Here is a 57,671-nt window from a genome sequence, read left to right as displayed (position 1 = left end):
CGGCAGAATGATAATGCCGCGTGCCATGGTTGGCAGGTGATACAGGCTCGAAAGGCGTGCAGAAATGATTTCCTGATGCGGCGAAAAACTGTCATACGGCAGCGTCTCCCAATCGGAAAGGGTCGTCACCATCTGGTCGGTAAACTGCTGAATTTCGTCACGTAGCCGCAGCGCGTTTTGCATATCCGGAGCAATCAGCATGACCGGGCCCGGATGGCGCTCGGCAATCTCGGCGCATTCAACGGCGCAGGCGGAACCGGTCAGTTGCCCCAGTTGGCGTAAATCGCCCGCGCGGTCGGGTAGAGAGTAACGGGAGGAAGATGAAGCGGAACGGAGACTCTTATCAGAAATGCTCATTCAGTTATCTTTAATCAATGAATTGAATAACAGTTTTTTGTGGTGTTCACCGTGGCGGTTGACGCGTGAATACCACAAAATCCTGTTGGCCTTTATCCTCGTTATACTAGCCCAGTGTCTAATAAACTGACACAGGTAAAAGCGCCTGGAAGGTGCCTGTTGGCGCTTATTTAATCAACTCAGGGCCGTGGCGGGTTGCGTTGGTCGTGGTTGAACTGCCGGTGACGAGAATAAAACCGGGCGAATGGTTCCATAAACCGGGTAGAGCCTTTATTATCCTTGATCACTTTGCTTAAGCTACGGCAACAAAACGGATTTCATGTATCAACCTGTCGCGTTATTTATTGGCCTGCGTTACATGCGCGGGCGAGCATCAGACCGCTTTGGGCGGTTTGTTTCCTGGCTATCCACCATTGGCATTACGCTTGGGGTGATGGCGCTGGTTACCGTGCTCTCGGTGATGAACGGTTTCGAAAAAGATCTCGAAAACAACATTCTGGGGCTGATGCCACAAGCGCTGATCGCCGGCAAGCAGGGCTCCATCAGTCCTGAACAACTGCCTGCCGCCAGCGTACAAGGGTTGCAAGGTGTGACCCGCGTTAGCCCATTGACCACCGGCGATGTGGTGCTGCAAAGCGCCCGCAGCGTGGCCGTCGGGGTGCTTCTGGGCGTTAATCCGGATGAAGCCGATCCGCTAACCCCTTATCTGGTCAACGTTAAACAGCAGCAACTGCAGCCGGGAGAATACAACATCATTATCGGTGAGCAGCTTGCAGGGCAGTTAGGTGTCAAACGTGGCGACCAACTGCGTCTGATGGTGCCCAGCGCCAGCCAATTCACGCCGATGGGCCGCATCCCCAGCCAACGTCTCTTTACCGTGATCGGGACTTTCCACGCCAACAGTGAGGTGGATGGTTACCAGTTGCTCGCCAATCAGCAGGATGCTTCGCGCCTGATGCGTTACCCGGCGGGCAATATCACCGGTTGGCGTCTGTTCCTGCAACAGCCGCTGCAGGTGGATACGCTTAGCCAGCAAGTGCTGCCGGAAGGCACCGTATGGAAAGATTGGCGCGACCGTAAAGGCGAGCTGTTCCAGGCGGTACGCATGGAGAAAAATATGATGGGGCTGCTGCTCAGCCTGATCGTGGCGGTGGCGGCATTCAATATTATTACTTCTCTAAGCCTGTTGGTGATGGAGAAGCAGGGCGAAGTGGCTATTTTGCAGACGCTGGGCCTGACGCGGCCCCAGATTATGTCGGTATTTATGGTGCAGGGCGCCAGCGCCGGGATTATCGGCTCACTGCTCGGGACGTTACTGGGCGTATTGCTGGCCACCCATCTCAATGGCCTGATGCCGATCCTCGGCTCGCTGATCGACGGGGCTTCGCTGCCGGTGGCGGTTGACCCATTGCAGGTAACAATCATTGCCCTGGCGGCGATGGCGGTTTCTCTGTTATCCACGCTTTACCCTTCATGGCGCGCTGCCGCCGTACAACCCGCTGAGGCTTTACGTTATGAGTAACCATCTTTTGCTGCAGTGTGACAACCTGTGCAAGACCTATCAGGAAGGCAATCTGCATACCGATGTGCTGCGCAATGTCAGTTTTGCCATGCAGCCGGGCGAGATGATGGCGATCGTCGGCAGCTCGGGTTCCGGTAAAAGTACCTTGCTGCACCTGCTGGGTGGATTGGATTCCCCAACTTCCGGGGAGGTTATCTACAAAGGGCAGTCTCTGAACTCGCTTTCTTCTACTGCCAAAGCGGAGCTGCGTAACCGCCAGCTTGGTTTTATCTACCAGTTCCACCATCTGTTGCCAGATTTTACCGCGCTGGAAAACGCGGCGATGCCGCTGTTGATTGGCGGCACCAAACCGGCTCTGGCGCAGGAAAAAGCGTTAGAGATGTTGACGGCGGTGGGGTTGGAAAAACGCAGTAAACACCGTCCTTCTGAGCTTTCTGGCGGGGAACGCCAGCGCGTGGCGATTGCCCGCGCGCTGGTGAATAATCCTTCGCTGGTGCTGGCGGATGAACCCACAGGTAACCTGGATAAGCGTACCGCCGACAGTATCTTCGACCTGCTCGGTGAATTGAATGTGCGCCAGGGCACCGCGTTTCTGGTGGTGACCCACGATCTGCAACTCGCCAAACGCCTGAGCCGCCAGTTGGAAATGGCCGACGGCCATCTGCAGGCGCAATCCTCCCTGATGGGGGCCGAGTAATGAGCGCTTCGCCACTTTCATTGCTGATGGCGCTGCGCTTCAGCCGTGGCCGGCGGCGCGGCGGCATGGTTTCACTGATTTCAGTGATCTCAACCATTGGCATTGCGCTGGGCGTGGCGGTGCTGATCGTCGGGTTGAGCGCCATGAACGGTTTCGAACGTGAATTGCAGAACCGTATTTTGGCGGTGGTGCCGCATGGCGAGATTGAACCGGTCAACCCGCCTTTCGAGGGATGGCCAGACATACTGCAGCGGGTAGAAAAAGTACCGGGCATTTTGGCCGCAGCCCCGTACATCAATTTCACCGGCCTGATGGAGAATGGCGCGCAACTGCGGGCGGTGCAGGTGAAGGGGTTGACCCGGCGCAGGAAAGCCAGCTAAGCGCATTGCCAGAATATGTGCAGGGCGATGCCTGGGCCAACTTCAAAAGCGGTGAGCAGCAGGTGATCCTGGGTAAGGGAGTGGCCGAAGCGCTGGGGGTGAAGCAAGGCTCCTACGTCACGGTGATGATCCCCAACAGCGATCCGGAAATGAAACTGCTGCAGCCCAAGCGTATTCGCCTGCAGGTGGCCGGTATTTTACAACTTAGCGGCCAGCTCGATCATAGCCTGGCAATGGTGCCTCTGGCCGATGCCCAGCAATATCTGGATATGGGTGACAGTGTCACTGGCATTGCCATCAAGGTCAACGACGTGTTTGCTGCCAATAAGCTGGTGCGTGACGCTGGCGAGGTGACTAATTCCTACGTCTATATCAAAAGCTGGATCGGCACTTACGGTTACATGTACCGGGATATTCAGATGATCCGCGCCATCATGTATCTGGCGATGGTGCTGGTGATCGGCGTGGCCTGCTTCAACATTGTTTCCACGCTGGTGATGGCAGTCAAAGACAAGAGCGGCGATATTGCCGTATTGCGTACCCTGGGAGCCAAAGACGGCTTTATTCGTGCCATTTTCATCTGGTATGGCTTGCTGGCAGGGCTGGTGGGCAGTCTGAGCGGCGTGGTGGTTGGTGTGATCGCCTCGTTGCAGTTGACCAACATCATCAAGGGGATCGAAAAGCTGATGGGCCATTCCTTCCTGTCTGGCGACATCTATTTTATCGATTTCCTGCCTTCCGAATTGCACTGGCTGGATGTGGTGATTGTTTTGGCAACCGCCATTGTGCTCAGCCTGCTGGCCAGTTGGTATCCGGCCAGGCGTGCCAGCCGCATCGATCCGGCCCGTGTCTTAAGCGGGCAATAATAAAAACCTGGGGCTCAGCAATGGCGCCCCATTTTTTTAGCCTGAGGTGAAGTTATGTACTACGGTTTCGATATGGGTGGCACCAAGATTGAACTGGGGATATTCGATGCCAATCTGCAGCGTATCTGGCAAAAACGGGTGCCAACGCCGCGTGATGACTATCAGCAACTGCTGGCGGTGTTATGCGGTCTTACTCACGAAGCCGACGAGTTTTGCGGCTTACAGGGCAAGGTGGGCATAGGTATTCCGGGGTTGCCGAATGAAGACGGAACCTTGTTTACCGCCAACGTACCGGCTGCTATGGGGCAACCGCTGCCGGGCGATCTCAGTAATCTGATTGGCCGCGAGGTCAGGGTAGATAACGACGCCAACTGCTTTACGTTGTCGGAAGCCTGGGACGAAGAGTTCCGCAGCTATCCAACGGTGCTGGGGATTATCCTGGGGACCGGCGTTGGCGGTGGTTTGATCGTGGATGGCAAAGTGCTTTCCGGGCGCAATTATATCAGCGGGGAGTTCGGCCATTTCCGGTTACCGGTTGATGCCTTGGAGGTGCTGGGGCGTGATATTCCTCGCGTTGCCTGTGGTTGCGGCCATCAGGGTTGCATTGAAAATTACATCTCGGGCCGTGGATTTGAGTGGATGTATACGCACTTTTATCAGCAGCACTTGCCAGCACAGCAAATCATTGCGCAATATCAGGCTGGTGAGCCACAGGCGGTGGCACATGTTGACCGTTTTCTGGAAGTTTTAGCGATATGCCTGGGCAATTTGCTGACTATCATTGATCCCCACCTGGTGGTGATCGGTGGCGGTTTATCGAATTTTTCAGCGATTTATCAGGCATTGCCCCAGCGTCTGCCAGCCCATCTGTTGCGGGTAGCCAAATTACCCCGCATCGAGAAAGCGCGTTATGGTGATGCTGGTGGTGTTCGCGGGGCCGCGTTCCTCAATTTGTTGGATAGCAATTAAATAAGGAGAGTTCATGCACACTCGCCATCGGTTGTGTCAGTTTCGCAAGAGTAAGCATGTACGGCATCAGCGTTTTCGCTCACGGATTTTCCAGCGCGATACCATGGCGGCAGCCGAATTGAAAAAGCCGTTCGTTGTGGTACTGACAGGGGCAGGCATCTCTGCCGAGTCTGGTATCCGCACTTTCCGCGCGGCCGATGGGCTGTGGGAAGAGCATAAGGTAGAGGACGTGGCTACCCTGGATGGGTTTAAACGCGATCCGGCTTTGGTACAGGCGTTTTATAACGCTCGCCGCCAGCAGCTTCAACAGCCAGGGATTGCCCCCAATGCGGCACATCGTGCTCTGGCCGATCTGGAAGAGTGGCTAGGGGATAACTTCCTGCTGGTCACGCAGAATATCGATAATCTGCACGAGCGGGCAGGCAGCAAACGAGTCTTGCATATGCACGGTGAACTGCTGAAGGTGCGCTGTACCAGTTCCGGGCAGGTATTTGAGTGGCGGGACGATCTGAGCGTCGATGAACGTTGCCACTGCTGTCAGTTCCCGTCCCCTTTGCGGCCCCATGTGGTGTGGTTTGGTGAGATGCCGCTGGGTATGGATGAGATTTACTCCGCGCTGGCAAAAGCCGATTTCTTTATCGCGATTGGGACTTCCGGCAATGTTTATCCGGCAGCGGGTTTTGTCCACGAAGCCCGCCTTGGTGGCGCTTATACCATGGAGCTGAATCTGGAGCCGAGCCAGGTAGAAAGCCAGTTTGAAGAGAAACATTACGGCCCGGCCAGTGAAGTGGTGTCACGCTTTGTGCACAAATTCCTGATGGGTAAAGTTGAGCGGGCTGACAAACCCTGATATAGGGCTGGGAGAGACTTTTCCCTTCTCCCTCACCCTCGCCCAGAGGGAGAGGGGATAGAATGTGAGCACCCTCTCCTTTGCGGAGAGGGGCAGGGTCTGGAGGAGAGATGGCCATCTTGCAGCGGTAAGTAGTAAACCCACTAACGTCCGGCTTTCAACTGCTGGAAGTAAGTCTCATACAGCGTACTGGTTTCACCCACATCATTCTGCCATTCACCGTTTTCAATCACCGCGTCATCAGGATACAGCGATTTATCTTCGGCAATCTCTTTAGGCAACAGCTTTCTTGCCGCCAGATTCGGCGTCGGGTAACCGATGGTTTCCGCTACCTGCACCGCAATTTCCGGGCGCAGCAGGAAGTTGATCAGCTTTAGTGCTCCCTCGACATTCTTGGCATTGGCTGGAATGGCCAGGCTGTCCATCCAGAAAATCCCACCTTCCTTAGGCCAGACGATCTCAAGCGGTGTACCCGACTGGCGTGCCACGTAGGCGGAGCCGTTCCACACCATCCCCAGATCCACTTCGCCTTCCATATAGGGGTTGCCGGGGTTGTCAGAGTTAAAGGCCAGTACGTTTGGCATCAACTTTTTCAGCTCGTTATAGGCGGCCTCAATCTCTTGCGGATCGGTGGTGTTGCCTGAGTAACCCAGCTTGCGCAGTGCCACCTGGAACACTTCACGGGCATCGTCGGTCAGCAACAGGCGGCCTTTGTACTCCGGCTTCCATAAATCAGCCCAGGAGGTGACGGTTTTAGCATCGATGGCATCCGTGTTAATCCCGATGGCGGTCGCCCCCCAGATATAGGGAATGGAGTAGTCGTTTTGCGGATCGAATGACTTGTTCAGCAGGCCAGGATCGAGATATTTAAAGTTACTGAGCTGGCTTTTATCAATCTTCTGCAGCATGCCTTCTTTGCTCATCTTAGCGATGAAATAGGTTGAAGGCACCACCAGATCGTAAGCCCCGTCCTTGTAGGTTTTGAGCTTGGCATACATGCTTTCGTTGGATTCATAGGTGGAGTAAATCACCTTGATACCGGTTTCTTTCGTGAACTGCTCCAGCAGGCCAGGAGGTACGTATTCAGTCCAGTTATAGAAATACAGCGTTTTGCCGTCATCAGCGGCATTTGCTGAGCAGATGCTCAGTGCCATCATCCCGGCTGCGAGCAGGTGTGACCACTTTTTCATGCGGTGCATCCTTAGGCAGTGATTGCTTAAACAGTACGGCGCAGAACGCCGTACCCCAGAGAAGGGCCATTATAGGGAGAGCTTCCTGTAGGGTAAAGACGCTTACCCCATTGGCAAATCAGCGATTTTAGCAAGCGAAGCGGACCCGGCTCTCCTCACATCGCTTTAACGCGGCGATCGCGCAATATCAATTGGCTAGCCAATACCAGCACCAACGAAAGTATAAGCAATATGGTGGCCAGCGCGTTGACCTCTGGTGAAACGCCGACCTTCACCATTGAATAGATTTTCAACGGCAGGATCTCATAGCTTGGGCCGGTAACGAACGAAGAGACCACCACGTCATCCATCGACAGTGTGAAACTCAGTAGCCAGCTGGCAGCAACCGCCGGCATTGCCAGCGGCAAAATGATTTTACGCAGGATCACCACTTCGCTGGCCCCCAGATCACGCGCGGCCTCCAGCATTTTCACATCAAAGCCCTTCAGGCGCGAATAGACGGTGACCACCACAAAGGGCAGGCAGAAGGTGATATGGGAAAACAGCAGTGACCAGAAGCCTAGCGAAATACCCAGCAGCATAAACAGTACCAGAAGGGAAATCGCCATCACGATATCCGGCGACATCATCACCACAAACAGCATACCGCCGACGAAGGGCTTACCACGAAAATGGTAACGATACAGCGCCACCGCGGCCAACGAGCCGATCAGCGTGGCGAAGCTGGCAGAAAGCACCGCCATAGTCAGCGAATGACCGGCCGCTTGCAGTAGGCTATCGTTGTTCAGCAGCAGGCTGTACCAATTGGTCGTAAAACCTTGCCAGTTAATGCCGAAACGTGAGGTGTTGAACGAATTGACGATCAGGATCACGATTGGAATGTAGAGATATGCGTAAATCAGGGTCATAAACCCACCGCGAATCAGACGCCCGATCATTCCAGATCCCCCTTGTTATTCAGCAGCCTGGCGGCACGATAATAAACCCACAGCATCAATCCCATCAGCAAGGTCAGACAGATGCTGGTGGCGGCACCGAATGGCCAGTCGCGGATATTCAGGAATTGGCTTTTGATCACATTACCGATCAGCAGGTTTTTGGCCCCGCCCATCAAATCAGATACGTAGAACAGCCCCATTGCCGGTAATAACACCAGCAGGCAACCGGCGATAATGCCCGGCATGGTCAGCGGTATGACGATACGGATAAAGGTTTGCACCTTACTGGCACCCAGATCGCGGGCCGCCTCCAGGCAGGATTTATCCAGCTTTTCCAGACTGGAATAAAGCGGCATCACCATAAACGGCAGCAGAATGTAGATAAGCCCCAGGATCACCGCTTCCGATGTATACATAATGCGAAACGGCGTCTCGATAAGCCCGGTCCACAGCAGGAATTCATTCAGATAGCCACGGGTGCTGAGAAACAGCTTCAGGCCATAGATGCGGATCAGCGAGTTGGTCCAGAAAGGTACGATCAGCAGGAACAACAGCAACGGGCGGATTTTTTCGGCAGGCGGGCAAGAATATAGGCAAAAGGGTAACCGAGCAGCAGACAACAGAGAGTGGCGATCACCGCCATATTCAATGAGTGAAGCATCACCTGACCGTACAGCGGGTCAAACAGCCGGGTATAGTTATCCAGCGTGAACACCATCTGCACCAGATTGGCGTCGTCTCGCGTCAGGAAGCTGGCGCCAATAATCAGCAGATTCGGCATAAACACAAACAGCACTAACCAGGCGACCACGCCGCTGATCACCAGGTTTTGAAATAAATTACGAGATTTCTTCATCGGCCAGCACCACCTCCCAGCTTTCTACCCAGGTTACCGCCATCTTCTGGTTCAGCGAATGGTCAACGTCTGGATCGTCTTCGTTGAAGAACTCGCTGACCATCACCATTTTACCGCTTTCCAGTTCAACCACTGACTCCAGCGTCATGCCTTTATAGTTGCGCTCACGCACGTAGCCGATCAAACCATCCAGTTGCTGGTTATCATTCACTTCTTCTACCCGAAGATCCTCCGGGCGCAGCAGCACTTTCAAGGATTGCCCCGGCTCGACTGGCTGGGCGGCATAGATATCACATTCCCGGCCTTCCACCAGGGCCCGCACCCGCAGTTCATCGAGACGTTGCAGCACGGTGGCATCGAAGATATTAATCTCACCGATAAAGCTGGCGACGAACAGGTTTTTGGGTTCTTCGTAGATCTCGCGCGGGGTGCCGTCCTGTTCGATGCGCCCATCACGCATCACCACGATCCGATCGGACATGGTCAAGGCTTCTTCCTGATCGTGCGTCACGAAAACAAAGGTGATACCCAATTTGCGCTGCAACGCCTTCAGTTCGTTCTGCATCTGCTTGCGCAGTTTGTAATCCAGGGCAGAAAGCGATTCGTCCAGCAGCAGCACTTTAGGTTTGTTGACTACCGCACGGGCGATGGCCACACGCTGTTGCTGGCCACCGGAAAGTTGATGAGGCTGTCGTTGGGCGAACTCTTCCAATTGCACCATGCGCAGGGCTTCTTCCACACGCGGTGTCAGTTCTGCATCTGGGGTTTTCTGCATGCGCAGGCCAAAGGCGACGTTCTCAAAAACCGTCATATGAGGGAACAGGGCATAGCTTTGAAAGACGGTGTTTACGTGGCGATGTTCGGCGGGAATGTCGGTAATATCCTGCCCGTCGAGCACTATCTGCCCCTGGTCGGCGTTTTCCAACCCGGCGATCAGGCGCAATACGGTGGTTTTGCCACAGCCAGAAGGGCCCAGGATAGTGACGAACTCACCATCGCTAATCTCAAGGTTGAGATTGCTGATAATTTCTTTGCCGCCAAAGCTTTTACTCAGGGAGGCCAGTGTAACCAGAGAGGATTTCTCAGTCATTTTATACCCTTCTTACTTGAAGTTGCAGCGTGTTGGCTGCGAGAGCGACCCCCGGTCACTTACCTTAATAAGCTCCAGGGCGTAACTCTCTTACCGTCTAGCTGCAACGCCAGTTACTTTGGGTAAAGGTGTCTCTATCCCGTAAGGTGATGCAGATAGAAGCGCCGCTGGAAAAGACTGCGCGAGCCCCCGTCGGTGTACTGAAGCTCAAAGCCAGCGGCGCCGTTCGAAATTTAAAGAGGGCGCATGATAGACGCTGAGCCCCATAATTGAAAGCCAAACTGCCGTTCTGTAAGGCTCCTGGCTGAGTTTACCCCAATAATTTCATCTTTAAACCATCACTTACTTTAATGATTTGCGTTAAATCTGACTATTAATGACCTGTCTCAATATTTGATCCGTATCGTTTTTGCATAATGAAACGCGAAATTCTGAGGGCGGAACCATGGATAAACTACTTGATCGCTTTTTTAACTACGTCTCTTTTGACACACAGGCTAAAGCGAACGTCAAACATGTGCCGAGTACCGACGGGCAACTGAAGCTGGCGCGTGCGTTGCAGCAGGAAATGATTGAACTGGGGTTTGAAAAGGTCTCGCTAAGCGACAAGGGCTGCGTGATGGGCACTTTACCCAGTAATGTGGCGTGGCCGGTGCCAGCGATCGGATTCATTTCACATCTTGATACCTCGCCGGATTTTTCCGGTAAGCATGTAGCACCACAGATCGTGGAAAACTATCGCGGTGGTGATATTGCATTGGGTATTGGTGATGAAGTGTTATCGCCGGTGATGTTCCCGATCCTGCATCAAATGCTGGGGCAAACGCTGATCACCACCGATGGTAAAACGCTGCTTGGCGCAGATGATAAAGCCGGGATTGCGGAAATTCTTACCGCCATGGTGCGGTTGAAGCAGCAAAAAATTCCTCACGGCGATATCCGCGTAGGATTCACGCCGGATGAAGAAGTGGGCAAGGGCGCACATTTCTTTGATGTTAAGGCGTTCGACGCCGAGTGGGCTTATACCGTTGACGGTGGCGGCGTGGGGGAATTGGAGTGCGAAAACTTCAATGCGGCATCGGTGACGGTGAAAATCGCGGGCAATAATGTTCACCCCGGCAGTGCCAAAGGGGTGATGGTGAATGCGCTGTCCCTGGCTGCCCGTTTCCATCAGGCGCTACCCGCCGATGAAACGCCGGAGAATACCGAGGGTTACGAAGGTTTTTACCACCTCGGTGGCATCAAAGGGAACGTGGAGCGTGCAGAGATGCATTACATCGTGCGTGATTTTGAGCGTGATGGCTTTGAGGCGCGCAAACGCAATATGATCGATGCGGCACAGAAAGTGGGGCGTGGATTGCCGCGAGATTGCTATATCGAGGTGACGATCGAAGATAGTTATTACAACATGCGCGAGCAGGTTGCCAAACATCCCCATGTGATTGCGCTGGCGCAACAGGCGATGCGTGATTGCAACATTGAGCCGATCATGAAGCCGATCCGGGGGGACGGATGGTGCCCAACTGTCCTTTAAAGGATTGCCTTGCCCGAACATGTTCACCGGTGGCTATAATTTCCACGGCAAGCATGAGTTTATCACCCTTGAAGGGATGGAGCAGGCAGTGGCAGTTATTATGCGTATTGCCGCTCTGACCGCCGAACGGGTCAGAAAATAGCGGTCAAAACGGTTGATTCCCCTCTCCCAAAAGAAGAGGGGGAGTCACCATAAATGAGATTATCTGGCGATCATGGCTGCCAAAGCAAAGCTTACCCTGCGGTGTCACCTAGTCGTTAAAGTACCAGTAGCCGCTGTTGATTAGCGCCGTCAGCAAGGCCAGGAAAGAAGGGTCGTTCACCGCCTCTCCTAACATTTCGGCATTGACGCTGAAGTGCTGGCACAAGGCATTGGCAGCTTGCTGATGTTCGGTATCAATCAATTCACCATTCACGAAGCACTTCCCGCCTACGCGCAGCACGCGCAACCCACCCAGACGTTGCAACGCTTCGCCCTGTTGCAGCAGTTCGTAGATTTCACCGGCCTGATATGGCGGCTCGGGTGGCGCGATATCCAACTCGTGGCGCGACTGCGAAATAAATTCGCCAAACCAGTTCTGGAAGTGCTCCGGCTGTTGGACCAGGCCCAATATCATCTGGCGCAGCGCATCGACCTCATGCGGCAGGACTTCGGCTGGGCTTTCGCGCAGCGTAATCTCTGGATCGCTGTACCGCTGGCTACCTAATTCATGGGCCAAAACATAATCGGCATAACCGCTTACCAACTCGCGGCCATTGGGTGCACGGAAGCCAACGGAATAGTTGAGCGAGTTTTCCAGCGAGTAGCCTTCATGCGGGAAGCCAGGCGGAATATACAAAATATCACCCGGTTCCATCTCTTCATCAATAATGGCGTCAAAAGGAGCTACCTGCAGCAGATCCGGATGCGGGCAGTGCTGCTTCATCGCCACTTTTTCGCCGACACGCCAGCGGCGGCGGCCAGTACCCTGAATAATAAATACGTCGTATTGATCGAGGTGCGGGCCAACACCACCGCCCGGCACTGAGAACGAAATCATTAAATCGTCCATGCGCCAGTCTGGCAGTTTGCGGAACGGCTGCATCAATGCGCTGGATGGCTCATGCCAGTGATCAACGGCTTGTACCAGCAGTGACCAGTTATTCTCACCCAGATGATCATAGCTCTCGAAGGGGCCATGTCCTACCTGCCAGCGGCCTTCATGATGGCTAACCAGGCGGCTGTCTACTTCGTTTTCCATTGCCAGCCCGGCCAACTCATCCGGGGAAATAGGATCGATAAAGTTTTTAAATCCGCGCTTGAGAATGACCGGGCGCTTTTGCCAATAACGTTGCAAAAAATCGTTCCAGTCCAAATCTAATTGGTAGTCCATTTTTTATTCCAGGATAGGGTGAGCCTGAGGGGATTATAACGGAAGTTAGGCCCCGTGCATCGGGGCCTGAGCGACAGAATTTACTCGTGATGGCTGGAATCATGTTGGCGGGCGAAAGTGACCTCCATTCGTGCGCCGCCAAGCGGGCTGTCGCTGATGGTTATCTGCCCGTCGTATTGCTCAATGATTTCGGCGGCAACCGACAGGCCAAGCCCCTGGCCAGGGCACAGGGTATCAACACGCTGGCCGCGTTGGAAAATCAGTTCGCGCTTGCTTTCCGGAATGCCGGGGCCATCATCGTCAATCACGATGGTCAGATATTTGTCCGAATGCAGTGAGCTGATCTCTACAAACTCCAGGCAGTATTTGCAGGCGTTTTCTAAAACGTTGCCCATGACTTCCATAAAGTCGTTCTTCTCACCCATAAAGGTCACTTCAGGCGAAATATCCAGCGTGATCACCACCCCTTTGCGCTGATAAACCTTGTTCAGCGCCACGCTCAGGCTGTCCAGCAAGGCGGAGACTGAATGGATTTCTCGGGTTAGCACGGTTTGACTTGAGTTGATACTTGCCCGGCGCAGGTAATAACCGATCTGCTGTGAGATACGGCTGATCTGCTCAAGCATGATCGGTTCAGCTTCTTCGATGGTGGTCTGCTTGCCTGAGCGCAGGGATCTCAGGGTGGTTTGCAGCACCGCCAGCGGTGTTTTCAGGCTGTGGGTCAGATCGGCCAGCGTAGTGCGATATTTGGTATAACGCTGGCGCTCATTGCGCACCAAAATATTGAGGTTGCGCACCAGACCGCGCAGCTCGCTGGGGGATTCTCATCCAGCTGTTCGCGTTCGCCATTTTCCAGTTCACTTACCTGCGCCACCAGCGCCTTGATCGGCCTCAGGCTCCAATAGGCGGCCAGCCAGAGCAATGGCACCACCAGCAGCAGGTTGGCCAGTAGCACATAGCTGAACCATTCCCATACCATGTCTGAACGTTGTAATTCTTGCGGGATGCTGTCTACCACCACGATGCTCAAGGCTGGCAAGCGTGGGGTAGCGGCATAGGTGTTGACGGCCACCGAGTGGGTCAAGGCGTTCTGGTCGGTGTCATCGTAATCTTTTAACTGATCCTGGGCTTCGGTGTTATTGCCCAGCACTTCACTGCTGATACGGGTATCGGTGTCTATCTCATAAAAACCAGACTCTTCCAGCCACTCTTTCTGGATCAGTTTTTCCACCTCCGGCATCGGGCGCTGGCTCCACAGCAGGTTACCCTTATCGTCATAGATAAATACCAGCGTTCGGGAGTTGAGATCGAGATCGAGATCGGGGGGATGGCAATGGTCAGTTTTTGGTTTTTCCACTGCGCCAGGCTGAAAAACAGATTACTCTCACCGCGCAGCATGCGGAAGGCGGTTTTGTCAAAGCTGGCGATATAGCCGACCACTGCCACCAACCCATAAGAGAGAGTTAACGCCAGGATCACCCCGGCGGTAGCCATCAAAAAACGGGCGCGTAGTGAGAAGGGTTTTTTATCTTTCTTGAACATCATGTTCACTTAGCATCGAAACGATAACCCTGGCCACGTACAGTGGTGATCACTTCCTGTGGATATTCGGCCTGCAGCTTTTTACGCAGGCGGCCCATTAACACGTCGATAGTATGGCTTTCACGCAGTTCCGCATCCGGGTAAAGCTGCAGCATCAGCGAGTCTTTGCTCACCACTTTGCCAGCGTTACGGATCAGCGTTTCGATAATAGTATATTCAAATGCCGTCAGCTTGATCTGTTGTTCGTTCACGCTCAGTTCGCGGCGGGAAAGGTCAATCTGGAACGGAGGCAGGACGATCACCTGCGAAGCCAGGCCGCTGTTGCGGCGCATCAAGGCCTGCATCCGGGCGATCACCTCTTCCAGATGGAAGGGTTTGGTCACGTAGTCATCGGCACCGGCTTCCAGCACCGCCACCTTATCCTGCCAGCTTTCGCGGGCGGTCAGTACCAGAATGGGTAACTTCATCTGGTGGGAGCGCCAGCGGCGGATCAAACTCAGGCCGTCCTCGCCAGGCAGGCCTAAATCGACAATGGCAATATCCGGTGCATGTTCCTGCAGGAAATAGTCGGCTTCCTTGGCGTCTTCTGCGGCATCGACCTGATGCCCCATTTCGCGCATTTGCACACTGAGGTGGTGGCGCAGCAGGCCATTATCTTCAACAACTAATACTCGCATGGAGCAAACTCCTGTCTAGGGGCGGGCGATAGTTTAACCACCCACGCTTATAAGGTTACACGCTTTTCAGTGTGCAGGAAGATAACGCGTGGATACCGGCCATTGCTTGAGCGTTAAAATTGACGCTATGGTAGTTAGAGACCGGTTTTGTCGCAAGGAACAGTCGGAAAATCAGCGTTATCACATCATTGAACGGGTTGATTATCAACAATAGGTAATAAACGCAGGATAAACAGCGCAGAGGCAAAGGTAAACCAAACTTAAACGATGGGAGATGGGATGTGTGTGCCGGAACTCTGACCGCCTATCCCGCGGGTGGCTTGATATACGGGCCCAGCCGATTGGGCCCGGTGATAATATTATTGCGCAACGAGTTTACTGACGCTGTTCTCCCGTATTGCTTTAACCTGACTCGCCGTGACCGGAGCGGCACTATTGCCCCAACTGGTGCGCACAAAGGTGGCTATCTGCGCCACCTGTTCATCGCTCAGACGCCAGCCAAAGTCTGGCATGGTCAAGCCGGTAGGGGCGTTGATGGTCATCGGTGTACGTGAACCGTTGAGGATAATACTGATCACTGAAGAAGAGTCCGCGGCCAGCAGCGCCGGGTTATGGGCCAACTGGGGGAAGGTGTTGCGATACCCTTGACCATCGCTGCGGTGGCAGGCTGCACAGTTGTCCAGATAGCCTTGTCCGCCCGGGGTGCTGTCGTTGGTGTTATAGAGTGCCATCGGCGTTGGGGGGCTGACGGCTTGCCGTGCCTCTTTATCACCGGCAGGCAATGATTTGAGGTAAACCGCTATCGCCTGCAAATCCTCATGGTTAAGATATTGAGTGCTGTCTTGGACTACATCTCCCATAGAACCAAAGGCGGCGAATTTATCACTATGGCCGGTTTTCAGGAAGCGGACCAAATCTTCGCTACTCCAACTGCCCAACCCGCTGAGGGTATTCCCTTGCAGATTAGGAGCATGCCAGCCTTCCAGCGTGCCGCCGCTCAGGTAGACGTTATCCGTCTGGTTCAGCGCCTTCTCCTGGAAACCGATGCCGCGTGGAGTATGGCAACTGCCGCAGTGTCCCAGCCCTTGCACCAGATAGGCCCCGCGGTTCCACTGTGCGCTGTTGCTGGTATCTGTCTGATAAACGCCACCGTCGATGAACAGGCCATCCCACATTGCCAGCGGCCAGCGCATGTTCAGCGGCCAAGGGATATCACTGGCCCGATCCTGATGGGCCACCGGGGTTACTCTGTGGGTGAAATAGAGATACAGATCGCGGATATCGTCATCTTTAATCTTGGCAAAAGAGGGATAAGGCATGGCTGGATACAGGCGCGTACCGTCGCGCGTGATCCCTTTACGTAAGGCATCGGCAAACGCTTTCTGGCTATATTCGCCGATACCGGTTTTCTTGTCCGGGGTTATATTGGTGGAATAAATCGCGCCAACCGGCGTACTCATCTTTAGCCCGCCAGCAAACGCCGCGCCGCCCGGTGCAGTGTGGCAGGCGGCGCAGTCACCGGCGCGTGCCAGGTATTCGCCATGGGCGATTTGCTCGGTTAATGCGCTATTTTCAGCGGCTGACACGCTGGCGTTCAAAACCAGCAAGGCCAGCAGCGAGGGGTTAATCCTTTCATGGTGTTCTCCTTGCGCTATCAGGCCTGAACCAACGGGCCGGGATTTTTCAGGTACTGATTGCGGATCGCTGCCGCTGAATAATAGGCCAGCGCTCCTACGATCCCGGTGGGGTTATAAGCCAGATTCTGCGGAAAGGCGCAGGCACCGGTGACAAACACGTTTGGCACGTCCCAGCACTGGAGGTACTTGTTGACCACGCTGGTTTTGGGGCTGTCGCCGCTGATAGCCCCCCGGTGGTGTGGGTCGACTGATAAGGGCGAACGTCATAATGCGAGCCGCTACCCATGACAGAAATCGTTATCTGTTTGGGGTTCATCGCCTTGGCGATATCCGCCATTTTGCTGGTTATGTGCTGCGTCATTTTGATTTCGTTAGCCTTCCAATCGAAGGTCATGCGCAACAGCGGCAAACCATAGGCATCCTGATAAGTAGGGTCGAGATCAAGGTAGCAGTCGCGGTAGGGCATAACCGAGCCTTCCGAACCGATGCTCATTGAGTGCTGATAATTGTCTTTGATCCCTTGCTTCCAACCGCTGCCCCAGGTGGGGGTGCCTGGGGGTAATGTCATCTGCTGGATCGGGCGGCCACCGGTACGGGTGGCGGAGATGTAAGCGCCGCCGATAAAGCCTAACCCGCTGTGATCGAAGTTTTCCGAGTTCAGATCGTCGATCACCGTACCTGCGGCTCCAGCCCCGATAAATGGGTTGAAGTGAGTCTCCTGGTCATAAAACAGCGAGATGCCGCTGTTCATCTGGTAGGCGTAGTTTTTACCCACCACGCCTTCGCCGGTAACCGGATCATAAGGTTTGCCGATGCCGGAGAGCAGTAACAGCCGCACGTTATGCAGTTGGAAGGCACTGAGGATCACCAGATCCGCCGGTTGCTCAACCTGTTGCCCCTGAGCATTGACGTAAGTGACGCCGGTGGCCTTTTTGCCACTGCTGTCCATATTGACCTTGATCACCTGCGAGCGGGTGCGCAACGTAAAGTTTTTGCGCTTTAACAGCACCGGCAGGATGGTGGTCTGTGGCGAAGCCTTGGAATACATAAAGCAGCCAAAACGTTCGCAGTAGCCGCAGAAGTTGCAAGGGCCCATTTGTACACCGTAGGGATTGGTGTATGGCTCGGAGCAGTTGGCCGCCGGGATGCTGAAAGGGTGGTAGCCAAGCGATTCGGCCGCTTTAGCAAACAGCGAACCCGAATAGAGTTGCTTGAGCGGTGGCGTGGGGTATTCGCTGGAGCGTGGGCCTTCAAACGGATTACCGCCTTTGACAATATTGCCTAACAGATTGCCCGCTTTGCCTGCGGTGCCACAGACCTTCTCGAACTTGTCGAAGTAAGGCTCCAGTTCGGCGTAATCGACCGGATAATCCTGCAGCAGCATGCCTTCCGGCACCCAGTTATTGCCGTATTTTTCCGTCACCGTGGTGTGCATTTTCAAATCGGCAGGCAGAGCGCGCCACAGCATACCATTCCAGTGTACCCCGGCACCGCCGACACCGTTACCGGGCAGGAATGAGCCCAGTTGGCGGTAAGGTACCGCGAAATCGGCGGTAGTATGGCGCACGGTGACGGTTTCATGCGCCATTTCCTGCATCAGCTTCAGGCGGATGCCGTAGGTGAGTTCGTCTGCAATACGTGGGTAGGCAAAATCAGGATAGGTATCGCGTTGCTCACCGCGCTCCAGTGCCAGCACCTCCAGACCGGCCTCGGTCAGTTCCATGCCCATAATGGCACCGGTCCAGCCAAATCCGACGATCACCACGTCTACCGATGGTTTTTTGATGGTGTTCATTTATCATTCCTTTTGCTGGAGATACTGACCGGGCCTAGCGGGTAGCTCAGATTGGGGTGATTGACCCAATCGGTATAATCTGCGCGCGCCCCGGGGAAGCCGATCAGTTTCCAGGAAGCCATCGACTGATTACCGCCGTGCAGCGGATCGGCCAGATAACCCTCTTTGGTGTTTTGCAGCAGTTGGGCAAAAAACGCTTTACCTGGTAGGGCTTCGGACTCCAATTCCCCTTTTTCCAACGCCGTCAGGATTTGTTCCTGTTGAGCATGTTCCAGATCGGCAAAGGATTTCTGATACTGCTGCTGGCAGTGGGCGTTGAGGCCACTGATGCCGATACGGTAAGTATCGCGTGGTGTCAGTTTGGACTGATACCCCAGCTCAGGTGGCGAAGGAATAAACGGCGGGTGCATGTACCACAGGCCACCGTGGCCATAAGGCGTATCCATCTGTTTATCGATAAACACCGGCACGGCTTCTTCGATTGCTCCAGGGCCATTGCTATCGCTGGGGATCAGGCGATCGCAGGCTGCCAACAGAAAGCGCCATTCGTCGTTATTGAAATACGTTGGAATATAGTGAGGTGATACGCCTGCCGCCGAGGCCTGTGGAGCCGTCAGTGTCAGTACGCCAGTCCCACCGGCTGCAGCCAGTGGGATTAACGCCAGGGTTTTCTTTAAAAAGCTACGCCGTGGCGGCGTGGGGGAGTGCTGTTGCGACATAATTCCACCTTGAATATGTTTCACAGAAAGGCCCGCGCGACATCAACGTTCGCGCATCCATACCCCGGGCAATAAAGGACTGAAAAAACCGATAAAGCGCGATAAACAATGATTAGCAAGCTACTGGTATGGTGATGTAAGTTTAAAACTCACGCAGTAAAACAAACAATGCAGCATCTGTTTCAAAACATTTTTTTACATTGGTTTTGATTTAGATCAGTTTCATAACAAGCAACGGCCAATGCCCACTCTGAGTCATGCAGAATTAAACAGAATGGATCTGCTTTTTTACGCCTGGCAGCGTATTCTCTGAGGTACCCGATTCTTGTATTTACCTGACGGAAGAGTTTTATGGTGATCAATCAATATGGACAGCCGGTGGGCGAACCATTAGCGCAATGGCAGGCTCTGGCGCGGCCAAAAGACGTGGTTTTGAACGGCAGGTTTTGCCGCCTGGCACCATTAAACGCCGAAAGAGATTTCGCGGCGTTGTTTGCTGCTTTCCAGCAAGCCCCAGATGGCCGCGACTGGACTTATTTAATGCGCGAAAGACCAGAAAGCGCCGAGGAGCTGCGCAGCCATCTGGCAAATTTACAGGCCAATCCTGCTTTGGTAAACCTGACGGTGTTCGATGCAGCGAGCCAGGCGCCGGTGGGAACGGTGGCCTTTATGCGTATTGAAGAGAGCAGCGGCGTATTGGAAATTGGCCATGTCTGTTGGTCACCGTTGATGAAACAGCGCTCCTGTGCCACCGAAGCGATTTACCTGATGTTGCGCCACACCTTCGACGAGTTGGGCTACCGCCGTTGTGAATGGAAATGCGATAGCCTGAATACACCTTCCAGGCAGGCCGCACAACGTTTCGGCTTCAATTATGAAGGGCGATTTCTCAAGGCGCTGGTGACCAAAGGGCGTAACCGGGATACCGATTGGTTCGCCATGACCGATGACGGCTGGCCCGAGATGCGCCAGGGATTCGAACAATGGTTGGATGACGGGAACTTTGACGCAGATGGCCAGCAGAAGCAGCGGTTGCAGGCGTTTATGCCGTAACCGAACCGTTATTGGGGAAACGGGCAGAGAGGAGCCTCTCTGCCAAAGTATTAGCTTACTGGTTTGCGAGAACCCCTTTTTTCTTGTTTTGTTTTGCCTCAAAACGCGAGATCCACCACCAGGCCAGTGCGGAGAACACGGCGGTCATACAGACATTGATAAAGAAGGCCCGGACTAAATCAACCCCTGGCGGGAACGCAGATGCCGTCATACTTACCACGAAGATAGTAATAAGCACCAAAACTACCCCCATCCCAAACCTGCGCGATCCCATGCGGAAATCTCGCGGCGTGTCGTCGTGTTTCCAACGAAAGACAAAGTAGGCCACCATAATAAAGATCGGCGGCAACATCGCCGTACCTGCGGTCAGATTGATCGCGGTATTCATCATCTGCTGCACCGATTCGGAACCGAAACCGTTGATAACCAGCATCACGAACACAAAGGCAAACTGCCACCATGCGGCGCGCACCGGAACCCCGTGCGGGTTCAGCTCGGTGGTTTTCGGGCCATAGACCCCTTTAGGGATCTCCGAGAAGTGGATTTTTACCGGCGCGGAGGTCCACATCATCATCGAGCCAAAAATAGCGATAAACAACACGATCCCCACCAGACGGCCGACCAGCGTTTCCGAGATACCGAAATAGTTGGCCATCCCGGTGAAGATTTCTACCATACCACCGGCATAGGTGAGATTTTCGCGTGCGACAAACACGTTCACCAGCAGCGAACCGACAGCATACATCCCACCAATAACCGCACCTGCGAGGATAATCACTTTGATAAAGGATTTCTGCCCGCCTTTGACGTCATTGAGGTAAGCCGCAGCCGTTTCCGCACCGCCGGCTGCCTGGAAGATCCAGCACATAATCCCCAGCGTTGCCCAGTTCACGGTCGGCGTCATCGCCTGCAACGTAATGGGTTGAGCGGGCGAGTGGTCGCCCCCAGCGCCAGCAAAGCCCCCAGTACGTAGAGGGCAAATAGCGCGAATACGCCGTAAGCGACGATCTCGGAAATCTTGCCCAGCCAACTGGCCCCCTTGGTGGAAATATGGGTGGTGGCGGCAAACAGCACGATCGAGATAATCGAGACCATAACCGGAGAGAAGCTGTATTCATGGCCCATGATGGCGTAAGAGGCGTAGGCAATGACGTTCGGCAGCAGCGAAACAAACCAGAACAGGTTTACAAACCAATACAGGAAGGATCCCATATAGGCCGCTTTGCTGCCGAGAGGCTGTTTTAACCAGTCGTACATTCCCGATTCCGAGTTTTTATTGGCGGATACAAACTCTGCGATAATAAAGACAAAAGGAATGAAATAAACAAGGGTGGCAAACAAGAACACCGGAGCGGAGCTTAAACCCAGCTCAATGTTGTTGTTTACGATATTGCGCACGTTGAAAACCGCCGCAAAGGTCATCGACAACAGGGCAAATTTACCGATCGTGCCGCGTAAAGATTCGGACATAGCATCCTCCGAGGTATGACATCAATGATGAGCCCAACGGCGTTGGGCGTCTAATCTGGAGTAGAGCGTAAAGCGGGTCTTTACCCCCGCAGATTCACTTGTTCAGCATGTAGCCATCCTCAACGGTGACTTTCAGCACCACTTTTCTTACCCGGCTGTCGCCATGGAAACGGTAGGCTTGGTGGTTTTCAAAAATCACCAGTTGCCCTGCGTGAAGCTCACAGGTCTGCCCTTGGCCTTGCAGGTATTCTCGGTCGGTTTCATCCTGGTAGGGCTGCGCCAGGGTCAGCGCAGATTTTTCCGCATACTCCAGCGTCTCTCCGCCTTCGAGGTAATAGTGAATGGCAAAGTAGCGGCGGTTGCCTTCAAAGTTTTCGCTACCGCGGGTCACACCGTCCTCAACCCTGTAGACCAGCGTGTCGCCTATGGAATGCATCACTCCCGGTCTGATATTGGCGATGTTTTCAATGGCCTCTACGCAGCGGTTCCACTTGCGGCCGCTGCGGTAAACCACTTTGAATTGTTCCAGATTTTCTAACACTTTCATCAGTTACGCCCCGTTAGCTGCGGTTGAGGTGAAGAAGCCATGTCCAAAGTCATGATTGGCCAGAGACTGAGCGTTAACGTCGCCGGATTGCAGCGGCATCAGTGTGAAGCCATAGCGGAATGGCGCCATGTAAACACGGTATGAGTCGAGTACCTCGCTGCCCCAGGAGTTGGAGCCAAGGCCCATGACCTGATGGTCAAGATTGAGGGTGATATGACCACTGTGTTTGAGCTCATTGGTGTGCTGTGCCGCATGCAGGTTCTGCCGGGTGTAATACCAGGCACTGAAGTTGATCTCCTGTTGCGGTTTAACCAGTAAGCCAGTGCCATGATGGTTGGTGAGCGCCACCCAGCGTATATGCTGGCGGTTGCCGTTGTTTTGTGGGAAAGGGTAGTTCTCGAACATGTCGGCAACCGTGGTCTGGTAGATATCGATCAGGTTGGCCTGCTGGCTGTCCTGGTAGTTCTCTTGCGGGCCACGGCCATAGTAGTTAACTTGCCCAAAGTCGTTATTGATACCGATATCCAGACCAATCGCCGGGATGACGTAGGGATATTCACCGTAACGCTCACCGCTGAGCTCCACATTGAGCTGGCCTGAAGCATCGATCTGATAGCGATATAGGCAACGCATACCGAAATCAAACACCGGGGGCGCAATAATGCTGGTAACGCTGATTTCCACCTTGCCGTTAACCTGTTCCACTGCGATGGTGCGAAAGTGTTCTTGCAGGATTTGCAGATGCGCGGGTTCCCACAGGCCTTGATATTCCTGTTTATGGTTATCGATCATCGGCTTGAAGAAGTTCATCTCCGGTGCAGTTGCGATGATCTGTTCACCGTTGGCTACCCAGGATGTCAGCTTGCCGTTTACTTTGGAGAAGGTCAGGGCAAAGTTTTGCCCGGTGATGTGGTATTCCAGGCGGCTCTCTGTCAGTTGCAGTGGCTGCATGTGGGGGATGATGAACGCCGCGGGTTGAGCGGTATTGGCTTTTAGCTGGAACTGATAGACCGCTATTTCATGGTTTGCCGGGCTGTAAAGCGTGGCGGAGTTTTTGCGCACGGTGAAGTTCACAAAAGCTTCGCGCTGATCCAGTTCGGGCAGTTCAAGCCGTATCTGGCGCACCGAGTTGGCGGGCAAATTTTTCAACTGCAACGGTATTGTGGCCAGGGTTTCGCCTTCGGCGCGGATTTCTGCGGTAATACCATAGTCGTCGAGGCTGGTGAACCACAGTTTATTCTCAACCAGAAAGGCGCCGAGACGCGTATCAAGCACGCGGATTTTTACCGGTGCGATGACCTGTTTGTACTCTTTCAGGCCAGGGCCGGGCGTTTGATCCGGATAGATCAGCCCATCCAAACAGAAGTTGTTGTTGTTGGGGTAATCGCCGAAGTCACCGCCATATTTATAAAACGGTTGTCCCTGCTCATCCGTGGCCAGAATACCGTGGTCACACCATTCCCAGACGTAGTGGCCCTGAATGTGGTCGTGCTGGTAAAACACGTTCTGATATTCCTGCAGGCCGCCGGGGCCGTTACCCATAGCGTGGGCGTATTCACAGATAATGCGCGGCTTAGAGTGCGGATATTCACCGAAACTGTTCATTAACGGTGCGCGGGTGTACATGGTGGAAATGACATCGACCACTTCGGCATCACGATCTTCTTCGTAATGGATCAGGCGAGTGTTATCAATGGCTCTGGTGGCGTGAACCATCGCCTGGATGTTGCACCCGTAGCCGGACTCATTCCCCAGCGACCACATGACTATCGACGGGTGGTTCTTTTGCGCGTGAACGTGGCGCACCATGCGATCGACAAATACCGGCTCCCAGGCGGGGTCATCGGTGATACGGCTAAGATCGCCAACGTTGGCAAAACCGTGAGTTTCCACGTCGGTTTCGGCCATCACAAACAGGCCATAAATATCACACAGCTCATAAAAGCGCGGATCGTTAGGGTAGTGTGCGGTGCGAACCGAGTTGATATTATGCTGCTTCATCAGGATCAGATCTTTTTCGACCCGATCCATCCCCACCGCGCGACCTCGCAGATGATCGTTATCATGGCGATTGACGCCGTGCAGCATCACGTAGTGATTATTAATGTAAAACAGCCCATCACGCACTTTGATATCACGGAAGCCAACACGTTGTGGGATCACTTCCAGCACGTTGCCGCTCTGGTCTTTAAGGCTGATAAACAGTTGGTAGAGATAGGGCGTTTCCGCTGTCCACTGGTTGGGGTTGTCCACCTTGATAGCAAAGTGGGTTTTGGTGGTTTCATCGAGCATTAATGCCGTAAGAGCCTGCCGGGCTATCAGGGTGCCGTTGGCGTACAGGGCATATTCCAGCTCATAATCATCCACCCGCGTACCAGACAGGTTTTCCATCTCCACGGCGCAGGAAAGCGTTGCGCTTTGATAGTCATCGGCAAAATCGGTGCGCAGGGTAAAATCCCGTACATGCACCGGCTGTTTAGCGATTAAGTAGACGTCACGGAAAATCCCTGCGGTCCACCACATATCCTGATCTTCAATGTAGGTGGCGTCAGCCCATTGCATAACGCGCACCGAAAGCAGGTTTTCCCCGGATTGCACATAACCGGAGATATCAAACTCGGCGCTTAGGCGGCTGCCTTTGCTGAAACCGACATAATGGCCGTTCACATAGACTTCGAAATAGGTTTCAACCCCGTCGAATTTGATTATGGCCTGTTTCTTACTCCAGGATTTATCCAGCGTAAAACGGCGTTGATAAGCGCCGGTGGGGTTATCCGTCGGCACATAAGGCACGTCAATCGGGAACGGGAAACCCTCATCGGTGTATTGCAAGGCACCGTGGCCTGCCATTTGCCACATCCCCGGCACGGTAATCTGGCCCCAATGGCTCATTGGTTGTGAGTAAAAATCCTCAGGCACCAATAATGGGTTAGGGTAGTAGTGAAAATTCCACTGGCCGCTCAGTGAGATAAAGTGGCTGCTGAGTGCGCGCTGGAATGTTTGGGCGCGCTGGATCGAATCGTAGGAGAAGAAGTAGGCACGTGGCGCCATACGATTCTCATGCAGGTGCTGAAAATTTTCCCAATTGTTCACGACATATCTCCTGGTCTGAATGCTGAAGGAAGCAGTTAGCCAGTATTTTAGTAAAACATTTACTAAAATATATTCGAATTTGTGTTTTGCTTTGCCGAGATCACACTTTTGTATGGATCGGTTAATGGTTATGTGATCGCGTTAAAAAAGCATAATGAAAGGAACCATGCGGTTTTCAGGAAAGTAAAAATGAGAGCAGAACGGGATAATCAAGAGTAAAAGCCACCTATTTATTAGTAATATTTTACTGATAAATAGGCGATATTGGAATGAATGGAGTCAGTTGAGGGGGTTATTTGGTGGTTCCGCGCAGTTTCAGCTTGCTTGGCACATAGACCTGCAGCGGCAGCGCACGCCCATCGCGCAGCTTCTCTACCAACAGATTGACACCTTGAATGCCCATCATTTCTGCATGAATACGTACGGTTGATAGCGGGGGAAAGTAAAACGTGCGGTCGGGATATCGTTCACGCTGATCATTGCGATATCTTCTGGAATGCGTAGCCCCAACTCGTGGATAGTGCGCAAAACGCCAATGGCGATGGAATCCGAGGCGACAAACAGCGCTGAGGGATGGTCCGGCTTTGCCAGCATCTTTTTCGCCAGTTCGTAGCCAGAGGCGCTGGAGAAGTCGCCACGGTAAATATCCTGCGCAGAAACCACGCCTTTTAACTGGCCATACTCGACAAATGCCACTTCGCGGATATCTGCTCTGTCCGGCTCATCGGCACCGCCGATAAAGCCGATGCGATCGGCACCGTGTTCAATGAAGAAATCGATGATTTCTTTGCTGATCCTGGTCAAATCAATATCGACGGAGTCATAGTCTGACCCGGGCTGATTAAAATCAATAAAGCAGATGTTGTCGGTAAGTGCCGCCGCTTTACGCAGGGTTTCCGGCGTGGGCTTGCTCACAATCAGCACGCCGGTTGCCTTTTTAAGCTCCGGCAGCGGGGTGTTCTTATAACAGTTAGTGAGTTCAATGCCCAACTTTTCACACTGTGTCTCGATACCGTGACGGATGGAAAGATAATAAGGATCGTTGATTTCCATCTCTTGTCTGTAGCTGTACAAGGCCAGAATGTGGTGATGCAATACTGCATTCATCTGCAGTTTTTTGGCGCTGCTGGTTTTATATTCAAGCTTCTCGGCGATTTCCAGAATGCGGTGCTTGGTTTCTTCTTTCACATTCAACGTTGGATCGTCATTAAGTACCCGGGAAACCGTCGCCAGTGAAACACCTGCTTCGGCCGCGATGTCTTTCAGCGTTGCCATACTTATCCTTATCTCACTGCCTGAACGTCAAACTTGGTTGTCTGGCATTGTAAGTGATTTCAGCTGATTTTAGTAAAGTTGCAGAAAGTTAATCGAGTTCTGTTACTGCGCGGGGCGTGGGGCTGTGGGGAGCCCTCTCCGAAAGGAGGAGAGGGCATCACATATTACTTCAACTCATCAACCATGGTGGTCGCGCGGCCAATATAGTTGGCTGGCGTCATGGCCTTCAGGCGGGTTTTTTCTGCTTCCGGCAGTTCCAGGCTATCGATAAAGGCCTGCATACCGGCAGCATCTACACGCTTGCCACGGGTCAGTTCTTTCAGCTTCTCGTACGGCTTTTCGATACCGTAGCGGCGCATCACGGTCTGGATCGGCTCTGCCAAGACTTCCCAGTTATGATCCAGCTCATCCAGCAGGTGCGCACGGTTCACTTCCAGTTTGCTGATGCCTTTCATGGTGGCCTGATAGGCGATTAGCGCATAGCCCAGACCCACACCCAGGTTACGCAGCACGGTGGAGTCTGTCAGGTCACGCTGCCAGCGGGAGAGCGGCAGTTTACTTGCCAGATGGCCCATTACCGCATTGGCCAGACCCAGGTTACCTTCGGAGTTCTCGAAGTCGATTGGGTTGACTTTGTGCGGCATGGTGGAAGAACCAATCTCACCGGCGATGGTTTTTTGCTTGAAGTGATTCAGGGCGATGTAACCCCAGATATCACGATCGAAGTCGATCAAAATGGTGTTGAAGCGCGCGACACAGTCGAACAACTCGGCAATGTAGTCGTGCGGTTCAATCTGGGTGGTGTACGGATTCCAGGTTACCCCCAGTGAAGTGACAAACTCTTCACTGAAACGGTGCCAGTCAACTTCTGGGTAGGCCACAATGTGGGCGTTGTAGTTACCCACTGCGCCGTTGATTTTGCCGAGGATCTCAACGCGTTCCAGTTGGCGGTATTGGCGCTCCATACGGTAGGCCACGTTTGCCAGTTCTTTGCCCACGGTGGAGGGGGTCGCTGGCTGGCCATGGGTACGTGACAACAGGGGAATATCGCGGTACTCCAGCGCCAGACCCTTGATGGCATCAATGATTTTGCGCCAGTGTGGCAACACCACATCCTGGCGGACGGTTTGCAGCATCAGTGCGTGTGACAGGTTGTTGATGTCTTCAGAAGTACAGGCGAAGTGGATAAATTCTGACACGGCATGCAGGGCAGGCACCGCCTCCACTTTCTCTTTCAGGAAGTATTCAACCGCTTTCACATCGTGGTTGGTGGTGCGCTCAATCGTTTTGATGCGCTGGGCGTCTTCTTCACTAAACTCTGCAACGATCTTGTCGAGGTAAGCGTTTGCGTCGGCGTCAAAAGCAGGAACTTCTTTGATCTCTGCACAAGCGGCCAGTTTTTGCAGCCAACGTACTTCAACCTGCACGCGGAATTTCAGCAGACCGTATTCGCTGAAAATGGTGCGCAGTGCGCTGACTTTATCACCGTAGCGTCCGTCAACGGGTGAAACGGCGGTCAGTGAGGATAATTCCATCGGTAGCAACTCCTGGGAAGATTAACAATGAGCAACGATATTTTGCGCCTGCTTGAGCAGACGATTACGGGAAAACATTAATTGCAGACGGCTGCCGCCAACCTGCTGCCACAGCACGGCGGCACGAATGCCAGCGAGCAGGGTGGCACGAACCTTGGCCTGCACCTGCGGATTCTGCAGGATAGCCGGTGAGCCGGTCACCTGGATACGGGGCCCCAACGGTGCAACAACGTCGACGTAAATACCGGCCAGGGCGCTGATGATGGTTTCCGATTCCAGTTCAAAGTGAGCCAATTGGCGCTCCAACTGGCTCAGCCGTTCACCCAGCGTATTCATTGCCGTTTTATTGGCATTGAGTTTACGTTCCAGCACCATCAGGCTGATGGTATAGCGGGTCAGCTCGGCGGATGGCCCTTTGTTATTGGCATTGAGCACGCCGATCAGCGTCTCCAGGCCCATTTTCAGATTACGCTCTTCGCCGCCAAATACGGCCAGGGTGGAAGGGGGATCCATCTGCAACAGGCTGTTGAGCGAGGTCAGGAAAGCTTCACGATCCATTTGCCCTTCGTGCGCCAACTGCTGTACCAGACGTGCAGCCTGGCTGATTCCGGCCATGGCCAGCGTGATGTCGTAATAATTCTTCGCCACGGTTACTCCTGTAAACGCTGTTCAATAATGCCGCCGCCCAGGCAGATGTCGCCCAGATAAAACACGGCGGACTGGCCTGGGGTGACGGCTGCTACCGGCGCGTCGAAGCGGACTTCGATGCGATCGGCATCCAGCGGTGTTACGGTGCAGGGAATATCCTGCTGGCGATAGCGGGTTTTTACCGTACAGCGCAGTGGCTGCGTTAATGGCTGGCGATCGACCCAGTGTAATTGCTGGGCGATCAAGCCCATGGACATCAGGCGGGGGTGATCGTGGCCCTGGGCGACAACCAGAATATTGTTGGCGACGTCTTTATCCACCACGTACCACGGATCTTCACTGCTGTCTTTCATACCCCCAATGCCCAACCCTTTGCGTTGGCCGAGGGTGTGATACATCAGGCCCTGATGTTCGCCGATGGTTTGGCCATCCACGGTGACGATAGCCCCCGGCTGAGCTGGCAGATAACGACCCAGGAAGTCGCGGAATTTACGCTCGCCGATAAAACAGATGCCTGTTGAATCTTTTTTCTTGGCGGTTACCAGTTCCAACTGTTCCGCAATGCGGCGTACTTCTGGTTTTTCCAACTCACCAACCGGGAACAGGCTCTGTGCAACCTGCTCGTGGCTTAAGGTATACAAGAAATAGCTCTGGTCTTTGTTACCGTCGACACCGCGTAGCAGGCGGCTTTTACCGTCCACATCCTGGCGGCGGACATAGTGACCGGTTGCGATATAATCGGCCCCCAGATCTTCCGCGGCAAACTCCAGAAAGGCTTTGAATTTAATTTCTTTATTACACAGGATATCCGGGTTTGGGGTCCGGCCTGCCTTGTACTCTTCAAGGAACAGTTCAAACACGTTATCCCAGTATTCCGCCGCAAAGTTTACCGTATGCAGCTCAATACCCAGCTTGTCGCAGACGGCCTGCGCATCGGCCAAATCGGTCGCGGCGGAGCAATATTCCTCGTCGTCGTCTTCTTCCCAGTTTTTCATGAACAACCCAGCGACCTGATAGCCCTGTTGTTGTAACAGATAGGCAGTAACGGAAGAGTCGACACCGCCGGACATTCCGACGATCACTTTTTTCTGGCTGTTGTCTGACATGGGGATCTCACGAACGGTGCAATAAAAAAACAAGCGCAGGATTTTACCACGTTGGCCGCCTGCGCGCACGGCCCTTATTCTGTGTTAAAACGGCCAGTTGAAGCTGGCGACCAGTGAGAGCGGATAACGCTCCTGCTGTTGATAGCAACGGATGCTCTCGGCAACCAGCGGCGAGCGCAGATTACTGGCAGCAGATATCTCTTTGGCGGTCAGCCACAGGCAGCGGTCAATATCGCGGTCTTGGGGATCGGTGGGGAGCTGGTTCTCCAGCTCAATCACAAAGCTGAAGCGCAGAAACGCGGTATGGTCTGGCGCGATCCACTGATGCATACGCAAGAACGACTGCGGTGTGGCACGAATGCCGGTTTCTTCCCAAAGTTCCCGTTCGGCGGCCTGGATCAGGGTTTCATCTGCTTCGAGATGGCCTGCGGGTTGATTCCATAACGCTTTATTATTGATGGTTTCTTCAACAATCAAAAACTTACCGGCGGCATGAACGATGCAAGCGACGGTGACGTGCGGTTTGAACATGGTGACTCCTTTGGTGGTCACAGCGAATCAACGGTCTGCCATTCTCCTGGCTGCAAACTGCCCAAGGAAAGGTTTCCCATACTGTAACGAATCAGGCGCAGGGTAGGGAAGCCGATATGCGCCGTCATGCGACGTACCTGGCGGTTGCGCCCTTCGTACAGGGTGATTTTCAGCCAACTGGTGGCAATGGATTTGCGTTCACGAATAGGGGGATTACGTTGCCATAACCAATCAGGTTCAGTGACTAACTCCACGCCTGCGGGCAAGGTTGGCCCATCTTTTAGTGTGACGCCATGACGCAGACTCGCCAGATCACTTTCCTGCGGCTCACCTTCCACCTGCACGAAATAGGTTTTGCCGGTGCCTTTACCCGGTTGAGTGAGTTGTGCCTGCAACTTGCCGTCATTGGTTAACACCAGTAAACCTTCGCTGTCACGATCGAGGCGACCAGCGGCATAGACATCGGTAAAAGGGATGAATGTTTTCAGCGTGGTGCGGCCAGCTTCATCGGTAAATTGCGGTAATACATCGAAGGGTTTGTTGAATATGACCACCCGTCGCGGCCCCCGCTGCACGGGACGCGTGGCGGGCTTGGCTTTGCTGAATCGTTTAACTTGGTGATTTTTAACAGAGAATTTATTCATGGCAGTTGAGATTACGAATGATAAGCGCATTATAGCCGAATCCGTTTCGGATTGGCGCGGACTGAATATTCAAGTAGTATTGACACGCATCTTACAAAGCATTAACAAAAATTGCGCTTGAAGAAGAAGGAGAGGTTGATGGAAAGCAAAGTAGTTGTTCCGGCAGAAGGTAAAAAGATTACGGTTGATGCCCAGGGTAAACTGGTTGTTCCGCATAACCCTATCATTCCGTTCATCGAAGGTGACGGTATTGGCGTCGATGTTACCCCTGCCATGATTCACGTGGTTGATGCTGCAGTTAAAAAAGCCTACCACGGCGAACGTAAAATCTCCTGGATGGAAATCTATACCGGTGAAAAATCCACCCACGTTTATGGGAAAGATGTGTGGCTGCCGGATGAAACACTGAGTCTTATTCGTGACTACCGCGTTGCTATCAAAGGCCCACTGACCACCCCGGTCGGTGGCGGTATCCGTTCCCTGAACGTTGCTCTGCGTCAACAGCTCGATCTGTATGTGTGCCTGCGCCCGGTGCGTTACTACCAAGGCACCCCAAGCCCGGTTAAACAGCCTGAACTGACTGATATGGTGATCTTCCGTGAAAACGCCGAAGACATCTACGCGGGTATCGAGTGGAAAGCCGGTTCTGCAGAAGCAGACAAAGTGATCAAGTTCCTGCGTGATGAAATGGGTGTGAAGAAAATCCGTTTCCCAGAGCAGTGTGGTATTGGCGTTAAGCCATGTTCCGAAGAGGGCACTAAACGCCTGGTTCGTGCTGCGCTTGAATATGCGATCGACAACGATCGTGATTCAGTCACGCTGGTTCACAAAGGCAACATCATGAAGTTCACCGAAGGTGCCTTCAAAGATTGGGGCTACGAACTGGCGCGTGAAGAGTTTGGCGGAGAATTGATCGACGGCGGCCCATGGCTGAAAGTCAAGAACCCGAAAACGGGCAAAGAGATCGTGGTGAAAGACGTGATCGCCGATGCGTTCCTGCAGCAAATCCTGCTGCGCCCGGCGGAATACGACGTTATTGCCTGTATGAACCTGAACGGTGACTACATTTCTGACGCCCTGGCTGCGCAAGTTGGCGGTATCGGTATTGCCCCAGGCGCGAACATTGGTTCCGACTGTGCTCTGTTTGAAGCGACCCACGGCACCGCACCTAAGTATGCTGGCCAGGATAAAGTGAACCCAGGTTCCATCATCCTGTCTGCAGAAATGATGCTGCGTCATATGGGCTGGTTCGAAGCGGCTGACCTGATCGTTAAGGGAATGGAGGGTGCTATCGCTGCCAAGACCGTGACTTACGATTTCGAACGCCTGATGGAAGGCGCTAAGTTGCTGAAATGTTCAGAGTTTGGCGACGCTATCGTTAAACACATGTAATGGTGTTTTAGCGGTGAATGATAACGGGAGCCTGATGGCTCCCGTCTGTTTTTTAACCTCCAAAAATTCTCCTGCAAAACTCCTGCAAAACTCTTCTGCAAAACGGTATGAATAGTGAGCTGTTTTCATCCTCCAACCACCTTCCATTCCTTTCCGCGATCATCATTGTAACGGTCAGTTTGACGTTGGGATTTATGCCCCAACAAATCCTTGGTATTCACTTTTTGCTCCCTGTACAGACGTTCCGCCAGCGAGCGGATTTCGTGAAAACTGGGTGGAGTGCCCTTATCCCCAGTCAAGCCAGACAGATCCCGTATTTTTTGAAGCTGCTACTTATCGTATTGGCCGTGACCATTCCACCGCGGCGAGCCATCGCCGTATTGTGCGTGTAGTGAACCAAGTGAGGGCTGACGATATTATTGCGGCATTGGGTTACCACCTGCCCCAGCGTCATGCCAATTACGACGCAGTGGAAAGATAGCGGGATTGCCACCTTCGCGCCGGTTTTTATTTGCTCAACGTGCAAGCGATCATCCCAGACGTCCGAAAACTGCATCTTGCTGATGTCACCTTCTCGCTGGCCAGTTACAAGGGCCAGCAGCATCGCATTTTTCATGTACTCGAAAGGTGGGGCGATCACCGCCATCATTACGTTAAATTCTTCCAGGTTCATTCGCTCCCGTTCTATTCTGTTATACGGGTTCTTTGTGGCTTTCGCAGGGTTGTAGCCTGGCGGGACTTCGCCAGTGTGCTGAGCCTCCTTGAATACATCGATCAGTGTCGTGCGTACTACCTGGGCCATTCTGGAATAACCCCGGTTTTTGTAATCGTCCAGAATGTCGGCAATATCTCGTGTATCAACTTCCCGGATCGGTTTTGTTGCCAATGCTGCCCGCATTGCTTTAACTGGGGCAAATTTCTGTTTCACGGTATTTTTCGTGATTTCGTTTGCCTCTTTCCTCTCTTCTTGGATTTTCAGGTAACGATCGAGCCACGTCGAAACACTTATACTCCCGCCAACGGCGCGGCTCAACTTGTCACGAACGGCGAGTGTGTTACGCAGCAACTGCTCGGATAACCTGGTGTTGGCGTCTTTTGCTATTGCTGCTGCCTCTTCTTCGTTATCACCTAACCCATGAAATTTTTTAGTAAGAGGGTGCTTGTAACGCCAGTACACTTTTTTGTTCTGGCGTCCGTATAGCAGGAAAGACCAGGAACATCGGCGTTGTATTTACGTGGTCTTGCCATCAGATAAAATCCTCAATAGGCGGGGATCGTCGCTTTTTTCATCTCTGATTGGCAGATCAATCCGGTGAGTCTCGCCCCTTTTTCAACCCACCAAGCTCGGCCTGCTTTTTGAGGTGGTGGATAGATCATCTTGTTTTTTGCGTATAGCAATAGGGTGGAGTAGCTCGGGTGATTATCCCCGAACTCATCCTTTGCCCAGTCGGTAATGCGTTGTAGTCGTACCATTGGTTATGCCTCGTACGCACAACCGGCCACATGGTAGCAGTGGCCTAAGTTGTGAATTAATGTTCGAAAATCAGTTTGTAAACTCCGGACGCATGTCATCCAGTGCAATCTGGAAACGTTCCAGATCATCTGCACTGAGGCCACGCTCAGAACGGCGAACTAACGCCTCGATGGCGGCAAAGGCTTCCTGTGTGCTACAGGCGGTAAGCTGGTTATTTATGGTAGCGGCCGTGGTGATCTGCCGGTGGCGCTTGACTACTTTATTTTTCAGTTCGGTGTAATCCGTTATGCCCAGTTTCTGTTTCAGCTCCTCAACTTGCGCGCGGATCGCCGTGGTCTGTTCGTGTTCGGGGGCCTTCGCCTGCCCGATCGCTGCCCGGATAGGCGCATATGAAAAACCTCCGGCTATGCCGGAGGATATTTATTACGTCAGGCCAACAAATCAAAAGAAACTGTCCTGCCAAGTATCACACAATCACACACGGCTCTACATACCAACATTAATATTTTATAATTATATTAAATCGTAAAGATAAAAGGAGAATTGTATGATAGGCTTACTAGGGAAATGTTTTTATTCTAAATCCTCCGATTTTGAGTCCTTATATGAATGGGCCTCCTACCCTGCTAGATACAAAATACTAGAGGCTGGGGAGTACACCATTGATAAGACGCTAAACATTGTAGGGAGTGAGATACTTTTTGAAGGGTTAGTTACACTAAATGTTACAAAGCAAATTAATGCCATTAAAATAGGTGTTAATTCTTTAACTGAGGTATGTACGCTTAATGAAGCAATTCAGAGGGGAAGCACAAAGATAAAAGGAAGTTTTGTAAACATCCATAATGGTGACCTTTTAGCCATATGGAACCCACAGGATTATTCATACTCATCGTTTAGAGAATATTATAGGCAGGGTGAATTTGCAGTTGTAGGTAAGGTTTCTAGTGACATGATTTCACTTGATGGTGGGATAATTGATTCTTATCCTAATGGTAGTAAGGTGTATAAAATTGAAACAACCAATGACATTAGGATGAGTGGTAAAATTGAAATTAATTACCCTAAGGATAACTCGTCTGCTGGCTACTCTGCCAATTCAATAGGCTTGCTTCTTTCGCAACTACGGCGAGCTGTAATTACTGGACTATCTATTTCAGCAAGCAACGCTGCATACTGTGTTCTTGCGAAGAAATGCTTCTCGTTAACTGGAGAAAACGTCGAATTCAAACAGCAAACAGATGCACCATCAACCTCATTAGGGTTGGATTACGCTTTTGCTGTATCTAACTGTCAGCATATAAGGATAGATGGGCGATTTTCGGCAGAAAGACATGCTGTGACTCATGGTGGAAATGCTGAACCAGCAAGTATAGTTAATCGATTTTGCCATTTCAGTGGTGAGTTTTTAACTACAGGTAAAGGTAGCGTAGGGGCTGCTGATTGGCATGGGAATACCGAAATGTGCTCTTTCAGTGGTTATGCGCAAGGAAGTATTGCTGGTGGTTTTCGCAACAAATTCTCTGGTTTTCTAGATTCAATACCTAACGTTCCTGATTGGCCTTTGCTTTTGGGTTCTGAATGCAAGGGGATGGATTTTGATTATTCTAATGTTCGTATCACTTCAGCAGGGAATCCAAGGGTATCTAATCGCGGGGTGATTGACTTTGGTGGTAATACATTAGCTTTAGGTGTAGATACAGTTAATTCAGGAGTGCTAAATCTTTCAGGTTGTATGATTGATGCTCCGTTTGCAGAACAAGTAATAACAATTAGAAATAGAGGTAGTAAATCACCTTATTGGCTTGACCTTTCTAATACCATTGTTCAAGGAGCAGTAAAATCTCAAGCCGTAAGGGTAATACCTGTCGAAGGGAACAGTCCAGTTACTATAAATATGACAGGTTTTGATTTGTCTGCTGGAATGGAGATTAAAACAAAAGCGGATACTAATTTGATTGGGTTGAGTCTGAAAACTAAGGTGGCAGCTGTCTTGCCTAAAGGTCAGTCATCAATATCAGTACCTATATTATTTGACATTGCTTATCCTGATAAACCAAAAACATTATCCTTCGTACAAGTAGAACAAAGTGGTAGCTCTGATTTAACGCTTTTCCTGACATGCCCGGAGAGTTTGATGGATGGGAATAGACTCACGGTTAGGATACATACTGTAGGAACAGATTTGCCTGAAGATGATATTCTTTCAGTTTGGATGTTGGAAATGGGTTGGTAGTGTGAATGGAAGGTGAGTGAGCATCGAGCAATAGTCCAAATCTTTAATCTATTTCGTTACATCAAATTTCTGAACAAGCGGCGCGGAAGCAGCTTAACACCAAGTTATTTTGCCCGAAACTGTATCCGAAACCAGAAAATATACCTTAAACCTGGTTGATACCAGGTTTTTTTATATCTAGAGCCCGGCGTTCGCTGAGCGAGGCGAACAAAGGAGATGAAAGAAAGACCGGATACTTCAGTTTAGACTGGCACTGTTTTCAGGGAGGAGATCATGGCAGTATATTTAAAAATATCGCACTCCGATTTGACCTTACCCAAGCTATCTTGTTTATCAGATACTTAAAATACAAAATTCATTATCTTGTCGGTGGCATGAAATACGAGTTAAAAGCGTTGTTGTGTTGTGTATGCGACATCGAAGCGTGTTTGTGGCACTTCATTATAAATAATAAAATTATGCTTTCCACAAAAGGAGAGCACAAATGATTGATGTTAATGCCAATGTTATTGTTTCAATGCCATCTCAGCTTTTTACGTTAGCTCATTCATTTGAAGCTGCGGCTAACGGTAAAATCTATATCGGTAAAATTGATACCGATCCGGCTATTCCCGCAAACCAGATCCAGGTGTACCTCCAGAATAATGACGGTAGCACCGTGCCGGTGGCTCAGCCTATTACCATCAACACTGGTGGTTATCCGGTCTATAACGGTCAGGTTGCCAAGTTTGTGACTGTAGAAGGTCACAGCATGGCGGTGTATGACTCAAGCAACGTGCAGCAGTTCTATTTCCCGAACAGGTTAGAATATGCCACTAGCCCGTCAAGGCAGGAGTTGGTCGGGTCGGGTGGTTATTTACTAACTCCCTCTGCAATTTACCAGAGTTGGAAAGCTGTTGGTGATGTACGCGGGTGGGGGGTAGTGGGTGATGGAACGGATGAAGCTAGTAAACTGCAGGAACTTTTTGCTGAATCGTCAAAAATGCTTATACCCAAAGGAATGCAGGTAACTCACTCTACGGTAAATGTTCCAGCAGGGGCAAATATAGAACTTTCTGCGGGGTCAAAGCTTATCTGGAAAACGAAGAATGCGCTGAATTTTTTAATTGGTGATTCTTACACGATATTTGATACCCCGGAGGAAGGGGCTACAACTATCAATATAGCGACAAGCACTATAGCTAGTGGTGATATGGTGATGATAAAGCGTGTCGGCGATACAACTGACGCGTGGTATACCGCCAACGCTCAAAACCCTCTTGAACTGGGTTGGCAATCAGCAATTCGGCGCGTGCAATCATCTACCGGAACATCAATTGTTGTGAGTGGGGGTATACCCTGGTCAATGCCTGATGGCGGGACTGTAATAAAATTGGTTATCGAGCGAACTACGGTAACGGGCGGTGAAATTGTGTCTGCTATGCCAACTGCCGATTACATGATAGAACGATCGGTAAACAGTATTGATTTTATTGGGGTTAAATTTAATTTTTCCTCAAAAAAGGGTATAAGAATCAACACGGGGTATTCTGCTAACTTTCAACGTTGCTCATTTATAAACCGTGTTGGGAATGGCTCTCTATTTTTTGGATATGGGACATCAAGTTGCACAATATCTGAGTGTGAATTTCTCGGTGGCACAGCGGGGGACGCCCAGCTTGTTACTTACGCAGGCTGCAATAAGATATCTTCTGAGCGAAACAAGTTTTTAATCGAGTACGATAGTAATAGTAACTCTGCTGGATTGTATTTTGGCGCGAAATGTATTGAATGCACATCAACTGACGATAGTATTTATGGAGGTAAATTTGGCATTTATGCCGCTTTTGGCGTGCAACGCGGGAGTATTATTAGACCGAAAATTGATGGCTCGACAGTGAGCGGTATTTTTGCTCAAGAATGCCAGTTTTTCGACATTGATTCAACCAGCATAACTATTCGATATGCTGTTAATGAACAGGTACGTGCGTGCATTGCTGTAAAAGACTGCGATGATTTTCATATTAAAGGAGGAGGTGAAGGTATCTTGGATGCTAGGGTGGGTAGGGCAGTGTCTGTATTTAACTCGCCAACTTATGAAGGTACGACAAGAAAGGGAATTCGCATCACTTCGCTAAACGTACGCTCTGGTCACATTTATATCGAAGCTCCCACAATATCAGGAGAGATATCTTCGAATGTGCTTTATCGTGGCTCTATTCGGAACTATTTTGCAACGGGTAACAGTTACCGCACAATTTTTGAAAAAAATAGATGTTTGGCAGGTAACATTGTATCGCATCGAGGGGTTTTTAACCAAATTGTCAATAATGAAACTTATCCAGATGCGTCATCTGGTGGTGTATCCATAACTGGAGCTTCACGCTACACAGAGGTAAAAGGGAACATTGTTCATATAATTAGTGGTGGGGTTGCATTCAGTGTAGCCTCAGCTGCTACTACGCGATACACGACAGCTATTTACCCTGATAATTTAATGCTAGGAATTGGTACTTTTGTTGATAATGGGGTGGCGGACGACCACACTCCGCCTACAGTAGGGATTGTGACTCCATCCCTGCCAGCAAACTGGTGGTTGCCTGTGTCATCAGGAGATCCGTTAACACGGCGTCTATATGCAGGTTACAGAGCTAAGGGCGATGGAGCTACAGACCAAAATGCTTGGTTTGCTGTCAAATCAACGGAGTCTTTTTAACTAATGGGTCGAGAGAAATCTCGTCTTGGTGATCTTCCTTGGTCGCGGGTGTATTGAGTGATTTTGCGTATGTTCGTAAAATAAAAATGATGATTGATCCTGTGAAGTAAAGGTTATGCCGAAGAAATTTCTTCTGCGAAACTAAACGGTAATCACCGCAATCAAGGCTGTTGAATACCGATTTTTACCGATGAAAATTAGTGCGTGTTATATTAATCAAATGGTTATGTTGGGTTATGCATATGATACTGCGTCATATGGGTTGGCTCGAAGCTACTGAAATGCGCAGAGTTTGACGACGCTATCGTTAAAAAAATGCAATGTTGTTTTAGCATTGAATGATAACGGGGGCTTATGGCCCCCGTCGTTTTCCGGCTAGACAGATCTCTTGCAAAACGAGTTAATTAAAGGTCGCAACAGGCAAACCGAGGTCACAGAAAAAAGGGTAAGTTTTACGCAAATCTTACCCGTAGCGCTCAGCTAAGCAGCAATCCATCATCATCCAGCTTTTCACCACGTGTTTTTTCAAACATTGCTAACAGATCGGTCACCTGCATATTTGCCCGTTGTTCACCTCTGACATCCAGAACGACACGCCCCTGGTGCAGCATGACTGTCCGATGGCCGTGATCCAATGCCTGTCGCATCGAGTGTGTGACCATCAGAACCGTTAATTGCTGTTCGGCAACAATACGGTCTGTCAGTGCCAATACAAAGGCGGCAGTTTTGGGATCTAGCGCTGCAGTATGTTCATCGAGCAACAGTAAACGAGACGGCCTCAACGAAGCCATCAGTAGGCTGACTGCCTGCCGCTGCCCGCCAGAGAGCAAACCCATATGATCCCCTAAGCGATTCTCCAGCCCGAGTTCCAGCGTTGCCAGCTTGTCGCGGAACAATTGCCTTTGCTTGCTCTTGACTGCACGCTGAAATCCCCGAGCCTGGCCACGTTGTAGAGCCAGCGCCAGATTCTCCTCAATGCTTAATCCCTCGCAGGTCCCCGCAAGCGGATCCTGGAATACCCGAGCAACCATATCGGCACGGCGCCAGGCTGGCATTGAGGTGACGTCCTGATCACCAATAAACAACTGACCACGATCGGGTGTGACATCACCACTGATGGCATTAAGTAACGTGGACTTTCCCGCGCCATTGCTACCAATCACCGTAACAAACTGACCAGCTTCAATGCTCAGTGATAGGCCGCGCAATACCGGGTTCTCTAGCGGCGTCCCAGGATTAAACGTTTTAAACAACTGTTCGGCACGCATCATGATAGTCGTCTTCCTTGCTTGCTTTTCAGTTTCTGCTTCAATTTTGGCAGGATCAGTGCCAGCGTAACCAGTACTGCGGTGATCAAATTCAGATCCTGCGCCTGCAGACCAATAAAGTCTGCATTCAAGGCCAGAGCGATCATCAGGCGGTATACCAATGCCCCTATCAGCGTGGCTAGGGTGATCAGATACAGGCTGCGGGCAGGTAACAGGGTCTCACCAATGATTACCGCTGCCAGCCCAACGACGATGGTGCCGATCCCCATAGAAATATCGGCACCGCCCTGAGTCTGCACATACAGTGCTCCTGCCAGAGCAATCAGCGCATTGGAAACCGCCATGCCGATCACCGTTAACCGATTTGTCGCGATCCCCTGTGCCCGCGCCATACGTGGATTTGCTCCGGTCGCACGCAGAGCAAGGCCCACTTCGGAGGTCAGAAACGCATCCAGCGCCAATTTCACCAACACCACCACAACTAACAGTAATATCGGCTGGATCAGCCAGGCGTTATCCTCGACCTGGCTAATAAAAGGAGTGAAAACACTGGGCAGCCCAATAAGGGCCAGGTTAGGGGCCCCCATAATGCGCAGGTTAATGGAGTAAAGGGCAATCATCACCAGGATACTGGCCAGCAGTTGCAGAATACCGAGCCGAACATGCAGCCAGGCGGTCAAACAACCCGCTCCTGCTCCAGCCAGGGCTGCCAGCCCGCATGCGATCCAAGGATTGTAACCACTGATAATAATGACTGCAGCAACGGCACCCCCTAATGGGAAACTGCCATCAGCCGTCAGATCGGGAAAATTGAGCAAACGAAAGGAAATCAGTACTCCTAACGCAACCAGCGCAAAGATCAGACCGATCTCAACGGCTCCCATAAGGGAAATTAGCGACATGCAAACCTCATATAAAAACTTGACCCGCCAGATCCGGCGGGCCACTTATTCCCAGGGTAAAAATCATTTGGTACAAATGTTATTTAATCACTTCCTGCGCCGATTGCACCAGCTCCGCAGGCAGGGTTACGCCTTGCTTCTCAGCGGCAGCAGGGTTCACGCTCAGACTGAGTTTGTTACCTACTTCAGGTGCAATTGCTCCCGGTTTTTCGCCCTCTAACAGACGAACTACGATCTTACCGGTTTGCCGGCCCAGGTCGTAATAGCTCATACCCAGTGCAGCGGCGGCACCACGTTTGGCAACGCTATTATCACCAGCGATCAGTGGGATTTTCGCTTGATTAGCGACACCCACCAGTGACTCGTAGGTGGAGATCACGTTGTTATCCGTATTGGTATAAATTACGTCAACTTTACCCACCAGGCTTTTCGCCGCCGGGGTCACATCAACGGTACGAGCAGCGGGAACGTCGACCAGAGTCATGCCGCGTTTGGTTAATTCATCCTTCAGTTCTTTAACTACCACCGTCGAGTTGACTTCACCTGGGCTGAATACCATGCCTACCCGCTTGGCATCGGGCTTAACCTGCAAAATAAGGTCAACCTGCGGGCCGATGGCGACGCTATCAGAAACCCCGGTAACGTTAGTCCCGCTCGGCTGCCAATTTTTGACCAGCTTCGCTGCTACGGGGTCGGTTACCGTAGTAAACACCACAGGAATGGTTTTAGTGGCTGCTATCACCGACTGGGCTGCTGGTGTTGAAATCGCCACTATGGCATCGGGCTTGTCGCCGATAAATTTACGGGCAATTTGCCCGGCGGTGGCCATATTTCCTTGCGCGCTCTGGAACTGGATCTTGACCTTATCCTTGTCATAGCCTGCAGCCTTTAGCTCATCAATCACCCCATCGCGCGTGGCATCCAGTGCCGGGTGGTCAACGATAGATACAATAGATACTGATTTCGGGGTGGCTGCATAGCTGCTAACAGCGAATAGAGTCGCTGCAAGAGTCACAAAAATATTTTTATTATTCAAAAGCATAGGGACATCCTTTTAAGGTTATAGTTAGTGCCCGAGGTAAGGGTAAATCATCCTAGCACAGTGTTTTGCAGCCATCCACGAGATAACGTTCTGTTAACAAGAGCAGCATTGCAAAAATGGTGAATGACCCTGGTTCTACTATCTAAAACTGTGTGTCTGAGCTTTAGGGGTTCAGCATAAAACGGCAAAATAAATAGAGCATGTAGAATGCCAACCATACCAGTGGGAGAATTGCACAAAAAATCACAATTTTCTTTTACTTGGGAACAGCAAAATAACCACTCATGCAGAAGGTAGCGATCTATGGCCACAAGAGAAGGGGTCAATTACCCAGGAACTCAGTTCAAACACAGGCACTAAAAACGCACGCCAGACCCGACGCCAATCGTGGCTCTGGTGTTACCTGAACTCCCGGTAGAACCTGAAACACCGACAGAGGTGCAGCCGGTAAGCAGGATGACTAAAACAGCACCTACCATGATTTTCATAAAAACCTCTGGGTTAACGTTAATCACACTGTTAGTAAAGGCGGTTGGCCGTATTTGTGCAACTCGGGGCATTTATCTGAGATGGGTACCCGGCACCAACACAAAAATAAGCCAACAGCGTTATCACTGCCCCCTATCGGAACCTACACGCAAAATAACCCGTATTGGCTTTTTCTTAAGGGGCAATTTAGCGGCATAAGGGTAATCCATTAAGAAAATAGAGGTAAATTCCGAAGAGAAAGAGCCGGTTGTGACTGAGGTTATCCACAAAAGTATGATGGGATTGTTTGCCATACCCATTCAAACATTAATTCCGAAGCCCTGTGTGGAATTTGCCGCTATCAATGCCCATTGATAGATTGCTAGCGGTTTTTTTACCCTAGCCCAAGTGGTATCAATCAGGTCAGGAAGTGGGTGGTCTGGAGTAACTTGGCGGCCCCCAAAGCAGGCGCATTCGCGCAGGCCATCATTTAATCTTCGTTTTTGCGAAAATAGTGCCCACAGTGAGGGCAGATCAGTGTGATGTTTTTTTCACTTTACTGCGGTTCTGCTGCGAAATTTTTGAACATTTAGGGCAGGTGACGTTAACAGGTGCGTCACTAAATATCTTAAAGGCGTCAAAGATAGACATTTGTTTCACCATGTAGTTGCTGGGGATATCAGTGTACATTTATTAGTCGTCGATAGCTCCAGATAGATTTATACCCGTCGCCTTTCAAGCCGCAGCGTTGTTACCCGCACTTAATGACCCGGCCCATCAGTGGGCCTCATTCTTTACGGGGTCACTGCAAGCAGTATTTAAATAATTTATAAATCAATTATTTACATTTTATCTATAGGCTGCCGATTGCGGCATTCAAATCGCTTGCTGGGCGATTTGTCACTCCAGTCACTTAGGGACCAGGGATGAGCAAGTTTGCTGTTTAGGGAGATACAAATGCTGCGGGTGCAGGGATGCGCTTAGGGGGCCAACTTATAACAGCCAGGCAAACTGAAGGTGCAGGGTAGGAGGGGGAAAGAAAAAAGCCCCTGCAAAGAGTGAGGGGCAAACACAACAACACCAGGGAAATCGGTGATTCTTAATCCGCTGTTACTATATGTTTTTTGAGACGAGAGTTCATCAAAATATTGATGCAATATTGCATCATAGTAATGAATTTTTTTGTATGTTGTCCCGCCCTAACATAAATATGTCGAATTATTGAGCTGTTTTGACTCAAAACAAACGGGTTGTTTTTATGATCTCAAAGTGATGCTCCGGGTGATGGTTTACTGCACTATCGAGCAGGGCATAAAAATTGTGACTTGAATCACATTATGTAAATCCCCTATATTCCCCAGCCATTAATGTTTACCGCGTTCTACCGGATCGGTAAGGAAATTGTTCTATTCACCCGGAGTTGTTGATGGAGTTAACTACGCTTTTCCTTTACGTCATTGCCGTCAGTGCAGTGATGGTCACGCCAGGCCCTTCGATGCTCCTGGCACTAAATAACGGCGCAACTCATGGTATCGCATTGCCAGTTATGGTTTTTTGGGTGCCGTATTGGCTGACCTGTTACTGATTGGTGCGGTCGGCTGTGGACTGGGCGCGCTGTTGCAAGCCTCTGAGCAACTGTTTGCTGTGGTGAAATGGGGAGGGGCTCTGTATCTGGTTTATCTGGCCTGGGTGCTGTGGCGTGCTCCGGTAAAGGCTTTGGCAGTGAGCGCAACCGCAGGTGCGGCAACCGGGAAAACGGCATTTTTACGCTCCCTGATGGTCGGGCTGTCCAATCCTAAAGGTTTGCTGTTTTTCTCGGCTTTTTTGCCACAGTTTATTCAGCCTGAAAAGCCAATTGCCATGCAGTATCTGGTGCTGGCATTGGTCAGTGCCATGATTGATTGTGTCATGATGACCATTTATGCCTATGGGGGTCGCCATGCGATGCGCAAGTTTTCTGCCAACGTTATGCGTTGGGTTAACCGCAGTTGCGCTGGTATGCTCGGCGTGCTGGCTGTGGGCGTTGCGCTTTATCGCCGCAGTGACATTACCTAGTGGTAATCCTAAAGTAAGTCAAAAGAGTGGGGCAATATGCCCCCTTATCAAAATGTAATGCCTGGCTTAAATGCAGAGAAGGGTTCGGAGAGAAGCATTCGCGGGGAACTTACTGGTATTTCACAATTATTCTTCACCAGTTCCAGAAGATCATTTTTAAATTGACGATGACTGATATAGCTGTAGATATGAAAAATATGCATTGATGTGATAACGATTAGTATAATAACCAGCGTGATTAAAGTGTAGAGTAAATTGATTTTTATCCCGCGACTCTTTGTCTCTTTCGGGGGTTCTTCTGTCGTCGGCGTCGTGTTCTGAGTGTCGTTGATTTCCTCAATCACCGCATCATCAGCAATTTTTAACCCTACTTTAGGTATGGTTTCAATGATATTTTTTTCAATACCCATGCTCTTGATAATACGTCTCAGTGTGCTGAGGCACTGGTTAAGATTATTATTGCTGGCTTGCAGGCCATAATCCTCCCAAACCCTCTGTAACAAGACGTCACGATCAATAACTTCTCCTTTTCTTTCAATAAGAAAAGAAAAAAGGCGGGCTGCAGGCGAAGAAATGGAAACTAACTCCTCGTAGAATCCATCATGGTAAAAACCCACATTGTTGGGGCAGAAAAGGATATCCCCCTCAATGCGATATTGTACTTTTTCCAAACTGCTTTTCCTCCGATTAAGTTATTTCATCTATTAGATAGATTTAATTTTAAGTGGAGTTTTCTTTGGTTTTTTTGATCATAAACAATTATTGGCCAATAACGGCGATATTGGCGATAACCAAGGGTGATTGAAACGAAGCGCGTAACGGGCAGTTAACGCTGAGTTAAGAATTAACTGATATCATTATTAATTATATAACAAAATATGATCATGAATATTGTCGTGCTGATAATCATTCAGAAAATTGCTTATAGATAGGGACGCTGGGTTAAATAATTTGCTTTAGCAAGGCTAATGAAATGGGGCGCCCTATGCAGCGCCCATAATGTTTACACGCCAATCCGATCGCGCAACGTATAGTATGCGGCGCCGATGGCGGTGAAGGGAATCTGCAGATTACGCCCCCCAGGAATGGCAGGTGCGGAAGCTTGGCAAAAGCATCAAAGCGTTCAGCATCGCCACGCATCAGTTCCGAGATCAGTTTGCCAGCCAGATGGGTACAGGTGACGCCATGGCCGCTGTAACCTTGCATATAGTAGACATTGTTTTCCAACCGTCCGAACTGCGGCATACGCGAGAGCGTCAGCAGGAAATTCCCTGTCCAGCGATAATCAATGCGTACCCCTTTGAGCTGTGGGAAGGTTTTCAGTAGTTTAGGGCGGATCAGGTTATCGATATCGTCTGGATCGCGGGCGCCATAGACCACGCCACCGCCGTAAAGCAGCCGGTTATCCCCGGTGATACGGTAGTAATCCAGCAGATAGTTACAGTCTTCCACACAATAGTTTTGTGGGATCAGAGAGGCTGCTACTTCTGCAGCCAAAGGTTCGGTTGTGACAACCTGAGTTCCGCACGGCATGCTGCGCTTAGCCAATCTTGGCTCAAGCTTATCGCCCAGGTAAGCGTTGCCGGCGACGATAACGTAGCGGGCCGTCACCTGGCCCTTGGCGGTGCTGACCAAGGCTGGCTCTCCATGGCGGATATGGGTCACGGCAGATTGTTCGAAAATTCTTCCCCCTTGCAGGCGAATGGCTTCGGCTTCGCCTAATGCCAGATTGAGGGGGTGGATATGGCCGCCGCTGTGATCGAGCAGGGCTCCGACATAGCGATCGCTGGCGACTTCCTGGCGAATACGATCGGCATCCAACAGCTCAAGCTGAGTATTGCCGTACCGTTCCCAATGCTGCTTTTGTTCGATCAACGCGTGATATTGCTTATTATTGAGCGCAGCAAAGATACCGCCGGGGCGATAGTCACATTCAATGGCATAACGCTTGATACGGCTACGGATAATATCGGCCCCTTCAAACATCATGCTACCCAGTATTCGGGCAGTTTCTGCACCGTAACGTTCTTCAATGACATCGATGTCGCGGCTGTAGGAGTTGACCAGTTGCCCGCCATTGCGGCCGCTGGCACCAAAACCGATGCGTGCGGATTCCAGCACCACGACGTTATACCCAGCCTCGACCAGGAACAGCGCTGAGGACAGGCCGGTGTAGCCACCGCCAATAATGCAAACGTCACATTCAATCGATTCATTCAACTGCGGGTAAGGCTGATGGACATTGGCCGTCGCCGCATAATAGCTTTTAACGTGTTCAGTCATGATTCAGTCCTTATTCCAGAGAAATCCAGGTGGTTTTCAGTTCGGTAAATTTATCCAACGCATGCAGCGATTTATCACGCCCGTTGCCGCTTTGCTTGTAGCCGCCGAAGGGCACGGTCATATCACCCTCGTTGTAGTTGTTAACGAAGACGGTGCCGGCTTTCAGTTGGCGAGCCATACGGTGGGCGCGGGAAAGATCGCGTGTCCAGACGGCCGCGCCCAGCCCATATTCGCTGTCATTTGCCAGCGCCAACGCCTGCTGCTCACCGTTAAACGTGGTGACAGCCAATACCGGGCCGAAGATCTCTTCACGCGCGATGTCCATGGTGTTGTCCACCTGCGTGAGAATGGTCGGGCCGAGATAACCGCGGTGCTGGCCTTGAGGGTGAACACGCCCGTCGAGCAAGAGGGAGGCTCCCTGGTTCAAACCTTGTTCGACATAGCTTGTGACCTTTTCGCAGTGCTGTTGGTCGATCAGCGTCCCCATCAGCGTTTGTGGATCGAGAGGATTACCTGGCGTAAAAGCCGCCGCGTGTTTGCTCAGTGCCTGTAAAAAAGCCTGTTGGATACTTTCTTCCACCAGCAAACGTGTGCCAGCTATACATACCTGGCCTTGGTTGTAGAAGATGCCAGCGGCAGCCCCTGTGCGGCTTTATCCAGATCCGGGCAGTCGCCGAAGATAATGTTGGCACTCTTGCCGCCCGCTTCCAGCCAGACACGCTTCATGTTGGATTCGCCGGCATACTTCATTAACTGCTTGGCGACTTGCGTGGAGCCTGTGAAGGCCAGGGCGTCTACATCGGGGTGCAGTGCCAGCGCCTTACCTGCGTCGTGGCCGAACCCAGGGACAATATTCAGCACGCCGTCCGGTAAACCGGCCTGTTGCGCCAGTGCCCCCAGATAAACCGCTGTTAATGATGATTTCTCGGAAGGTTTCAGCACCAGGCTATTGCCTGCCGCCAGAGCCGGGCCCAGCTTCCAGCAGGCCAGCAGCAGGGGAAGTTCCACGGCACAATCGCCCCCACCACGCCAATCGGTTCCCGCTGGATCAAGGCCAGCGCATCACTGCCAGTGGGGGCGATTTCGCCATACACTTTGTCGATGGCTTCTGCGTACCAGCGGATGCAGCGAATAGCTCCGGGAATATCATCGCGCAGGCTGTGGCGGATAGGCTTGCCGGTATCCAGCGTTTCCAGCAGTGCCAATTCCTCATGGTGTTCTTCCATCAGACTGGCGAGTTTGAACAGCGTCGACTTGCGCCGGGCAGGGGATGCCTGTGACCAGTCGCCGCGTTCAAATACCTCGCGTGCCGCCTTGACGGCCAAATCGATATCAACCTGACTGCCGCAGGCCATCTGGACCAGCTCACGCCCCATTGCCGGATCCTGCACAGGGAAGGTTCCCCCTTCGGTGGCCGGAAGATAACGGCCATTGATAAACAGTCGGTTCTCAATCTTCAGGGCCTGTGCCCGTTGCTGCCAATATTGCAGATGGTGGAAATCCATACCTTGCTCCGTTAATCAGAATGTTGTCGGCGTGTGCGCGCTGATGATTCGGCAGATCCGCGCTGATGTGTTGCTGAAACTATGGGGAATACCGGTGTTGATGGCATAGCTCTGGCCCGCTTGCAGGTGATAGGTTTGCCCATTGACCTGCAGCATGACCTCGCCCTCCAACAAAGTGCCGATCTCTTCCCCTTGGTGTTTGAGCCGCTCGCCGGTGGTGGTACCCGGCTCATAGGTTTCGATCATCATCGCCAGGGTGCGGTTGGGGTCGCCGTTATGGATCAGTTTCATCGAAACCCCTTGGCTGCCGATTTCGATCAGGTCTTGATGATTGATGACCAACTGAGGCTCATTCGGCTTTTCCGGCTCGGTAAAAAAGCCGATAGCGACAGCCCATATACCGTCAGCAGCTTTTGCAGCGTACTGATGGCCGGGCTGACCTTGTCCTGCTCGATGGTGCTGATGGCGCTGTGCGTTAATCCAGACAGTTCAGCTACCCGGCGCTGTGACAGCCCTAATTGCTGGCGGATCTGCGACAAGCGTTTCCCCGGTGCCAAGCTGACGTCGCTCATGGGCGTTTTTCCTTCTGATAATTCTGGCAAGCGCTGATGAATCCTTCGAACAACAGGCGGGATAGGGCGTATTCGTCACTGTTCCATTCCGGATGCCATTGCACGCCTAGCGCAAATGGTTGATCGCGAATGCTGATGGCTTCGACTAACCCGTCGGCGGCAAGAGCTTCAACACGCACGCTCGGCCCGAGGGTTTTACTGCCTTGGCCGTGCAGAGAGTTCACCCAGAACCTGTTGCAATCCGGTAGCAGTTGCGAAAGCAAGCCGCCTTCCCGTACGGTGACTTCATGAGCGGGGGCATATTGCTGCTCCAGTGGCAAGTCGTGATCTTCACGGTGTTCTAGCAATTCGGGGAGTTCATAGAGGCGGCGGTGCAGAGTGCCTTCGGTGGCAACCACCAGTTCCTGCATGCCGCGGCAAATGGCGAAAAGGGGAATGCGCCTGTTGAGCGCCAGGCCGATCAGCGCCAGGCTCAATTCATCGCGCCCAGGATCGGCGTCAGGCTCATCGCCGTTTTCACCATAAAGGTGCGGCTGCACATTACTGGGGCTCCCTGGCAGCATGATGCCATCAAGTTGCGGCAGTAATTGTTCCAGGATTTCCGGCTCCGCCAGGGCATGTGGCAGGGCAATTGGCAGCCCTCCGCTGGCCAACACCGCATTAAGGTACTTTTCTTGCAAGGTCTGTGTGAGATGTTGATTTAGCCTATACCTGCACATCACCACACCAATCAGTGGTCTGTTAAATATATTGCCCATACTACCCTCTTTATATGCTCGAAATTATGACCGTTAAACCGCAAAATCGCCTTTTTCGTTCAATATTTACTAAATCTAGCAGTCGAATGGGCAATATTCAAACCAAAATTAACACTTGCAAAACAATTTTGTTGCATCTATGTTTCATTGGTGGACATTATATTGAGCAAGATGGTCAATAAACATCGAAATCAATAGATGTGAGAACCACGGACAAAACACAACGGCGGGTGAATCATGCAAACCAACATTGTAGAAGTAGAAAATTTTGTTCAGCACCATGAAGAAAGGCGAAGTAGCACGTTCCAGCGCGAAGTGAAGAAGTATCTGGAACGTTATCCGTTAACTCAGCATATCGACGTGCTTCTGACCGATCTCAATGGCAGCTTCCGTGGCAAACGTATTCCGGTAAGCGGCCTGGGTAAGCTTGAGAAGGGCTGTTACTTCCCGGCCTCGGTGTTTGCGATGGATATTCTTGGCAATGTGGTGGAAGAGGCTGGGCTGGGGCAGGAAATGGGTGAGCCGGATCATATCTGCGTGCCGATAGCCGGAACCCTGACTCCCTCGGCAGCAGACCCAGAATACATTGGCCAGGTACTGCTCACCATGTTGGATGAAGATGGTACTCCCTTTGACGTTGAACCGCGTAATGTGCTGAACCGAGTGTGGCAGCGTTTACGTCAGCGCGGGCTTTCCCCGTTGTAGCGGTAGAGCTGGAGTTCTATCTCATCGATCGCCAGCGTGATGCTGAAGGTTACCTGCAACCTCCTTGTGCCCCAGGCACCCAGGAACGCAACACCCAGAGTCAGGTTTATTCCGTGGATAACCTTAATCACTTTGCAGACGTGTTGAGCGAGATTGATGAGTTGGCTCGCCTGCAGGGGATCCCTGCGGACGGTGCCGTGGCGGAAGCTTCGCCGGGCCAGTTTGAGGTTAATCTGTACCACACCAATGATGTATTGCAAGCCTGTGATCATGCCCTGGCGTTGAAACGCCTGGTACGCATGGTGGCCGAGAAGCACAATCTGCACGCAACCTTTATGGCCAAACCGTATGAAGAACATGCGGGCAGCGGTATGCATGTGCACATCAGCATGTTGGACCAGAAAGGCAACAACGTCTTTGCCGACGAAGAGGGTGAAGATTCAGCCCTGCTCAAGCAGGCGCTGGCAGGCATGATTGCCCTGATGCCTTCATCTATGGCGTTGCTGGCACCTAACGTTAATGCCTACCGCCGTTTCCAGGCCGGTATGTATGTGCCGACCCAGGCTTCCTGGGGCCACAATAACCGTACCGTGGCACTGCGCATTCCCTGTGGTGATCGAGACAGTCACCGGGTGGAATATCGCGTAGCGGGTGCGGACGCCAACCCTTATCTGGTGATGGCGACCATCCTGGCCGGAATTATCTACGGTCTCGAGACCAATTTGCCCCTGCTTGAGCCGGTGACCGGCAACGGCTTGGAACAAGAGGGGTTGCCATTCCCTATCCGCCAGAGCGACGCGCTGTATGAGTTCGAACACCAACCGGTGCTGAATGCGCTGCTAGGTGAGCGATTCAGCCATGTCTATCTGGCCTGCAAGACCGATGAGCTGATGCAGTTTGAACGGCTGATCACCGAAACCGAAATCGAGTGGATGCTGAAAAACGCCTGATGTATTCAGCCTTTTCTACCGCGCGCCGGCGCTTTCCCGCGGGCTACCTGTGGCCCGGCGAAGCCGTGCGCGGCGGTAACTAATTTCTTCCAACTTGGCGTACAGGGCGCTGGTGAGGAATATCCAATGACGATAGGTGCCATCGATTGTAATGGCGCGGGCAAACCGCAACTGCGTAAAACATTAAAACTGTGGCAAGTGGTCATGATGGGCCTGGCCTATCTGACGCCGATGACGGTGTTTGACACCTTCGGCATCGTCTCTGGCGTAACGGATGGCCATGTTCCGGCTTCATACCTGTTTGCCTTGGCAGGGGTTTTGTTTACCGCCATCAGCTACGGCAAGCTGGTGCGCCAGTTTCCAACGTCGGGGTCTGCCTACACCTATGCGCAAAAGGCCATTAATCCTCATGTCGGTTTCCTGGTGGGCTGGTCATCGTTACTGGATTACCTGTTCCTGCCGATGATCAATACCTTATTGGCCAAGATTTACCTGACGGCCCTGTTCCCAGAGGTGCCACCATGGATTTGGGTGGTTGGCTTTGTGATTATCATCACTGCGATCAACCTGAAAAGCGTCAATCTGGTGGCGAACTTCAATACGTTGTTTGTGTTGGCGCAAGTGGCGATTATCGTCGTCTTTATTTTCCTGGTGGTGCACGGGTTGCGTCATGGTGAAGGTGTTGGCACCGTGTGGAGCCTGAACCCATTTATCAGTGAAAACGCCCATCTGCTACCTATTATCACGGGTGCTACCATCCTGTGTTTTTCATTCCTCGGCTTTGATGCGGTGACTACGCTGTGTGAGGAAACGCCGGATGCCGCCAGGGTGATCCCCAAGGCCATCTTCCTTACTGCGCTATACGGTGGAGTGATCTTTATCAGTGTGTCGTTCTTTATTCAGCTGTTCTTCCCTAACATTGAGCGCTTTAAAGAGCCCGATGCTGCACTGCCGGAAATCGCTTTGTACGTGGGCGGCAAGCTGTTCCAGTCGATATTCCTGTGCGTCACTTTTATCAATACCCTGGCTTCTGGCTTGGCATCCCACGCCAGTGTTTCACGGTTACTGTACGTGATGGGGCGTGATAACGTCTTCCCGGAAAAATTCTTCGGCTATATCCACCCTAAATGGCGCACCCCGGCGCTTAACGTGTTGTTGGTAGGGTTAGTGGCATTATCGGCCTTGTCTTTTGACCTGGTGACGGCGACTGCGTTGATCAATTTCGGTGCGTTGGTGGCCTTTACCTTTGTAAACCTTTCCGTGGTCAGCCATTTCTATATCCGCGAAGGGCGTAACAAGACCTGGAAAGACCGCTTCCACTTCCTGATATTACCGCTGATAGGGGCATTGACGGTGGGGGTGCTGTGGTTGAACCTGGAAAAAAGCTCGTTGACCATGGGGCTGATCTGGGCGGCATTAGGGTTTGGCTATCTGGTCTATCTCACCCGGCGCTTCCGCCAGCCGCCACCCCAGTTGGAGCGGCAGCCACAACAGTAAATTCATCGGGGCGTAACTGATTGTTGCGCCCGTTTGCCACCTCGCCTTTCTTTTTCCCACGCCGGGCAGTAGAGTAAAAAACCGATAAAAAATAAATGATTGGACCTTACCCTAATGCCACCCTTATCCGTTTCCCATAAATCGACCTTGCTTGGTTTGCTAGCCATCTTGTTGTGGAGCAGTGTCGTTGGTTTGATCCGCAGCGTTAGCGAGGGGCTGGGGCCAGTGGGGGGGCGGCGATGATCTACAGCGTTGGGACGCTGTTTTTGCTGATAGTCATGGGCGTTCCGAAACTGCGTGAGTTCCCTCGCTCTTATCTGATCATTGGCAGCCTGCTGTTTGTGCTGTATGAGATTTGCCTTTCGCTGTCTCTGGGGTATGCCAACAGCCGGATGCAGGCCATTGAGTTGGGGATGATCAACTATTTGTGGCCCTGTTTTACCGTTTTATTGGCGATTGTGTTTAACGGCCAAAAAGCCAAATGGTGGGTGTTGCCTGGGCTGCTGCTTTCACTGTTCGGGATTGGCTGGATCATGAGTGGTAATGGCGGATGGTCACCGGCACAAATGCTGGCGAATATACGTAGCAATCCGCTGAGTTATGGCCTGTCGTTCAGCGGGGCGGTGATCTGGGCAGTCTATTGCAACGTCACCAAGAAAATTGCGCAGGGCAAAAATGGTGTGGTGCTTTTCATGGCACTGACCGCCTTGGCGTTGTGGACTCTCTTTCCCTTCAGCCATGAAACGGGCATGCATTTTAGCCTGCCGGTTAGTGCCGCTTTACTGGGAGCAGGTATGGCAATGGGGGCGGGTTACGCCGCGTGGAACGTGGGGATCCTACATGGCAACATGACCCTGCTGGCGACGGTATCCTATTTCACCCCGGTCTTGTCGGCGGTTTTTGCCGCAGTGGTACTCAGTACTTCTCTGACTATCAACTTCTGGCAGGGGGTAATTATGGTGACTCTCGGCTCACTGATTTGCTGGCGGGCAACCCGTGCTGCCTAGCACTTATTTTACCGTGCCCGATAAGCTAAAAGATAAATTTAAGCTAATCTAAAAGTAAGAGTACGACTGAAGGAACGGTAAAAATGAGAAATGATATTCAGTTTATTCAGCAACCTGCGCTTCACGGGCAAAGTTTCAGTGCTGGCGATATCGTCCGCTTGACCACTGCCAACCTACCTCATGAATATCAACTTGATGTGGTTATTTTACGTCGCGATGACAAATTGATTTACGGTTCGGTGGTGGTAGCCGCCCCTAAAACTGATATCCCGGTCGCCCGTTGGGAAATCGCCCGGGGGATGAAGTGGTTTTCCGGCAGGAGAATATCGCCAAGGCGGTACCTGGTGTCCGTTAAGAACCGGTAATGCCAATCGGGTCATGAAATAAACCGCAGCACAAGATGTAGCTGACCAAATCCAATGGTAAGGGTGTTTTTAGTTTCTATCACATTAACTAAATGCAAAGGATTCTAATTTGCTATTAGAATTATCCCGAGGTTATTGTTAACATCATGTGATTATTTTTAACCCTTGATTGCAATTGGTTCTGACTATCATGACTCTATCAGCAGACACCGCGCGTGTATTTATTGGCTGTGATCCGAACGATTGTGACCTTGAACAGATGATGGTGCTGGAATACAGCCTGCGCAAACATGCGACTATTCCTGTAGAACTGGTATGGATGCGTTTGTCACGTGATCCCGCCAGCTTCTGGTATTCTGGTGCAGGAAAAGGCTGGACAACGGAGCGCTGGGCGACGCCTTTCTCAGCGTTTCGATGGGGGATCCCGGCTTATTGTGGTTTCCAGGGCCGGGCTTTTTATACTGATGCGGATGTTCTGTTCCTCTGTGATATTGCTGAGATATGGCATCACCCGATGGAAAAGGGCAAAGCGATGCTCGCCGCTGGCAGTAACAAAGATCTGCGTTTAGGCGAGTTGCTTTGGGATTGCAGCGCTGCGGCCCGCTTCCTGCCTCCAATTGAAGAACTGCATCGCGACCCTGATGGGCATAAAAAGATACAGCGCTTTTTTGAAGCACATCCGGAATATATAGAACCGCTGGCGGCGGAGTATAGCAATCTTGATGGTGATGACTTACCGCTAAGCTCATTGAAAACATTGCATTATTCTGATATGGGCAGCCAGTTTACCCACCGTTTTTCTCTTCCGCGCCTGGCTTCTGAGAACAAAAAACACTGGTTTGACGGGAAAATTTATAACCATTATCGTCAGGACCTGCGTGAATTGTTCGAACAGTATTATTACGAAGCATTAGAAGCGGGCTATTTGCTGGAAAATTACCGCAATCAGACCTTGTTTGGTCATTTCAACAAGCAGTCGCAGGTGGTGTATGACGGCAATCCGATCACCCGCAAAAAGAAATCGATGCTGCGCTCTCTGTTCGGCAAAATCCGGGGGTGAGATTCTACGCTTGCATTGCTCTCCTGATCTGACGTTTTTATAACGTTTATTCCCTATTTTCATTCAAAAAAACCGACAGTCAGTTGTCGGTTTTTTTGTCTTTTCTCTCTTTCAGAAGAGATTCTCCAGTTACCTGACCTTGTCAAAACCCTGGCTTTAAAAGCAACTTACATGATTAAAATCACATCAAAAATGTTTCTCATTGCAATATTTTTTAAAAAATGAGAACGCAATCGATTGCTTAATCGCAAAATGCATAACTGGATCACAGATTCTTACAGTCAGTGGTTTCTATAATGCGCGCGGTGAACAAGAAAATGATTAACCGTTCTTTTACACCCAGGTTTCATCAGACTCATCGTCATCTTTTTAACGGGCAGGAAATGGCCCATTCAGCATGTGGTAATAAAATGAAAAAAATAGCTCTCGCAGCAGGTGTGCTTCTCGCAACGTCTTACAGCACAGCATCAATGGCTGAAAGCAAAGACAGCCAGTTCGTATCGGATTGGTGGCACCAGAGTGTCAACGTCGTTGGGAGTTACCATACTCGCTTCGGACCACAGCTGAACAATGATGTGTATCTGGAGTATGAGGCGTATACCAAGAAGGATTGGCTGGATTTCTACGGTTATGTGGATGTGCCAAAATTCTTCGGCACGGGCAACACGCCAAACCGTGGTATCTGGGATAAGGGTTCACCGCTGTTTATGGAGATTGAACCGCGTTTCTCCATCGACAAACTGACTGACACCGATTTGAGTTTCGGGCCGTTCAAAGAGTGGTACTTTGCCAATAACTATATTTATGACATGGGGCGCAACAACGACTCGCGTCAGAGTACCTGGTATATGGGCCTGGGCACCGATATCGAGACTGGCCTGCCGATGAGCATGTCGATGAACATTTATGCCAAATACCAGTGGCAGAACTACGGCGCAGCTAACACCAACAGCTGGGATGGCTACCGCTTTAAGGTGAAATATTTTGTTCCGTTGACTGAGGCGTTGGGTGGCAACCTTAGCTATATCGGTTTCACCAACTTTGATTTCGGTTCAGATCTGGGCAGGGACGACTTCACGGTCAATGGCCGTCAGGCGCGGACCAGCAATTCTATCGCTTCCAGCCACATTCTGGCGCTGAACTACGTTCACTGGCATTACTCCTTTGTCGCTCGTTACTTCCATAACGGTGGTCAATGGCAGGATGGGGTAGATATCGGTACACCTCAGGGGCCAATCAAATCTACTGGCTGGGGTTACTACCTGGTTGCCGGTTATAACTTCTGATTTTCCGTGGTATCAGAAACAGAGAACCCCGCATCGGCGGGGTTTTTTTGTGGTTATTCCTGGCTATTTACCACCGGCAAATGTTTTACAGGCATAACCAATTTACCTTTAATAATGCAACACTCATTTTCGATCCACTTAAGGATTTGTTCTCGGCTGACGCCTGCGAATTGCGCATAGCGATGAAGATCGCCGTTGAAGTGTTGAGTGATATATTCCATTAAGGTCATTTGCATGGCAAAAACTCCTGAACGCCCACCCGTTGCCAGCCTGGCCACCGCGGGAGGTTAAGGTTTGTAATCGCTAAATTTAAATTATCTGTAACATAATATCAACGTAAAGCACTGGCACGAGGCATAATTAGCCCCAATTGCCAAAGAAATCCCACCGGAAACCGGTGAGTATTATAATGACACAAGAGGGTATTTACGCCGCAACGATAAAGAGCGCTTTAACGTCTTTCTGAGGCACTCTCAAAGTACGGGATGGTTTGTTTGGCGGCAAGGAAAACCCCTAACATTGTTTCGGTTTTTGTGAGTAGTTTTGAGCGTTATCGATTTCTGGTCGGGATGTTCAATTTCATAACTCAGGTGAATATTACGCTACATGTCACCAAGGACGAAGGCGCCCTGCGCAGGGGGAAACCAACAGGGCACATTGCTGCAGGGTTAAACCCTGGCGCTCATTTCACGTTTGAAGGTGAGTATCCGGCTGCAGTTAGCTATCAGGTCAACGTTGTAACCGCGGAAATAGAGGCAGAATCGTTTGAAATACGGGCCGTCCTGGCTTTCCACCAACATCTGCCCATTGCCAAGTGAACTCAGGGTGCCGGTTTGTGCTGCCGGGCCAACACCAATATGGATCTTGTTGCCGCAGATTTCGAAAGCGGTGCGGTATTGAGGATGATACCAGACTCCCTGCACCTGATTGAGGCAACCTGTTTCCGCCGCCACGGGCAGGAAACGGCGCTGAACGTGGCAAATTTCTCCTTCGATGGCTTCACCGGTCCATTGCAGACGCATTGGCCGATGGGCAGAGAGCGAAACAGCATAGCGGCTATCCTCGCTTTGGTAGAGTGGCTCGTCGGTTCCCAGATAAGCCACGTTGCCTTCTTTGACTTCAAGCCAATAAGGTTCTGCCACGGTGGTATAAATTCCGTCTGGGATAGCCGTGCTGCGTTGCGGCAGGGTTTCTTCTAACAGCGCTGCCATTACCTGCAAAATAATACCAAAACTGTCGCAATCTTCGCGGTTGGAAA

General features: G+C 51.5%; 38 protein-coding genes and 14 pseudogenes (2 of these 52 running past the window's edge). 18 read left to right on the top strand and 34 right to left on the bottom strand.

Annotated features, from left to right (window positions below; all coding sequences use genetic code 11):
• Positions 1-357, bottom strand: the 5' end (the start) of a protein-coding gene (mfd, locus tag ACQ86O_RS20830) for a transcription-repair coupling factor (protein WP_431222680.1). Its footprint begins 3,123 nt before the window's first position; only the first 357 of its 3,480 coding nucleotides appear in the window; the start codon lies at positions 355-357; the stop codon falls past the left edge of the window.
• A gap of 319 nt (positions 358-676) precedes the next feature.
• Here mfd and lolC point away from each other — a divergent pair, with 319 nt between their 5' ends.
• The 5 genes and pseudogenes from lolC (at position 677) to cobB (ending at position 5,641) form a co-directional block, all read left to right on the top strand.
• On the top strand, positions 677-1,879 hold the full coding sequence (gene lolC / locus ACQ86O_RS20825; protein ID WP_431222679.1) for a lipoprotein-releasing ABC transporter permease subunit LolC: 1,203 nt from the start codon (positions 677-679) through the stop codon (positions 1,877-1,879).
• Positions 1,872-2,576: a lipoprotein-releasing ABC transporter ATP-binding protein LolD gene (gene lolD / locus ACQ86O_RS20820; RefSeq protein WP_431222678.1), complete on the top strand. Its 705-nt coding sequence runs from the start codon at positions 1,872-1,874 to the stop codon at positions 2,574-2,576. The genes lolC and lolD overlap by 8 nt, the downstream gene beginning before the upstream one ends.
• Positions 2,576-3,822, top strand: a pseudogene (gene lolE / locus ACQ86O_RS20815) (lipoprotein-releasing ABC transporter permease subunit LolE). Before lolD ends, lolE begins: the two are co-directional and overlap by 1 nt.
• A 54-nt stretch (positions 3,823-3,876) precedes the next feature.
• The gene (gene nagK, locus ACQ86O_RS20810) at positions 3,877-4,791 is read left to right on the top strand and encodes an N-acetylglucosamine kinase (RefSeq protein ID WP_431222677.1); all 915 of its coding nucleotides are present in this window, start codon (positions 3,877-3,879) and stop codon (positions 4,789-4,791) included.
• A gap of 13 nt (positions 4,792-4,804) precedes the next feature.
• Positions 4,805-5,641: a Sir2 family NAD+-dependent deacetylase gene (gene cobB, locus ACQ86O_RS20805; RefSeq protein WP_431222676.1), complete on the top strand. Its 837-nt coding sequence runs from the start codon at positions 4,805-4,807 to the stop codon at positions 5,639-5,641.
• A gap of 143 nt (positions 5,642-5,784) precedes the next feature.
• Here the strand turns inward: cobB and potD are convergent, their stop codons facing one another.
• The 4 genes and pseudogenes from potD to potA all read right to left on the bottom strand — a co-directional run bounded on the left by potD (position 5,785) and on the right by potA (position 9,715).
• A complete protein-coding gene (gene potD / locus ACQ86O_RS20800; RefSeq protein WP_431222675.1) occupies positions 5,785-6,831 on the bottom strand; it encodes a spermidine/putrescine ABC transporter substrate-binding protein PotD in 1,047 nt (348 codons plus the stop codon).
• A gap of 155 nt (positions 6,832-6,986) precedes the next feature.
• Positions 6,987-7,769: a spermidine/putrescine ABC transporter permease PotC gene (potC, locus tag ACQ86O_RS20795; RefSeq protein WP_431222674.1), complete on the bottom strand. Its 783-nt coding sequence runs from the start codon at positions 7,767-7,769 to the stop codon at positions 6,987-6,989.
• A pseudogene (potB, locus tag ACQ86O_RS20790) lies at positions 7,766-8,625 on the bottom strand (spermidine/putrescine ABC transporter permease PotB). The gene potC and the pseudogene potB overlap by 4 nt, the downstream one beginning before the upstream one ends.
• Positions 8,609-9,715: a spermidine/putrescine ABC transporter ATP-binding protein PotA gene (potA, locus tag ACQ86O_RS20785; protein ID WP_431222673.1), complete on the bottom strand. Its 1,107-nt coding sequence runs from the start codon at positions 9,713-9,715 to the stop codon at positions 8,609-8,611. Before potA ends, potB begins: the two are co-directional and overlap by 17 nt.
• 445 nt (positions 9,716-10,160) lie before the next feature.
• Between potA and pepT the strand changes: the two are divergent.
• A pseudogene (gene pepT, locus ACQ86O_RS20780) lies at positions 10,161-11,391 on the top strand (peptidase T).
• Between the two features lie 108 nt (positions 11,392-11,499).
• Here the strand turns inward: pepT and ACQ86O_RS20775 are convergent.
• The 6 genes and pseudogenes from ACQ86O_RS20775 to ACQ86O_RS20750 all read right to left on the bottom strand — a co-directional run bounded on the left by ACQ86O_RS20775 (position 11,500) and on the right by ACQ86O_RS20750 (position 18,991).
• Positions 11,500-12,621: a JmjC domain-containing protein gene (locus ACQ86O_RS20775; protein ID WP_431222672.1), complete on the bottom strand. Its 1,122-nt coding sequence runs from the start codon at positions 12,619-12,621 to the stop codon at positions 11,500-11,502.
• Positions 12,622-12,701: 80 nt separating this feature from the next.
• Positions 12,702-14,163 (bottom strand): annotated as a pseudogene (gene phoQ, locus ACQ86O_RS20770) (two-component system sensor histidine kinase PhoQ).
• Positions 14,164-14,168: 5 nt separating this feature from the next.
• Positions 14,169-14,840: a two-component system response regulator PhoP gene (gene phoP, locus ACQ86O_RS20765; RefSeq protein WP_431222671.1), complete on the bottom strand. Its 672-nt coding sequence runs from the start codon at positions 14,838-14,840 to the stop codon at positions 14,169-14,171.
• A 359-nt stretch (positions 14,841-15,199) separates the two neighbouring features.
• Positions 15,200-16,426 carry a c-type cytochrome gene (locus ACQ86O_RS20760; RefSeq protein WP_431222670.1) on the bottom strand — a complete coding sequence of 409 codons (1,227 nt, stop codon included), beginning with the start codon at positions 16,424-16,426 and terminating at the stop codon, positions 15,200-15,202.
• 68 nt (positions 16,427-16,494) lie between these two features.
• Positions 16,495-18,272 (bottom strand): annotated as a pseudogene (locus tag ACQ86O_RS20755) (GMC family oxidoreductase).
• The gene (locus ACQ86O_RS20750; protein WP_431222669.1) at positions 18,269-18,991 is read right to left on the bottom strand and encodes a gluconate 2-dehydrogenase subunit 3 family protein; all 723 of its coding nucleotides are present in this window, start codon (positions 18,989-18,991) and stop codon (positions 18,269-18,271) included. The pseudogene ACQ86O_RS20755 and the gene ACQ86O_RS20750 overlap by 4 nt, the downstream one beginning before the upstream one ends.
• 351 nt (positions 18,992-19,342) lie before the next feature.
• On the opposite strand from ACQ86O_RS20750, the gene ACQ86O_RS20745 reads away from it, so the two are divergent.
• Positions 19,343-20,044 (top strand): GNAT family N-acetyltransferase, encoded by a 702-nt coding sequence (locus tag ACQ86O_RS20745; protein ID WP_431222668.1) that lies wholly within the window; start codon positions 19,343-19,345, stop codon positions 20,042-20,044.
• Between the two features lie 55 nt (positions 20,045-20,099).
• Here ACQ86O_RS20745 and ACQ86O_RS20740 read toward each other — a convergent pair.
• The 9 genes and pseudogenes from ACQ86O_RS20740 to rluE all read right to left on the bottom strand — a co-directional run bounded on the left by ACQ86O_RS20740 (position 20,100) and on the right by rluE (position 30,893).
• Positions 20,100-21,514 (bottom strand): annotated as a pseudogene (locus ACQ86O_RS20740) (amino acid permease).
• 94 nt (positions 21,515-21,608) lie between these two features.
• Positions 21,609-22,061 (bottom strand): beta-galactosidase subunit beta, encoded by a 453-nt coding sequence (locus ACQ86O_RS20735; RefSeq protein WP_431222667.1) that lies wholly within the window; start codon positions 22,059-22,061, stop codon positions 21,609-21,611.
• A gap of 3 nt (positions 22,062-22,064) precedes the next feature.
• Complete coding sequence (gene ebgA, locus ACQ86O_RS20730; RefSeq protein ID WP_431222666.1) at positions 22,065-25,154, bottom strand: beta-galactosidase subunit alpha; 3,090 nt, start codon at positions 25,152-25,154, stop codon at positions 22,065-22,067.
• Between the two features lie 292 nt (positions 25,155-25,446).
• A pseudogene (gene ebgR / locus ACQ86O_RS20725) lies at positions 25,447-26,429 on the bottom strand (transcriptional regulator EbgR).
• Positions 26,430-26,593: 164 nt separating this feature from the next.
• Positions 26,594-27,964, bottom strand: a complete 1,371-nt coding sequence (gene purB, locus ACQ86O_RS20720; RefSeq protein WP_431222665.1) for an adenylosuccinate lyase — start codon at positions 27,962-27,964, stop codon at positions 26,594-26,596.
• Positions 27,965-27,985: 21 nt separating this feature from the next.
• Positions 27,986-28,612: a high frequency lysogenization protein HflD gene (gene hflD / locus ACQ86O_RS20715; RefSeq protein WP_431222664.1), complete on the bottom strand. Its 627-nt coding sequence runs from the start codon at positions 28,610-28,612 to the stop codon at positions 27,986-27,988.
• Between the two features lie 2 nt (positions 28,613-28,614).
• Positions 28,615-29,718 carry a tRNA 2-thiouridine(34) synthase MnmA gene (mnmA, locus tag ACQ86O_RS20710; RefSeq protein ID WP_431222663.1) on the bottom strand — a complete coding sequence of 368 codons (1,104 nt, stop codon included), beginning with the start codon at positions 29,716-29,718 and terminating at the stop codon, positions 28,615-28,617.
• An 84-nt stretch (positions 29,719-29,802) separates the two neighbouring features.
• Positions 29,803-30,249, bottom strand: a complete 447-nt coding sequence (locus tag ACQ86O_RS20705; RefSeq protein ID WP_431222662.1) for an NUDIX hydrolase — start codon at positions 30,247-30,249, stop codon at positions 29,803-29,805.
• 17 nt (positions 30,250-30,266) lie between these two features.
• Entirely contained in the window at positions 30,267-30,893 is a 627-nt protein-coding gene (gene rluE, locus ACQ86O_RS20700; RefSeq protein WP_431225789.1) for a 23S rRNA pseudouridine(2457) synthase RluE, read from the bottom strand.
• A gap of 138 nt (positions 30,894-31,031) precedes the next feature.
• On the opposite strand from rluE, the gene icd reads away from it, so the two are divergent.
• Complete coding sequence (gene icd / locus ACQ86O_RS20695; RefSeq protein WP_431222661.1) at positions 31,032-32,285, top strand: NADP-dependent isocitrate dehydrogenase; 1,254 nt, start codon at positions 31,032-31,034, stop codon at positions 32,283-32,285.
• 125 nt (positions 32,286-32,410) lie between these two features.
• Here icd and ACQ86O_RS20690 read toward each other — a convergent pair.
• Positions 32,411-33,536, bottom strand: a pseudogene (locus ACQ86O_RS20690) (phage integrase Arm DNA-binding domain-containing protein).
• A 9-nt stretch (positions 33,537-33,545) separates the two neighbouring features.
• Positions 33,546-33,758: an excisionase gene (locus ACQ86O_RS20685; protein ID WP_431222660.1), complete on the bottom strand. Its 213-nt coding sequence runs from the start codon at positions 33,756-33,758 to the stop codon at positions 33,546-33,548.
• A 548-nt stretch (positions 33,759-34,306) separates the two neighbouring features.
• Between ACQ86O_RS20685 and ACQ86O_RS20680 the strand changes: the two genes are divergently transcribed.
• The gene (locus tag ACQ86O_RS20680) at positions 34,307-35,995 is read left to right on the top strand and encodes a hypothetical protein (protein ID WP_431222659.1); all 1,689 of its coding nucleotides are present in this window, start codon (positions 34,307-34,309) and stop codon (positions 35,993-35,995) included.
• A gap of 484 nt (positions 35,996-36,479) precedes the next feature.
• A complete protein-coding gene (locus ACQ86O_RS20675) occupies positions 36,480-38,690 on the top strand; it encodes a phage tailspike protein (RefSeq protein WP_431222658.1) in 2,211 nt (736 codons plus the stop codon).
• 476 nt (positions 38,691-39,166) lie between these two features.
• Here ACQ86O_RS20675 and ACQ86O_RS20670 read toward each other — a convergent pair whose 3' ends face one another.
• The 5 genes from ACQ86O_RS20670 to ACQ86O_RS20650 all read right to left on the bottom strand — a co-directional run bounded on the left by ACQ86O_RS20670 (position 39,167) and on the right by ACQ86O_RS20650 (position 43,021).
• The gene (locus ACQ86O_RS20670) at positions 39,167-39,961 is read right to left on the bottom strand and encodes an ABC transporter ATP-binding protein (protein WP_431222657.1); all 795 of its coding nucleotides are present in this window, start codon (positions 39,959-39,961) and stop codon (positions 39,167-39,169) included.
• Positions 39,958-40,860: an ABC transporter permease gene (locus ACQ86O_RS20665; RefSeq protein WP_431222656.1), complete on the bottom strand. Its 903-nt coding sequence runs from the start codon at positions 40,858-40,860 to the stop codon at positions 39,958-39,960. The genes ACQ86O_RS20670 and ACQ86O_RS20665 overlap by 4 nt, the downstream gene beginning before the upstream one ends.
• A gap of 79 nt (positions 40,861-40,939) precedes the next feature.
• A complete protein-coding gene (locus tag ACQ86O_RS20660; RefSeq protein ID WP_431222655.1) occupies positions 40,940-41,902 on the bottom strand; it encodes an ABC transporter substrate-binding protein in 963 nt (320 codons plus the stop codon).
• A gap of 356 nt (positions 41,903-42,258) precedes the next feature.
• The gene (locus ACQ86O_RS20655; protein WP_431222654.1) at positions 42,259-42,390 is read right to left on the bottom strand and encodes a hypothetical protein; all 132 of its coding nucleotides are present in this window, start codon (positions 42,388-42,390) and stop codon (positions 42,259-42,261) included.
• 514 nt (positions 42,391-42,904) lie between these two features.
• Positions 42,905-43,021 carry a YnfU family zinc-binding protein gene (locus ACQ86O_RS20650; RefSeq protein ID WP_431222653.1) on the bottom strand — a complete coding sequence of 39 codons (117 nt, stop codon included), beginning with the start codon at positions 43,019-43,021 and terminating at the stop codon, positions 42,905-42,907.
• A gap of 775 nt (positions 43,022-43,796) precedes the next feature.
• Here ACQ86O_RS20650 and ACQ86O_RS20645 point away from each other — a divergent pair.
• Together ACQ86O_RS20645 and ACQ86O_RS20640 are read left to right on the top strand one after the other, a co-directional pair.
• Complete coding sequence (locus ACQ86O_RS20645) at positions 43,797-43,955, top strand: hypothetical protein (RefSeq protein ID WP_431222652.1); 159 nt, start codon at positions 43,797-43,799, stop codon at positions 43,953-43,955.
• Entirely contained in the window at positions 43,937-44,425 is a 489-nt protein-coding gene (locus ACQ86O_RS20640; RefSeq protein WP_431222651.1) for a LysE family translocator, read from the top strand. Before ACQ86O_RS20645 ends, ACQ86O_RS20640 begins: the two co-directional genes overlap by 19 nt.
• A gap of 47 nt (positions 44,426-44,472) precedes the next feature.
• Here the strand turns inward: ACQ86O_RS20640 and ACQ86O_RS20635 are convergent, their stop codons facing one another.
• The 5 genes and pseudogenes from ACQ86O_RS20635 to puuD all read right to left on the bottom strand — a co-directional run bounded on the left by ACQ86O_RS20635 (position 44,473) and on the right by puuD (position 49,543).
• The gene (locus tag ACQ86O_RS20635; RefSeq protein ID WP_431222650.1) at positions 44,473-45,096 is read right to left on the bottom strand and encodes a winged helix-turn-helix domain-containing protein; all 624 of its coding nucleotides are present in this window, start codon (positions 45,094-45,096) and stop codon (positions 44,473-44,475) included.
• 332 nt (positions 45,097-45,428) lie between these two features.
• Positions 45,429-46,708, bottom strand: a pseudogene (locus ACQ86O_RS20630) (NAD(P)/FAD-dependent oxidoreductase).
• A 10-nt stretch (positions 46,709-46,718) separates the two neighbouring features.
• Positions 46,719-48,213: pseudogene (gene puuC / locus ACQ86O_RS20625) on the bottom strand (aldehyde dehydrogenase PuuC).
• A gap of 15 nt (positions 48,214-48,228) precedes the next feature.
• A pseudogene (gene puuR, locus ACQ86O_RS20620) lies at positions 48,229-48,785 on the bottom strand (HTH-type transcriptional regulator PuuR).
• Complete coding sequence (gene puuD, locus ACQ86O_RS20615) at positions 48,782-49,543, bottom strand: gamma-glutamyl-gamma-aminobutyrate hydrolase (RefSeq protein ID WP_431222649.1); 762 nt, start codon at positions 49,541-49,543, stop codon at positions 48,782-48,784. Before puuD ends, puuR begins: the two are co-directional and overlap by 4 nt.
• A gap of 237 nt (positions 49,544-49,780) precedes the next feature.
• On the opposite strand from puuD, the pseudogene ACQ86O_RS20610 reads away from it, so the two are divergent.
• The 6 genes and pseudogenes from ACQ86O_RS20610 (at position 49,781) to ACQ86O_RS20585 (ending at position 56,413) form a co-directional block, all read left to right on the top strand.
• Positions 49,781-51,198, top strand: a pseudogene (locus tag ACQ86O_RS20610) (glutamine synthetase family protein).
• Positions 51,199-51,324: 126 nt separating this feature from the next.
• Entirely contained in the window at positions 51,325-52,695 is a 1,371-nt protein-coding gene (locus ACQ86O_RS20605; RefSeq protein WP_431222648.1) for an APC family permease, read from the top strand.
• Between the two features lie 114 nt (positions 52,696-52,809).
• A pseudogene (gene yddG / locus ACQ86O_RS20600) lies at positions 52,810-53,702 on the top strand (aromatic amino acid DMT transporter YddG).
• Positions 53,703-53,785: 83 nt separating this feature from the next.
• Positions 53,786-54,057: pseudogene (locus ACQ86O_RS20595) on the top strand (hypothetical protein).
• Between the two features lie 269 nt (positions 54,058-54,326).
• Positions 54,327-55,127, top strand: coding sequence for a glycosyl transferase (locus ACQ86O_RS20590; RefSeq protein ID WP_431222647.1), 801 nt, complete (start codon positions 54,327-54,329; stop codon positions 55,125-55,127).
• Positions 55,128-55,537: 410 nt separating this feature from the next.
• Positions 55,538-56,413, top strand: coding sequence for a nucleoside-specific channel-forming protein Tsx (locus ACQ86O_RS20585; protein WP_431222646.1), 876 nt, complete (start codon positions 55,538-55,540; stop codon positions 56,411-56,413).
• A gap of 53 nt (positions 56,414-56,466) precedes the next feature.
• Here ACQ86O_RS20585 and ACQ86O_RS20580 read toward each other — a convergent pair whose 3' ends face one another.
• Together ACQ86O_RS20580 and ACQ86O_RS20575 are read right to left on the bottom strand one after the other, a co-directional pair.
• Entirely contained in the window at positions 56,467-56,649 is a 183-nt protein-coding gene (locus tag ACQ86O_RS20580; RefSeq protein ID WP_431222645.1) for a hypothetical protein, read from the bottom strand.
• Positions 56,650-57,081: 432 nt separating this feature from the next.
• On the bottom strand, positions 57,082-57,671 hold the end of the coding sequence (locus tag ACQ86O_RS20575; RefSeq protein WP_431222644.1) for a serine hydrolase domain-containing protein. 949 nt of this gene lie beyond the right edge of the window; 590 of the gene's 1,539 nt are visible here — the last part of the coding sequence; its start codon lies off the right edge, out of view; it ends in the stop codon at positions 57,082-57,084.

The organism is Serratia sp. L9, from assembly GCF_050632285.1.
In the GTDB taxonomy this organism is placed as follows: domain Bacteria; phylum Pseudomonadota; class Gammaproteobacteria; order Enterobacterales; family Enterobacteriaceae; genus Chania.
This window is presented reverse-complemented; position numbering and strand designations above follow the sequence as displayed.

Bases quoted from the DNA above. Each gene is read 5' to 3' on its own strand.
- ACQ86O_RS20660 (WP_431222655.1), bottom strand. From the start codon at position 41,902: ATGCTTTTGAATAATAAAAATATTTTTGTGACTCTTGCAGCGACTCTA.
- ACQ86O_RS20675 (WP_431222658.1), top strand. From the start codon at position 36,480: ATGATTGATGTTAATGCCAATGTTATTGTTTCAATGCCATCTCAGCTT.
- cobB (WP_431222676.1), top strand. From the start codon at position 4,805: ATGCACACTCGCCATCGGTTGTGTCAGTTTCGCAAGAGTAAGCATGTA.
- phoP (WP_431222671.1), bottom strand. From the start codon at position 14,840: ATGCGAGTATTAGTTGTTGAAGATAATGGCCTGCTGCGCCACCACCTC.
- icd (WP_431222661.1), top strand. From the start codon at position 31,032: ATGGAAAGCAAAGTAGTTGTTCCGGCAGAAGGTAAAAAGATTACGGTT.
- ACQ86O_RS20670 (WP_431222657.1), bottom strand. From the start codon at position 39,961: ATGATGCGTGCCGAACAGTTGTTTAAAACGTTTAATCCTGGGACGCCG.
- ACQ86O_RS20680 (WP_431222659.1), top strand. From the start codon at position 34,307: ATGATAGGCTTACTAGGGAAATGTTTTTATTCTAAATCCTCCGATTTT.
- potA (WP_431222673.1), bottom strand. From the start codon at position 9,715: ATGACTGAGAAATCCTCTCTGGTTACACTGGCCTCCCTGAGTAAAAGC.
- ACQ86O_RS20750 (WP_431222669.1), bottom strand. From the start codon at position 18,991: ATGTCGCAACAGCACTCCCCCACGCCGCCACGGCGTAGCTTTTTAAAG.
- ACQ86O_RS20590 (WP_431222647.1), top strand. From the start codon at position 54,327: ATGATGGTGCTGGAATACAGCCTGCGCAAACATGCGACTATTCCTGTA.
- ACQ86O_RS20605 (WP_431222648.1), top strand. From the start codon at position 51,325: ATGACGATAGGTGCCATCGATTGTAATGGCGCGGGCAAACCGCAACTG.
- mnmA (WP_431222663.1), bottom strand. From the start codon at position 29,718: ATGTCAGACAACAGCCAGAAAAAAGTGATCGTCGGAATGTCCGGCGGT.
- nagK (WP_431222677.1), top strand. From the start codon at position 3,877: ATGTACTACGGTTTCGATATGGGTGGCACCAAGATTGAACTGGGGATA.
- purB (WP_431222665.1), bottom strand. From the start codon at position 27,964: ATGGAATTATCCTCACTGACCGCCGTTTCACCCGTTGACGGACGCTAC.
- rluE (WP_431225789.1), bottom strand. From the start codon at position 30,893: ATGAATAAATTCTCTGTTAAAAATCACCAAGTTAAACGATTCAGCAAA.
- ACQ86O_RS20580 (WP_431222645.1), bottom strand. From the start codon at position 56,649: ATGCAAATGACCTTAATGGAATATATCACTCAACACTTCAACGGCGAT.
- lolD (WP_431222678.1), top strand. From the start codon at position 1,872: ATGAGTAACCATCTTTTGCTGCAGTGTGACAACCTGTGCAAGACCTAT.
- ACQ86O_RS20775 (WP_431222672.1), bottom strand. From the start codon at position 12,621: ATGGACTACCAATTAGATTTGGACTGGAACGATTTTTTGCAACGTTAT.
- potD (WP_431222675.1), bottom strand. From the start codon at position 6,831: ATGAAAAAGTGGTCACACCTGCTCGCAGCCGGGATGATGGCACTGAGC.
- ACQ86O_RS20645 (WP_431222652.1), top strand. From the start codon at position 43,797: ATGGAGTTAACTACGCTTTTCCTTTACGTCATTGCCGTCAGTGCAGTG.
- potC (WP_431222674.1), bottom strand. From the start codon at position 7,769: ATGATCGGGCGTCTGATTCGCGGTGGGTTTATGACCCTGATTTACGCA.
- ACQ86O_RS20655 (WP_431222654.1), bottom strand. From the start codon at position 42,390: ATGAAAATCATGGTAGGTGCTGTTTTAGTCATCCTGCTTACCGGCTGC.
- lolC (WP_431222679.1), top strand. From the start codon at position 677: ATGTATCAACCTGTCGCGTTATTTATTGGCCTGCGTTACATGCGCGGG.
- ACQ86O_RS20685 (WP_431222660.1), bottom strand. From the start codon at position 33,758: ATGGTACGACTACAACGCATTACCGACTGGGCAAAGGATGAGTTCGGG.
- ACQ86O_RS20650 (WP_431222653.1), bottom strand. From the start codon at position 43,021: ATGTCTATCTTTGACGCCTTTAAGATATTTAGTGACGCACCTGTTAAC.
- ACQ86O_RS20745 (WP_431222668.1), top strand. From the start codon at position 19,343: ATGGTGATCAATCAATATGGACAGCCGGTGGGCGAACCATTAGCGCAA.
- puuD (WP_431222649.1), bottom strand. From the start codon at position 49,543: ATGGGCAATATATTTAACAGACCACTGATTGGTGTGGTGATGTGCAGG.
- ACQ86O_RS20705 (WP_431222662.1), bottom strand. From the start codon at position 30,249: ATGTTCAAACCGCACGTCACCGTCGCTTGCATCGTTCATGCCGCCGGT.
- ACQ86O_RS20735 (WP_431222667.1), bottom strand. From the start codon at position 22,061: ATGAAAGTGTTAGAAAATCTGGAACAATTCAAAGTGGTTTACCGCAGC.
- ACQ86O_RS20585 (WP_431222646.1), top strand. From the start codon at position 55,538: ATGAAAAAAATAGCTCTCGCAGCAGGTGTGCTTCTCGCAACGTCTTAC.
- ACQ86O_RS20665 (WP_431222656.1), bottom strand. From the start codon at position 40,860: ATGTCGCTAATTTCCCTTATGGGAGCCGTTGAGATCGGTCTGATCTTT.